Genomic DNA, 57245 nt, shown 5'->3' on the forward strand with positions numbered 1-57245 from the left:
TAATTGCCAGCCCATGGTTTCATGGTGTTGCTTGAGCGTTTCCAAATTTTGCTTTTTGGCTTCTTCAGAAGGCCAGGATACATAATCACCATAGTCGTGGTTTCCCAGTACGGAATATACGCCTAAAGGGGCTTTTAACTCTTTGAAAACATCCAGGTAGGGTTCTAGTTCCTCCGCTTTATCATTGACCAGGTCTCCGGTAAAAACAATCAAATCGGGTTTTGTTTCCATGATGGCAGCGACTCCTTCAGCCACGGCCTCCCGGTCATCAAAACTCCCCGAATGAATATCTGATATCTGAATAATACGCAAGCCTTTAAAGGCATCCGGAATGGAGGGAGCGTTTAGCGGGACACGCCTGATTTGGTATCGGTACCGATTGGTCATACCATAAAGCAAGCCTGAAGTAAGTGCAGCCCCCATCAGCAACGCTGTTTGAGAGATAAAGGTAAACCGGCTGATTAAGCGTGAGCCTTCAGCAGGAACATCAGCAGGGCTATTCTTAAATGACAGGAAAAATTTGACCGCATTGGGAAGCAGCAGTAGCAGATCGCCAAGTAACATGATCGCCGCAATTAGTACTTTACCTAGAAACACGCCAATAAGCCCGTTGACCAGGTACTTAAGAGCAACCGATGGCCATGCCGTTTTGCCCCAGTGTGGAAAGGCCCACAAACTCCACAAGGTAGCGAGCGAAAGCAGGACATAAAGTAAAAATACCCCCCATTGCGTGCTATTGTTTGTAGGGCGCAGAACGGTTCGTAATGCGACAAAAGAATAATACTCAACGGCCAGGATAAAAAGGCCAAATATTAGAAACTGTTTGCTAATCATCTTCTTGTTTTCTGGTTTGCTGCTTCTTTTGCTGACTGTGTTGACTTACTGGAGAATCATTAGAAAAGAAACTGTCAAATAATAACAAGTCGATCCGTGATATGGTTGTGGTTGCAACTTGAAACTGAAATATGACAGTGGGAATAGCGAACATTGAGTTTATGGCAGAGATATTGGATTTTTGGGAAGCTATTTTGAAAGGATGCTCAAATAGTTGTTCTCATCTTGTAAGCGCTTCATTGTTAGCATTCGGGCTTTGGACCCTTGCTTGGCGGGTTATCTGGAATCCTTTTAAATAGCTGGCGGCAGGTTTTTTCTTCAAACTTTTTAGACTTACTTCATGTTAGAATGAAAAAAATCAACCAAAAGTCTAACTTTTAAATTAAAGATTATGTCATTTGAATTACCGGTGTTACCCTACGCTAAAAATGCGTTGGAACCTTACATTAGTGAGCAAACGTTGGAGTTTCATTACGGAAAACACCATCAAGCCTATGTTAATAACTTGAATAATCTGGTTCCTGGAACGGCGTTTGAAAATGCCGATCTTGAAACGATTGTTAAAGAAGCCGAAGGCGGAATTTTTAATAACGGAGCACAGGTTTGGAACCACACGTTCTACTTCTTCCAGTTTTCAGCTACGCCGGTTTTAGAACCTGCCGGAGCATTAAAAACAGCCATCGAAGAATCATTTGGTTCAGTTGACGCCTTCAAAGAAGCTTTCAATAAAGCGGCGGCTACTCTGTTTGGTTCAGGCTGGGCCTGGTTAGTTAAAGATGAGCAAGGGAAATTGAGCATCGTTCAAACCAGCAATGCGGCCAATCCATTGCGTGATGGCTTAACGCCATTGATGACTTGCGACGTGTGGGAGCATGCGTACTATCTGGATAAGCAAAATGCCCGTCCGAAATACATTGAGGATTTCTGGAAAGTATTGGACTGGAAAGTCATTTCAGAACGTTTCTAAAGCCAATAGGATGAGTACAGAGAAAGTATTGGAGGCTTTGGCTGGCGCAGGCAAGCCATTAAAAGCCGGAGAAATTGCCGAGGCTTCAGGTCTGGATAAGAAAGAGGTGGATAAAGCCATGAAAGAACTGAAAGCCAGTGGACAGATCGTTTCTCCCAAACGTTGCTATTGGGAGCCTCAAAAATAGAAGAAGGGACCGTTAAGGTCCCTTTCTTCGTTTGCGAGTATTAACTATTAATCAGCCAGAAAATAATTTTCAACTTTATTACACCTAAATTAAAATCAACCAAAAATTATTTTTGAAGCAGGTTTTCCATTTCTTCCAGCGTTTTTCCCTTGGTTTCCGGAACCATCTTCCACACAAAGAAGAACGATAGCACACTCATCGCTCCGTAAAAACAGTAAGTCACGCCACTGCTAAATTCCATCATGGCCGGGTAGGTGGATGAAATGAAATAGTTGGCGGCCCATTGGGCAGCCACTGCGATGGCCACAGCTTTCCCTCGAATCTTATTGGGGAAAATCTCTGAGATTAAAACCCAGGTGATTGGACCCCACGACATCATGAACGAGGCGGTATAGATGATGATGAATACCAGCGTGCTGATGCCAATGATTTGCATAAAAGCCAGTGTTCCGATGGCAAACATGCCAATGGCCATACCAATGGATCCAACCATCAGCAAGGGCTTGCGTCCCCATTTGTCAACCGTAACAATGGCCACAACGGTGAAAATCACGTTCACCAGTCCCATAACCACGGTTTGCAGCATCGAAGCATCTTTTTCAGCCCCCATGCTTTCGAAAATGCGCGGAGCGTAATACAAGGCCACGTTGATGCCTACAAACTGCTGAAACACAGAAAGCAGGATCCCGATGATAATGATCACTTTGCCATAGGCGAATAACCGGGCTGAGGATTTTTCAACGGTATTTTTGATCTCCTGAAAAATTTGCCGTGCCTGTTCCTGTCCATTTATTTTTGACAGAATAGCCAAGGCTTCTTCATCTTTATGATTTAACGCCAGGTAACGTGGTGTTTCCGGAACGAAAAAAAGCAAGATCCCAAAGATACCTGCCGGAATCGCTTCCGAGGTAAACATTCGTCGCCAGCCAATGGTGTTGATCCATTCCAAAGATTGGCCATTCGCAATTCCCCAGTTTACAAAATACACCACCAACATTCCGAAGATAATGGCAAACTGGTTGATTGATACCAAGCGTCCGCGAATGTCAGCCGGGGCAATTTCGCCAATATACATGGGGCAAACAGCAGAGGCTAAGCCAACGCCAATGCCGCCAATGATGCGGTAAAAGTTGAAAGTATAAAGCAGACCCATGGTAGGCTCGCCTTTGGTGAAAAAGAGAAATTCCGGATTTCCGGAGCCCAGCGCACTTAGGAAAAAGAGCAAGGCCGCGAGCATCAGTGACTTTTTTCGTCCAAGGTGTTTGGCTAACAAGCCTGATAATCCGCCTCCGATGATACAGCCAATCAGCGCGCTGGATATGGTAGCACCATGCACCCAGGAGCTTAGGCCGAGTCCGTTGATCAGATAGGCTTGAACCGATTTTTCGGCTCCGGAAATAACCGCCGTGTCATATCCAAAAAGCAAACCTCCAAGCGTTGCCACCAAGGTGATGGCAACGATATAGAGTGAATTTTGTCCCTTCATATTGCTAGATGTAGCAGTTTATAAGCTGCTCGAACATTTCTTGTTTTCCACTACGTTGTTTCGGTTCGCCAATTTCTTGGGCTGCAGCATACAAGTCTTCCAGACTTAATTTGCCGGCATCAAATTCGGCTCCCTTGCCTGAGTCGAAAGAGGCATAGCGCTCTTTGCGCAATTTCAGATAATCTGATTCTTTCAGAATTTTATCTGCAATAATCAGACCGCGGGCAAAGGTGTCCATTCCGGAAACATGAGCAATGAAAATATCTTCCAGGTCCGTAGAGTTACGGCGGACTTTGGCATCGAAGTTAATGCCTCCGTGGGTGAAGCCTCCGGCACTGATAATTTCCAACATGGCTTCCGTTGTTTCGTAAATGTTGGTTGGAAACTCATCGGTATCCCAGCCATTTTGGTAGTCGCCCTTGTTGGCGTCAATTGATCCGAGCATGCCGGCATCGGCTGCCATGCGCAGTTCATGGGCAAAGGAGTGTCCTGCCAGGGTGGCGTGGTTCACCTCAATATTAATTTTGAAGTCGTCCGCTAAACCATTTTTTTCCAGGAAGCCCAAAATCGTTTGTGTGTCGTAATCGTACTGGTGTTTGGTGGGCTCCATGGGTTTGGGCTCAATCAGGAAAGTCCCTTTAAAACCTTGCTTTCGACCATAATCGCGTGCCATGCGCAGGAATTGCCCCATGTGCTCCAACTCCTTCTTGGTATTGGTGTTTAGCAGGCTCATGTAACCTTCGCGTCCGCCCCAAAAGACATAACCGGTTCCGCCTAATGCAATGGTGGCATCAATGGCATTTTTAACCTGAACTGCAGCCTGGGCAACAACATCGAAATCAGGGTTGGTAGAGGCACCATTCATGTAACGGGGATTGGAAAACACATTGGCCGTTCCCCAAAGCAGTTGAATGCCAGTTGCCTGCTGACGGGCTTTGACTTCATCAGTCATTTTAACCAGGCGTTTTTCAATTTCGAAAACCGAAGCGTCACCCACCAGATCCACATCGTGGAAGCAATAAAAAGGAGCCCCAATTTTTGAAATGAACTCAAAGGCGGCGTCCAAACGGTGCTGGGCTAAATCCATTGGGTTTGAAGCACCATCCCATGGGAAAACCTGTGTTCCTGGTCCAAATGGGTCTCCGCCATGATCACAGAAGGTATGCCAGTAGGCTACTGCAAAACGCAGGTATTCTTTCATGGTTTTGCCACCCACAACACGGTTTTCATCGTACCATCTGAATGCCAGCGGATTTCTTGATTCCGGTCCCTCGTATTTGATCTTATCAATACCCGGGAAATACTCTTTGTTACCTTTAAATACAGTCATGTTCTATTGTTTTATGGTTATTTATCTTTTATATCCAGCGCAAATAATTGGGGCTGCAACCAGTCGCATGATTCGTACAGACTACCAGAGGTTTTCGCCATAAGACCATCCCTCCCGAACAGGTTCTTTGATGTAGTCATTTAATTCAGGGCGGTTTGTGATCTTCATATTTTGAGCGTCATAGTCCAGTCGTCCTCCAAATCGTTGGGCCAAAACACCCACCTGCGCCATTTCCATCAGGCTGGCTGAATAGTCAAAGTTTGAACCGGGCAAGGTTCCGTTTTTTATGGCATCAACCCATTCTTGTACCGGTTTTTCTTCGCCTACGCGGGGGATCGTTTGAGCTGGTGGATTTTTCAGGAATTCCTTCATTTCTTCCTCAGGAACCAACAGGCGTGCGTCATTGGGTCTTCCACCTGTGATCAGTGTCTTTTTGTCTCCAATCATGATCATGCCACTTCCCGGCAGTTCATCGACGCCCCATTCGGGTCTGACGACTGGTTTTTCAAAACCTTCGTACCATTTCATGGTCACCGGAGCTTTGTTGCCACGCGCTGCAAACTGCCAGGTAACTAAAGATTCTTCGGCAACAAAACTGTGGTCGGGAACCGGGTCTGTGACAATGGCCTCCACAGTATGGGGTAATCCTAAATCTAAAGCCCAAAAAGGAGCATCGAGCGTGTGGCAGCACCAGTCGCCTAATTTCCCGTTTCCATAGTCGTAAAAGCCCCTCCATGTTCTTGGAGCGTATAAGTTGTTGAATGGACGTTCAGGAACCGGTCCTTGCCAGAGATTCCAGTCTAGTCCTTCGGGTACTTTTTGTTCTTGCGGCGGAAAAGTTGTTGGTTTGCCAAAATAGCTATCTTTTTCAAAGTTAATTTTGCCTTGCCAGGCAATCACTTCCTTGACTTCTCCAAGTACACCTGCTTCGTACCACTCTTTTGTCAAGCGAATTCCGTTGGTCGTATGTCCTTGGTTACCCATCTGTGAGACAACACCATAATGTTTGGCTGCTTTTTGCAAGGTGCGTAATTGCCAAATATTGTGGGCCAATGGTTTTTCAACAAACACGTGTTTACCTAACTCTATGGCGGCCATTGCTGCCGGAAAGTGAGTGTGGTCGGGTGTGGCGATGATGACGGCATCAATGTCGTTTGCCATTTCGTCAAACATCACTCGAAAGTCTTTGTATTTTTTCGCATTGGGGCGTGCTTCAAATCCTTTTGCTGACATCCGGTCGTCAACATCACACATGGCGACAATGCTTTCTGCTGGAACCTGGGTCCAGGATGCGGCACCCCGGCCTCCAACACCAATTACGGCAAAATTCAGTCGGTCGCTTGGAGAACAGCTAATCATGCTGGGAATGAATACAATGCCAGCTGCTGCTGCAGAGGCTGATTTCATAAATGATCTTCTCGAAAAGTTTTTCATAGGTATTTGGTTTAAAGTCGTTCGGATTAAATCATTTTTTCAAGTTCTGCTTTCCATGTTCTGTAGGCTTGCTGATAAGCTTCAGACTGGCTGGTGGCAGGTTCAATGGTTTCCAGTTTGGTCAGGTTTTCAAAGGCTTCTGCAGCGGATTTATAATAGCCTGATCCAATGCCGGCACCCCGGGCGGCACCAATTGAACCATCTGTGTTGTATAGTTCGATGGTTGCTCCGGTAACGCCAGCCAGCGTTTCCCGGAATATGGGGCTCAGGAACATGTTGGCTTTTCCGGCGCGAATGACTTTGGCATCGATGCCAATGGTTTTCATCACCTCCATGCCGTACTTAAACGAAAACACAATACCTTCCTGGGCTGCACGGAAAACATGAGCCTGAGAGTGAATGTTGAAGTTGATTCCGGCAAAGGAGGCACCCGGATTCTGGTTTTCCAGCACACGTTCGGCGCCATTGCCAAAGGGCAGAATACTTAGGCCTTCAGCTCCAATGGGGACTGTGGCAGCCAATTCATTCATTTCGGCATAGGATAAAGCACCATTGCCAACCTGGTGGTTAAGCCATGAATTCAGAATTCCGGTTCCGTTGATGCAAAGCAATACGCCCAAGCGGTTGGTTGCCGACGAATGATTGACATGGGCAAAGGTATTGACCCGGGATTTTGGATCGTAAGCAACTTGCTCGCTCACCCCATAAACTACGCCTGAGGTGCCCGCTGTTGTGGCAACTTCTCCCGGATTCAGTACATTTAGCGAGAGCGCATTGTTGGGCTGATCGCCTGCCCGGTAACTTATTTTTGTGCCTTTAGCCAGGCCCAGTTCACGGGCAACTACTTCGCTTACTTCACTCTGAACTGAAAAAGTGGGTACAATTTCGGGAATGAAGGAAGCTTCGAATCCGTAATAGTCCATCACCAGTTTGGAAACTTCGCTTTTTTGAAAATCCCACAAGATTCCTTCAGATAAACCGCTGGCTGTTGTATTGATTTGCCCGCTCAGTTTCATGGCAATATAATCACCCGGCAGCATGATTTTATGAATCCGGTTGTAGTTTTCCGGTTCATGGTCTTTCACCCATTTAAGCTTGGAGGCTGTGAAGTTGCCTGGCGAGTTTAACAGGCTTTGCAGGCACTGTTCTTCTCCAATTTCAAGAAGTGCTTGATGCCCGATGCTGGTTGCCCGGCTGTCGCACCAAATGATGGACGGGCGAATAACTTGCTGCTGCCTGTCCACCATGACTAAGCCGTGCATTTGGTAGGATATGCCAATTGCATCGATTTGGTGTGGTTCAACCTTCGATTGGTTGAGAACGTCTTTCAAAGCCAGTTTAAGGTTTTCCCACCATTGTTCGGGATCTTGTTCGGCCCATCCGGCTTGTTGTGCCACAATTTTCATTTCCTGTTTGGGATGGAACGAAGAGGCGAGACAGGCGCCATTTTCGCCCGCAATAAGGGAAACCTTGACAGATGAGCTGCCGATATCAAAGCCGAGTAGGTACATAGTTTTGTGCTTATTGTTAGGTTTTCTTCTAGGTCAATCCGTTCTGTTCTGGTATGGTTGCAAATTTAGAGATCGCTTGTTCGATTTCAAAGTACCCAAAAGATGTTGTAAAGCAGATTTCGTTAGAGTGATTGCCTTACCGTCAGTTTAGTTGGAACACAAAAGTGAATCGGTTGGCCGTTGGTGACAAATTCAGCAGCCTTTCGGCCCATCAATTCAAAGTCGGTTGAAAGGACCGTTATGCCGTTTTTGACATACTTTTTCATGGGGGTTTCGTTGTAGGAAATTACCCCCACCTCTTGTCCCGGTGTGAGTTCCTTTTGATCACATTGGTCCAGAAAACGAGCCAGCATGCGGTCGCTGACCATCAGGTATAAATCTCCGGGCTGAATATCCAGCTTTTTGGAATCCTTCAGCACCTCACCCGGAATCTGATGATCTTGACAAAACTGATTGAAGTAGGTGATGGAATCTTTTGGATGATAGGTGAATTCAGGATATAAATAAATGAATCGTTTGTATTTGCTAATGAGTGCGATGTTGCTTTTGAACGAAGTGTATAGAGTTTCTCCAAAATCCTGGTAAACGGCTGAGTTCGCTTCGTTGGCATGAATCCGCCAGTCAATGATCAGCAGTTTGTTTTTGGGAATCCGGTTGATGGTTTCCGGTACTCGTTCATGGTCAAAGTTCATCACAATGTAGTTGGTGTATTTGCCAATGCTTTCTTTCAAAATAGTTTCAAATACATTGATGTTGTAGTGATGAAAATGCAAGTCGACAGTAACATTCGGGGGCAAATTCTCTAAGAAGGAGCCGTACAAAACTTCTTTGTAGGCTTTAAAGGTGTCTAAAAACAGAAAGACTTTGGTGGTGGCTTTGGCCACAAAATAGCCCTTGTTCGGCACCGATTCAATGGTTCCCCTGTTTTTTAGCTCAGCATAAGCTTTAAAAACGGTATCACGCGACAATTCACTTTCCTTGCACAGCTGGTTTACTGACGGCAGAATATCGCCTACTTTCAGCAGGTTTTTGCTGATGGCTTCGGTTACTGCGTCAATCAGTTGTTGAAATTTCAATTGGTTCGAAGTTGGATCAATCCGGAAATGGAATTTACTCATGATTTTCAGTTCTTAAGGTGTTCTGTTCTGGTATGCAAACTTACAAAACAAATTCAAAAAAGGGCGGTGTTTTTTCTGTTTTTGTGCTGGTGAATCTGATTCCAACACACAGCGTGAGCTGGCTGACCGCTAGAAAAGGAAGTCTTGGATTCATTTGGGTGAGGTGATTTTTTTATCTTGTGGCTTGCTTTGCACAACTAAAAATCAAAGATCATGTTGAAAGAATTGATTCTGAAGAACAGAAGTTTTCGTCGTTTTAAGGAAGGTGAGCGAATCAGCCCGGAACAGTTGCGGAATTGGATTGATTTGGCGCGCTGCTCTGCAAGTGCACGCAATGCGCAATCGCTCAAATATGTTTTGGTGACTGAAAAGGCTGACTGTGAAAAGCTGTTTCCGTTGCTGGCTTGGGCGGGCTATCTGAAGGATTGGTCGGGCCCGGCAAAAGGAGAGCGCCCGGCGGCTTACCTGATCATGCTGAATGACCGGGAAATCAGCGATAACTATTTTTGTGACCATGGCATTGCCGCTCAGAGCATGTTGCTTGGAGCTGTTGAGGAAGGCTATGGAGGCTGCATCATCGCTGCGGTGAATCGTAAAAAGCTGAGTACGCTTTTCAATTTAAGCGACCGGTATGAAGTGGTGCAAGTGTTGGCCTTTGGAAAACCGGACGAGGAAGTTGTTTTGGAAGAAATGGATGGTGATGACTACAAATACTGGCGTGATGAGCAAGGCGTTCATCATGTGCCTAAACGTTCATTGGATGATCTGATTGTAAGCTAACAACTCACCAGGCGATCGCTTTTGAAACCGCCTTGTGAGTTGTTACCCGTTTTTAACTCCTGATAAACAAAGCCTTGATGATGTGGCTGGCTATTTGGGGATTTTCTTTCAACCGACGGGTGGAGTAGTTAAACCATTGTTCGCCAAAAGGAACATAAACCCGCATTTTATGGCCGGCCTGCACCACGGTGTTGCGCAACTCCGGGGTTACTCCATATAGCATCTGAAATTCATACATGGATGGAGGAACCTGATAGCGCTCAATGAGTCTAATGGCTTCTTTTACCAGGAACTTGTCGTGGGTAGCAATGCCGGCATACATCTTGTTTTTGAACATGAACTCCAGGTCTTCCAGAAAATGGGTTCGAACTTCCTGATAGTCTTTGAAGGCAATTTCTTTCGGCTCAACATAAATTCCTTTGCACAAGCGGAAGTTCAGGGGATAACCATTGCTCGGAAACTTACTGAAATCGGTTAGATCATCGAGGGTGCGCCTCAGGTAAGCTTGAACGACCAGCCCTACATGCCCACTGAATTCCTTTTTTAGCTTTTTGAAAAGCTGCAATTCAATGTCGACACATTGCGAGTCTTCCATGTCGATTCGGACGAAATTGTTCTTTTCAGCGGCTTTGGCTACAATTTCGCGCAGGTGTTGGTAGCAAACTTCCTGGTCAATGAGTAAGCCAAACATGGTCGGCTTCAACGAGAAGTTGCCTTTGATGTTTTCACGGGTAAAGCGATCAATAATTTCGAGGTACTGATTTTTGTTTTCTTCGGCTTGTTCCAGGTTCGAAATAAATTCGCCCAACAAATCGATCGTTACTTCAATATTTTGTGCATTAAGTTTGCGTGAAACCTCCAGCCCATCTTCAATTCTTGTCCCGGCGATGTATCGCTTGCTGAACTGCCAAATCAAGGTTTTTGGCATGTACGGGAGCAAGTTTGCAATCATCTTGTTCAACATGTTCTTTTGATTAGTTTAGTTTATACGGTTTTCAACTAACCTAAAATACGTATTCAGGGGCCTCTGTGTCAATGATGTTTGTCAGCGAAAAGGCATGACTTTGCGCATGTTTTTCCCTTGATGCCTTTCCAAAAAAATATTGGCTGAAAGCTGCAATCCTAATTTTAAATTTTTATTTTTGGCTCAAATTATTTTGAGAGTGAAAATTAGTTGAAAAGGGCCTGATTTGTTCTTTGCCGGATACTACGCTAACAAATACTGCTCGTTTCAATTGGTTTTGTCGTCTTTCTGAAAAAATAAAATCTAATTTGAACAAAATGAAAAATTCTTCATTGATCCTGAACTTGGTTTTGGCTGCTGCAGTCATTGTGATTTATGTGTTACATTTTAGTGGAAAAAGTGCCGGAGAAGCTAGTTTGAGTAATTCTACGGATGTGGGTTCAACTTCCGGGTTGAAAATTGCCTATATCAAAGTTGATTCTCTGATTTTGAATTATGACCTGGCTGAAGAATTGCATGATGAGTTCACCAAAAATCAGGAAGCCTATACCAAGGAATACACCGATAAGCGCTCGTCTTTTGAAAAACGTGCTGCTGCTTTCCAGGAAAAAGTACAACGGGGTGGTTTCCTGACTCAGGATCGTGCCATTCAGGAACGTGATCGTTTGGTTGGAGAAGAACAAGAGATTTTAACCTTGGATCAGGAACTTTCTACAAAACTATCAGAAATGCAGGCTGCCAACAATAAAGAATTAATTGATAGCCTGATGAACTACCTGGAAGAGTTTAACAAAGACAAAAAATACAACTACATTTTGAACGCTGGAAACGTGTTGATTGGCGATGATGCCCACAACATTACCAAAGAAGTTTTGGATGAAATGAACCTGCGTTACAAAAATAAGTAAGCAACAAAATACGCTTAAGCTTAGCGACTGAATCCGGACTTTGTCCGGATTTTTTTTATCCCTAACTTTCCTGCATGACTTTTGCCAATCGCTACATTCAACGCAATATTAACTACCCCGCATGGGTTTCAGAGATGCCCGCAGCAGACCTGGGCATGATTGTGGTAATCCCCTGTTTTGATGAGCCGGATATCCTGCGAACCATTCGTTCGCTGGCTGCATGTCAGCCGCCCAGGCAACAGGTTGAAGTGATCGTTGTGGTGAACCAGTCGGAACATAGCCCGGAGACGGTGACCCTTCAGAATCAACAAAGTATTCAGGAGCTGGAAGCCTGGCAGCAAAGCGAGAAACCGGCTTTCTTTCAGCTTCATGTTTTGGTTCCGCCCCCTTTTCGGAAAAAGCATGCCGGGGCCGGGCTGGCCCGCAAAACGGGCATGGATGAAGCCATCCGACGCTTTGCTGCAATCCATAATGCCGATGGGTTGCTGATTTCGCTGGATGCCGACACGCTGGTTGCCCCCAATTACTTGGTAGCCCTTGAGGAGCATTTTCAAAAGGCCCCCAGGGATGTTGCAGCAACTCTGAAATTTGAACATCGGATTTCGGAATTGGCAGAAGAGCGCCACCGGCAAGGCATGCAACTGTACGAAACCTACTTGCATTATTACAAGCAGGCGATGGCCTTCACAGGCTTTCCGCATGCGATTTACACCATCGGTTCAGCCTTTGCTGTGCGCGCCGAAGCATATGTGAAGCAGGGTGGGATGAACCGTAAACGGGCGGGCGAGGATTTCTATTTCTTGCATAAACTGGCGCAGGCGGGGCACATTGGCGAAATTAACCAAACCTGCGTTTATCCTTCGGCACGCATCTCGCACCGGGTTCCTTTTGGTACCGGGCCGGTGCTTAGGAAGTGGCTTGAGGGGGACGAAAGTCTGACGCAAACCTACAACTTTCAGGCTTTTCAGGATTTAAAGCAATTGTTCGACCTGTTGCCAGCGCTTTATGCCGGAAACAATACCCTGGCACTGTTGAACCAACTGCCAGCGCCTTTAAAGGCTTTCCTGACAGAAGATGGGTTTCTGGCCTCGCTGGAAGAAGTCCGCGCCAATGCTGCACGTTATAGCAGTTTTCAGAAACGCTTTTTTGCAAATTTCAATGCGTTTAAAATGCTGAAATTTCTGAACTTCACCCATCCTCACTGCTATCCTTTGCAGGATTTGGATGAAGCTTACCGGCAACTCAAGCAAACTTGAATGGCCTGATAAGCGTGTGATGTTTATTTCATTGCTATTCCTCAGGCGTTCAAGCCAGTTGTGCAGCTGTTTGCTGAATCAAGGCCCAGGCTCGTTCTACATGTTCTTGCCGGGTTTGCGTTTGCCCCACACTCATGCGTAGCCAGAATTGCCCATTCAGAACGGTATGTGTCAGAAAGATTTTACCACTTTTATTTAGCGTGTTCATCAGCTCCTTATTGAAAGCGTCTCCTTGCTTGTGCCGGAAACAAACCAGGTTGAATGGCGGTTGGTTCAGCAATTCGAAGTCTTCCGATTTATCAACCCAGGCAGCCAACTCTTGCGCCAGGCGGATGTGCTCGCTGATGTGGTAGCGCAGTCCTTCCAGGCCATAATGCCGAATAACAAACCACAGTTTTAATGCCCGAAAACGACGCCCCAGCTGGATGTGCCAGTCGCGGTAATCAATCACGGCTCCTTTTTCGCTTGCTTCATTTTTAAGGTATTCCGGCAGAATGCTTAAGGTTTTGATCAGTACTGTTTTGTCGGTAACATAAAAGCAGTCGCAATCAAAGTTGGTAAATAGCCATTTATGTGGATTGAAGGCGTAACTTTTGGCCAATTCAAGGCCATCGAATGCAGCGCGGTACTCGGGGCACACGGCGGCTGATCCGGCCATGGCGGCATCAATGTGAAGCCAAATGTCGTAACGGCGGCAGATTTCTCCAATGGCCCGAATCGGGTCAACAGCATTGGAGGAAGTGGTGCCAATGGTTGCGCAGGCAAAAAACGGGATAAAGCCTTCCTCCAGGTCCTGCTTGATCTGCTGTTCCATTTTCTCCGGATCCAAGGCAAAATTTTCATCCACCTCTACAATGCGCAGGTTGCGTTCACCAACGCCAATCACTTTAATGCCTTTCTCCAGCGAAGAGTGCGTTTGCGACGAGGCATAGGCTACAATCTTGGGGCAACCTCCCAGCTTGTTGGTTCCGAAATTGGTTTTCATTTCGCGGGCACAAAGCAAGGCGGTAATCAGCGCGTTGGAGGCGGTGTCCTGAATAACCCCGCCACCGTTGTTGGTGGTTTTAAAGGCCTGTGGCAGGCCCATCATGTCAACCAGCCAATCCATCACATGACTTTCCAGCTCGGTGCAGGCGGGGCTGGTGGCCCACAGCATGCCTTGAACGCCCAGTCCGGCCGAAAGCAGCTCGCCCAGAATGGATGGTCCGGAGGTGTTGGACTGGAAGTAGGCAAAGAAACTGGGGGATTGCCAGTGGGTGATTCCGGGCATAATGAATTGTTCCACATCCTTCATCATGGCATCAAAGCTTTCGCCTTTTTCCGGTGCATTGGGGGGCAGGTTCTTGCGAACATCACCGGGGCTTACCTGCGATAAAACCGGATAATTTTCGACTTGCTCATAGTAGTCGGCGATCCAGTCAATAAGTTTTTTGCCCTCCTCGCGAAATTGCGCCGGGCTCATATGGTAGTTTTGTGTTGTCATGGTTAATATCGGATGCTAAAATCGCTGTAATTGGCGTTTGGTTCTAGTTTACTTTGGTTTAATTGGTCGGTTCGGCTATAGCCGTTTCCTAGTTTCAGGTAATCGATAAAACAGTTCAAATCCTTTTCCCGGCCTTCTACTTCCAGTTCCACTTTCCCGTTGGGCAGGTTTTTTACCCAGCCATTCAACTGGCATTCCTTGGCTTTTTGATGAACAAAATGCCGGAATCCAACACCTTGAACCCTTCCGGAAAGTAAGATATGACGTCTGGATTTAGCCATGATTGACCGGTGCTTCTTCGGGAGCTTTCCCAAATTCAGTCACCACATCCGGATGTACCAGTGCCCAAATGGAATAGATGCCGACACCTGTTCCAACCGGGAAATTGAAAATAGCCAGAACCGACAGGATTAAAACCAGGATGCGGGCCCATTCTTTTCGTTTAATTAAGCCAAGTCCGCCAATAATGCCAGGGATAGCCACCAGGATGAAAAGAACGGCAATGACATTGGCCACAATTGATAGGACGAGGTTGGCTTCCGCGTCGTCGGAGAAATCTCCAACCAAATGCAGAATGGTATAAATTAAGAGGGCGAAAAGTATTCCGAAGATGCTGTAGCCAATTTGCAGGGCTGCAACAATATTGATGTGTTTTTGCATGATGTGATTTTTGCTTTAAAATTAGCAAGAATGTTTGAGATTTGCACGAGCTTGATGTGCTCTTCTGCTTTTATTTGACCTGCAAATGAGCAGTTTTCTGACCGAGTGCAATTTTTTAGGTCCAGCTCTTCCTCTCAAAGGGGCAAATCCTGCTTTTCCAGATAGGTCTAAAGCCAACCGTGGCTGGATCGGATTTGGAATCCATAAGGTCCAACTGTTAAATAGCCCATCTCCCCCTTGTTTGAGCGAAGCGGTAACAAGGGGTTCGCTTGGTGTCGTTTTTAACGACCATTAAAAAATCGGCTAACTTTTATTTCTCGCGCTGTAGAAATGAAAACTGATAGCTAACTTTTACTTCTCGTGCTGTAGACGTGAAAATCGGCAGCCAGCTTTTATTTCTCGCGTTGTAGAAATGAAAATCAGCGGCCAGCTTTTATTTCTCGCGTTGTAGAGATGAAAACTGACAGCAAACTTTTACTTCTCGCGCTGTAGAAGTGAAAATCAGCAGCCAACTTTTACTTCTCGCGCCGTAGAAATGAAAATCAGCGGCCAGCTTTTATTTCTCGCGTTGTAGAGATGAAAACTGACAGCTAACTTTTACTTCTCGCGCCGTAGAAATGAAAACTGACAGCCAACTTTTGCTTCCGGTGCCGCGGAAATGGAAATCAGCAGCCAGCTTTTACTTCCGGTGCTGCGGAAATGGAAATCAGCAGCCAGCTTTTACTTCCGGTGCTGCGGAAATGAAAATCAGCAGCCAGCTTTTGCTTCCGGTGCTGCGGAAATGAAAATCAGCAGCCAGCTTTTGCTTCCGGTGCTGCGGAAATGAAAATCAGCGGCTAACTTTTATTTCCGTAACACAACGAAAGAATTTAGCAACTATACGGCCTATCAGACTGTTATTGAAAATAGACCAGTAGTCATTACGATTAAACTGGATTTTTAAGTATTTTTGCAGCACTTATAAAGAAAGGAGAGAACCATGGAATTTTTGCTAGTATTTGGCGTTGCTGTAGCCTTGGTGGCCCTTGCTTTTGTTGGGTTGGCCATCCGCATTTTAGTTCAGAAAAGGGGGAAATTCCCGAACCTGCATATTGGAGCCAACAAACACATGAAGGAGCGCGGCATTACCTGTGCCCAGACTTTTGATAAGATGGAGCAGGCAAAAGCCAAACGTCAATTAACATTTAAACAACTTTCACTGATTGAGGATAGCCCCGGTGGATGTTGATAATTTGCAGCTCAACCGAGCTTAGGGTGCAATCAGCCGTCTTTTTATCATTAAAGGACGGCTGATTGTTTTTTTGTCGAGTTCTAAGTAGTCGGTTGTCAGTTATCGGTTTTCAGTTATCGGTTGTCCGATACTCACGACTTCTTTCCCCGTTCTCCTGTTTCCTTACTCCTTTCTCCCTTTTCCCTTCTTCGCTACTCGTATTCCTTTTTCAGCAGCTTTTTAAATCCCGGGCTTACATAGGTTTGGTAGTTCCCGTTTGGGTCTGAATAAATAAAGTACACATCAATCTCCGGGTCAGCTTCGGCTATGGCGATGGATTTTTCCAAACCACTCACCATAAATGCCGTGGCATAGGCGTCGGCCGTCATGCAATTGTCGGCCAGTACCGTTGTGCTCAGCAGGCTGTGCTGAACGGGGTAGCCGGTTTTCGGATCGATGGTGTGGGCGTATTTTATGCCATCTTCCACATAGAAATTGCGGTAATTGCCCGAAGTGGCCAAGGCTCTGTCCTGCAGTTCAACAATCGCTTTTAGCTTTTGCTGGGTGAAAAATTCGTTGTCATCGGGTTTGCTGATCCCAATTGACCAGTAGTTTCCTTTGGCATTTTTTCCTTTGGCAACCACTTCGCCACCAATCTCAGCCATCAGGTTTTTACAGCCCTGGCTATACAAATAATCCGCCACCATGTCGCAGGCAAATCCTTTGGCAATGGCACTGGCATCGAGCATGGTGTTGGGATGATCCTTCATAAGCTGACCGTTTTCGAGATGTACTTTTTGGTAGCCAACCAGCTGCTTGAGCGAGTCGATGAGTTGGGGGGTAACCTGTTCTTTGTTTTTGAACCCAAATCCCCAGACATTCACCATCGGAGCCACGGTTATGTCGAAGGCGCCATCGGTGAGTTCCGAAATTTTCTGAGCCTGCTTAAAAATGGTGATAAAGAGCTCGTCCAGTTCGGTGGGTTCATTTTTATTCACCTTCGAAATGGTTGAGGTTGAATCGAAGGTGGACATGGATTGGTTCAACTCCATCATAACGGCTTCAATTTCCGGCTGAAGGTCTTTCCCTTGCGGGCTTTCATAGGTAACATGATAAATTGTTCCGTAAATATACCCCTCGTTTGAAATGTACTGAGCCGGTTGTTGGCAGGATGCCAGCGCGAAAAGAAGGAGGGAAAGAAGGTAAAATGTTCTCATTGATCTTGTGTTTTGAAGTTGTCCTTTAAGCGGTTGAGCCTTTGTTTTGAGCTGATGGGCGCCACAGGGCTGTTTGCTGGTGTAAATATAGCGCATTCCTGTTTGTTGTGGTAATTTTTGAACTTCTTCCATCCAGATACCTTGCTTTTTATCGGGAGCACAATTTACGGGACAAGAAGTGTGCTTGCAGGTTGTTTTCCAGCTGATTGATGCTTTAGGGGCTTCTTTTTTGGCTTTTCAGAAACATTCTTGGATGATTATTTTTAATTTTGCGTTCGGAAAAATAAAACATTCACACTAAAATATTTGAACTGTGGGAAGAGCATTTGAATACCGGAGAGCAGCCAAGGAAAAACGCTGGGGGCATATGTCCCGAATTTTTCCAAAGTTATCACGATCAATCACGATGGCCGCCAAAGAAGGCGGGCCTGATCCGGATATGAATGCCAAATTGCGGACGGCCATTCAAAATGCGAAAGCGCAAAACATGCCTAAAGACAATATTGACGCGGCCATTAAGCGTGCGGCAGGAAAAGATGCCAGCGATTATACCGAAGTCAACTACGAAGGCAAAGGGCCTCATGGGGTATTGATTTTTGTTGAATGTGCCTCTGATAACACCACCCGTACGGTGGCCAATGTGAAGTCGTACTTCAACAAAGCTGGTGGTAGCCTGGTGCCTACAGGTTCGCTCGAATTTATGTTCGACCGCAAAGCGGTGTTTCAGTTTGAAGCTTATGAGGGGCTGGACCTGGAAGAACTGCAACTGGAATTGATTGACGCCGGACTGGAAGAAGTGGAGCAAAATGAGGACACGGTTTACGTGTATGGCGATTATACCAGCTTTGGAACACTTTCGCAGGCGCTGGAAGAGTTGAAGATTGATGTGAAAAAATCAAGTTTGCAGCGTATTCCAACATCGGCTGTCGAGTTTACCGAAGAACAACTGGAGGATATTGAAAAACTGCTGGACAAAATTGAAGAAGATGACGATGTACAGCAGGTATTTACCAACATTGCCTGATTTGAATTTGAAATAAATAAAACAGAACGAAAAGCTGTTGTCCGTTGGACAGCAGCTTTTTTTGTGCACAGAGGCCGGCAAATAGTTCTGCGATAGCTTAAAAACAATTATTTTTGTGGCATGAGAACAATTTATACCTTTTTGGTTTTGATCCTGGTAGTTGCTTCTTCCTGCCAGACCCAATGGACAAAAGAAGAACAAGCACAGTTGGAAACGGCTTTCAATAAAGCCGGAGAGAATCGGGTGGAGTTGGAGAAGGCCTTGGAGCAAGCACCCAAAGAGCACCGTAAGGCGGTGTTGTTTTTAGTGACAAACATGCCTGAGCGGGATTTGACCTCGTTGACTGCAGACTTTATTCTTGAAAATACACGGGTGGCCTATCAGGCGCGCGAGCAGTTTGCCTGGTGTCAGGCTTTGCCCGACTCCGTTTTCTTTAATGAGGTACTGCCTTATGCCAGCCTGAATGAGCGACGCGATAACTGGCGTCAGGATTTTCTGGACCGGTTTACACCGCTGGTGGCCAATTGCTCCACCATTTTTGAAGCCGTGGACTCGGTGACTCAAAATATCAAGGATGTGGTGAAGGTGGAGTACAACACCAAACGCCGCAAAGCCGATCAAAGTCCTTACGAATCGATGGAACAAGGGATGGCCAGCTGTACCGGCCTGTCCATTTTGTTGACTGATGCCCTTCGGGCTGTCGGAATTCCTGCGCGTATTGCCGGCACTCCGCTGTGGACGAATATGCGCGGAAATCATACCTGGGTTGAAGTTTATTTGGATGGCGAATGGTACTTTACCGAGTACTATCCGGATGAATTGAATAAAAGCTGGTTTTTGGCCGATGCCGGAAAGGCTGACCCCGAAAAACCGATTCATGGCGTTTATGCCACGTCGTTTAAACAAACGGGCTTGAGCTACCCCTGCGTGTGGGACGAAGACATTCAATACATTCCGGGCGAAAACGTAACGGCCAGGTACATTCGCTTATACGAAGAGCAGGTGAAGAACAGTGCGTTAAATGACGATGAGTTGTTGGTTGACTTTGTACTTTACCAAAACCAGGATACTACCAAGGGCGACAACCGCGTGTCTGATCGGGTGGAGATTTGGCAAGGCGATAAGAACATCGACTTTGGATATTCACCAAGCACGATTGATGACCTGAATAAGTTTCTGAAATTTAAGTTGAAAAAGAATTCAGCCTACACCATTCGTTATGCCGATGGCAAGGGTGGTCAGCTGGAAGAAAACATTGAAACCGGCAATCAGGCCGACCTGGTTAAACTATACCAGGAATAGACATTTACAGGCTTTTGGCCGAATCAGAAAAGGCGATCAAGACAGTTCATAAAACTGCTTTGATCGCCTTTTTTCGTTGGAGAACGGAGGCTTGTTTGCCAACTCCGGATCTTCTTCTTCCTTGGGCGAAGATTCCGCGCGAAACATGGAAACTACCCGCCAGCCCGTGCGAAATACTTCCTGGTTCGAGGAATGTACCCGCCCTTTGCTGGAATGATATCCATGACCGGCCGGACGATGGTGCTTGATTGTGCGAGGAACTCCACTATTCGTGGAATGAACTCACTCTTTGGTGGAATGATGTCCGCAACTGACCGGACGATGGTGTCTGGTTGTGCGAAGTACTCCACTTCCCGTGGAATCAACTTACGGAGTGATGCGAACAACCCAACCACCTGTGCGAAGCACTTGCTGCAGCTCCGGACGAACTGCAGGCCTCGGCAAACGTCATCCTGTTGCGGAAAAAACCTAAGCCGATCCGGAGTTCTGCACTTCATGTGTCAGTTGGTAAAATTATTCCTCAATGGTTACTGAACCTGGTGCCGAAAGCTCTGTGCGGACGGCTTCGTTCCAGTTCATTTCCTTTCCAAACTGGTTGTTGCTAATCTCAATGTTGTTCACCTTTTCAAAAAAGAACGGATGGGTATTCCAGTGGAATGGCTCAAACTCGTTGTTGTATTGAATGGTGTTGTTTCTGAAAATCAGTCCGTCCGTTGATTTGGCATACAAAATCGGTTGGTCGAACATATCGAAGGTGTTGTTTTCGATGACGATTCCCGAGTGGAAAAACTGCTGTTGGTCTTTCAGGTTCGGAATTTCGGGATAAATGGAAATAACCGCATTGGTAAACTGGTAATTGGCCGTCAACGCATTCACAAAGCGGTTGTTGCGGATCAGCACATCTTTACAAGCGCCTGTTTCGAACCAGCCATTGCAGTCGCCGCAAAGGAGGATGGCGGTTCCGTGTGTGTGGTCGAACAAGTTGTTTTCGCAAACCACTCTTCGGGGGGTGCTGAACAGCGTGCCCCGCGCACGGTTGTTCCGGATGATGTTGTCTGAAAAGATCACTTCGGGTGTCCAGCTCAGGTTTTCAATGCCAAAACTTCCTGCTTCCGAAATCTGTTCAGGAAGGTCGTTGGTGAAAACCAGCTGAAACTCTTTGGCCCCAAACTCCGTGGGCTGGTCAACAGCCTGAATCGATTGGATGGTATTGATGTGTTGGTTCACCAGTTCCATCTTTTCCGATTCCACAAACTGGACGCTGTCGCCAGGCTCGCCCCATTTAAATCCCCAGGCTTGCGGATGCATGTAGCGCCCCTGCAAGGTGCGGTTGTCAATACGTTTGGTTACTTTCAGGTAAGTTCCGTGCACGTTGATGGCATCGTCGGCCATGCCTTCATACAGTCCGTTTTTAGAAATAATCACCCCTTTGCAGGCCGAAAAGTGCGTGGCATCAGCCTGGGTCGTGAAAAAGCGTTCGTCATCCTTGCCTCTCAGGCGCACGCTGAACCCGTCCAGGGTAATGTTTTCGCTCATTTGAGCCACTAAGCCCATCCCTTCGGCGTAGTGAACCGTTACTTGCTCGAAGCTGGTATTGGTACACTCGCTGACAAAAATACCGGGAGTGGGACGATGATAGGAGCGAAGCACAAAACGTTCGCCGGGCGATGTGTGGGTGAGTTGTCCCCATCCTTTAATGCTCAGGGTGTTGGGTGATTGTTCTGAAACCGATGCCGGATTGAAGGCCACATCAGCACGCTGGTAAGCCAGTCGTTTGTCGGCCCGGAAAGGCATGCATACGTACGGGGTAAACTCGTAGCTTTCGCCTTCCACCACCAGTTTGCTGTCCTCAATGCGGTAGTTTCCTTTCGGATAAATTTCGGCAATCACTTCATCGGCCTCTTTATTCACCGCGGTAATCTTTAATTGGCGCAGTGCCGGAACTTCAAAATCAATATGCACATTTTTCAGTGTGACATTGGTGTTGTTCAACAAGGCAAAAGGAATCATCCTTCCGTGGAAGATGAAGTCAGATCCTTGTCCGTCCAGCGTAATGTTTTTCAAATCTTCAAGCGCAAATCCCACTTTCTTCGGGTTGTCCTGGTCATGATTGGAGATGTAGTACTCACGGGTAAAGGAGCCGTCCTCGTAAAAGTCGTACCGTCCTTTGGGAAAGGTAACGGTTAGCGGCGAATCATCTTCCCGCGACTGCAAATGCTCCATTAATTTTACGGCGGCAACCGATGCATTTTCCTTTGAATCGGGTTGAACGCCGAACGTGTCGAAGGAGATTGTTTGGTGCGACTGAGAGCAACTGAAGCACAAAAAGAATAAAGTCGTTAATAGTAATGTAGTCGTTTGTTTCATACCTGTTAATATGCTATTTATAAATGTAGATTGAGTGTTGTAAAATCTTTTGCTAAAATAGCTAAACTATTGCGATCGATGAACCAAGGAGAAGGTTGACTTGCTGTTTTGTGGTATTTGTTTAGTCGGACTCAGTTCATGAGCGGTTCGGGCAAATGCAGGCTGACGAATGGAAAAAGGAAATTACAGCCTGTTTTTTAAGCCTGCTCCTATTTTCTTTAATTCGCCGATGGTGGCGTAACGTATCTTTTCCTTATGGAGCAGCCAGCCTCCAATTGCTCCAATCAGACTGCCAATGACAATTTCCCAAAAACGTAAAGCCATCAGGGTATTCGGAGTGCTGAAAATCGGGTCAGCCGCTTCTGCCAGTAAGATGGTTAAAGGGGTGATGAAGATGACAGCCAGGGCATATTGACGCACCACAAGCACTTCAATAATAAACTGAAGCACGATGATGGCCAGACAAATGCTTAAGGGGCTTTGAATCTGGTTGACAATGATCCAAGAGAATCCAAGGCCCAGCAAAGTACCCAGAATGCGGTGAAAAGTTCTCTGTCGGATATGGTACAGGGAGGCCCCTTGCATCACCGCAGCACAGGAAATCGGAATCCAATAGGGATTGTCGTACTGAAGCCAATGGCCAACAGCTAACGATAGGAACATAAAGCCACCCATAATCAGTGCTTCCCAAAAGTCGGCGTAGCTATTCTTCTCAAATACCGGAATGATGGGGGCTCTCTTTTGCCCTTTTTCTTTGGAAGACAAGCTGAACAGGTAGATCAATGCCAGCGAACAGGTAAACATGGTACTTAAGCCCAGTAAGCCAATTTTTTCGGGGATGGCTTCCGGCACAAAGGGCTGGCAAATGGCCATGGCAGCAATCATGATGAAGAAGAAGCTTCTCGGAGGCGATGTTTTGTAGTATAAGATGATCCAGTGAAGCACCATCGAAAACAGGCCAAAAGCAATGGTTGACACGTATGGGTTGAAGCTGAGCAGAAGACCAAAAGCAAACGACACCATAAATCCGAATGAACTAACCAGCAGGGTGAGTATCCGGTTGGTGAATGAGCCGGACTCCGGGAGGTAAAGAATAACCATGCCTCCTAAACAAGCCGTTAAACCCAGTTTTAGGTTGTCGAAATAAAGCCCGGCTAACAACGGAAGCCCTACGCTTAGTGCGGCAATCAATGGGATTTGCCACTTCCTGCCGGATGGTTTCAGTGTAACCAGGGTTCTGAGCTCATTCTTTATTGTATCCTTAAAATTCATTCAGGCTGCATTTATTGCGTTAAACATTAAGCCCGGGGGCTTGCTTGTTCTTAGGTTTTAGTCAGCCTTTGTTTTTGCACCTTTAGTGCCGTCGGTTAGCTTTTCAGAAGAAGAATTCTCTGCTATTCCACTACAAATCCTACTTGCTTCAAATGTTCATAGTATTCCGGGTACGATTTAGAAACCACCATCGGATCATCAATGGCAATGGGCTGGAACAGTGCTGCAGGAGCAAAAGCCAGGGCCATGCGGTGATCGTGGTAAGTAGCAATGCACGGAATTGCTTCTTTCTCAAGCGGGAATGTGCCGTCCCATTTTAGTTCGCCATGCTTGGGTTCGGTAATTTGTGCACCAAACTTAGCCAGCTCATTCTGCAGGGCGGCAATGCGGTCGGTTTCCTTAATTTTCAGCGTTTCCAAACCGGTAAAGTGGAACGGAACTTTTTTGAGCACACACAGCATGGCCATGGTTTGTGCCACATCGGGGGTCTCAATGAAATTGAGCTGCAAATGTTTGGGTTGAATGTTGGCCGACTTGGTAAGAATGATGCCATCGGCGGTGGCTTTGCTGTCAACGCCAAACTCTTTAAACCAGGCGGCAATCTGACAATCGCCTTGCAAACTCATTAAGCGCAGGTTCTTGAGTTCAATCTCGGCTTCATCGGCCAAAGCGGCCAGCTGGTACCAATAAGAAGCACCGGTCCAGTCGGCTTCCACCGTAAATTCACGGGCTTGGTAGGGCTGTTCATCCACCCGAATTTCCTGTCCTTTCCAAACTGAGCGGACCCCAAACTGCTTCATCAACTTCAGCGTTAACTCGATGTAGGGGCGCGAGGTAATCTTATTTTTCAGGCGCAGCGTTAGCCCGCCTTCAATGCAGGGGGCAATCATCAACAGGGCCGAAATATATTGGCTGCTAATGCTGCCATCTAACTCCAGCACTTTCCCTTTGAGGTGTGAGCCCCAAATCTTCAGGGGCGGGAAACCTTCGTTTTCCAGGTATTCAATTTTGGCGCCCAGTTGATTCAGTGCATCTACCAGAATGTGAATGGGACGTTGTTTCATCCGGTCTGATCCGGTAATGGTCCACTCGCCAACAATTTGCGATAAGAAAGCGGTCAGGAAACGCATAGCCGTTCCGGCATGTCCAACATCAAACCGGTTGGTGTTGGATGTCAGTACTTTTTGCATCACGTCAATGTCATCGCTTGTTGACAGGTTTTTCAGCGAATAGGGGCTGTAACTGAGGGCATGAATAATCAGTGCCCGGTTAGCAATGCTTTTGGATGAAGGAAGGGCAATGCTTCCTTTGATTATTTTGTCCGCTTTGGAAAGACGATAGTTCATCATTGAATTCGATAATTAGAGTTGTTGATAAGCTTCAAGGGCTTCCAAAATGAGTTCTTTCGAACAATCCTGGTTGATTTCAACCTGTCCGATTGCTGAAATAAGGGTGAAATTGATACGGCTGCCCTCATTCTTTTTGTCATGGGTCATCAGCTCGTAAAGTTCGTCGTAAGTTGATGGCTCGATCTCAAATTTGCCATAGGTTTGAAGAAGCCACTGGTTAATTTCGTTCAGTTTAGCCTGGTCAAAATCACACACTTTTGCCGACAGGAACAACTCGACAATCATTCCGTAAACAACGGCAAATCCGTGCAGGATTGGTCGTCCGGCATGTAAGGCATAGCTTTCAAAAGCATGGCCAACCGTATGCCCGAAGTTCAAAGCCTTCCGAATATTTTTCTCGGTCAGGTCATTCTGAACATGCCAGTCCTTGACAGCTACTGAGTGTGCGATAATGTCAGCCAGCAGTTCATAGTTGATGTTCTCCAGGTCGTAGGCCATCAACTCTTCCCAGTGTGCCGGGTTTTTAATCAATCCGTGTTTGAGCATTTCGGCATAGCCCGACAGGAAGTTCGCCTGATCAATGGTTTTCAGGAAATTGGTGTTGATAATGACCGCATCGGGTTCATTGAATACTCCAATTTCATTCTTTAACCCGTTGAAGTTGATGCCTGTTTTTCCGCCCAACGAAGCGTCAACCTGAGCCAGCAAGGTAGTGGGGATGTTGACAAAAGCCATTCCGCGCTTAAAGGTTGAGGCTACAAAACCACCCAAATCGGTCAGCATGCCGCCACCAATGTTAATCAATAGCGATTTGCGGTCGGCTCCGTTTTTCGACAAAAATTCCCAAACCTGTTCCACCGAGCGGATGGATTTGTTGGTTTCGCCCCCGGCAATGCTGGTACACAAAATGCCATACTCCTTGATAAGCTGCTCAAGAGGAGGTAGACAGAGTTGTTTGGGCGTGTCTTCGGTCAGTAAAAAAACTTTACCGGCCGGGAATCGCTGTACGATTTTTTCGAGTTCTTCCGCTACGTTTTGGGAAAAGATAATATTTGAGTGTATTTTTGATGGTGTCATTTGCAGATTGATTAGAAGAAGGCAAAGTTAAACTATTTTTTTCAGCCCTTTAAAATCATTAATTAAAAGGGGGGAATATTTACGATTCATTAAAAGAACATGGAGATTTCAAACCAAAAACGATCACGGAAAATTAAACGCGCTTTTTACCTGGGAGGCCTTCTTTTGTTGATTCCGATATTTATTTTTTACTTGATGGATATGGATGTAGCTGCGCTGGTTAGTGGCGGGGTTTTGGTGGTTTTTGTTTTTGGGTTTCAGTTCATCGGTTTGAATTATGTCCATTACCTGTCCAAAGGCGACTTGCTTCAGATTCGGTACTACCCGATTGTTTCGTTTTTTGGAAAAGAATACAGTTCCATTGAGTTTCATAAAAAACGGTTGTTTAAAGCTGAAATTAAACGCTCCTTTCTCTTTCAGGACCTGCACCTTGAAATTCGAACCAGGGAAGGGATTGCCGAATTTCCGGAAGTGAGCCTAACAGCTATGAGTCCGGATGATATTCAGTCCATTGAGAATGACCTGGACGAGATCAGCCATTCAAAATAGCGCTTGCGAGTTTCGGGGCTATTCCGTAAATTGACTGTAAAAGCCCCTGCATGAGTCATTTCGAACAACTAAAGTATCAAATTGCACTGTCACTTATTCCGGGTATTGGCTGTGCCAATGCCAAGCGTCTGATGGCCTCACTGGGAGGGATTCCCGAGATTTTTAAGGCTAGTAAAAAGCAACTTTTAAAAGTGCCGAACATCGGAGAACTTAAGGCTCTTAAAATCTTGGAAAGCGATGTTTTGGGGCGGGCAGAGGCTGAAATCTCCTTTATTGAAAAAAATCACATTCAGCATGCTTTTTATTGGGATGATCATTATCCGGTGCGTTTGAAACGTTGTGTTGATGCGCCTTTGATGCTTTACTGGAAGGGAAACGTGAATTTCAATGCCGAAAAAATAGTCGCTATGGTTGGTACGCGTAATGCGACTTCCTATGGTCGTGCCTTTTGCGAAGAACTGGTTGAGGCTATGGCACAACGCGGCGGCTATACGGTGGTGAGCGGACTGGCTTATGGTATTGATGTTGCTGCTCACAAAGCCTGTCTGAAATATGAGGTACCTACGCTAGGAGTATTGGCACATGGGCTGGAGCGGGTGTATCCTTCTTTGCATCGTTCGGTGGCTGATCGGATGTTAAGCAATGGCGGTCTGGTCACCGACTTTATTAGTGAAGTGGAAATTGAACGCACCAATTTTTTGCGTCGCAACCGGATCATTGCCGGCCTGGCTGATGCCACCATCATTGTTGAGTCAGCTGAAAAGGGTGGTTCCCTGGTGACGGCTGATATTGCCGACTCCTACAATCGCGATGTGTTTGCGCTTCCTGGACGCAGCACCGATTCGTATTCTAAAGGATGCAACCAGCTCATTAAATCGAACAAAGCTTTGATGATTGAAACCTTGGACGATTTGGAATATGCTATGGCCTGGCAGCAGGCTATTGACCGGCCAGCCAAAATTCAGAAACAATTGTTTGTTGAGCTGACTGCCGAGGAGCAGCAACTGGTGGACGTGCTGGATGGGCAGGAAGTGTATATTGATCAGTTGTGCTCGAAAGTGAAAATGCCCATGGGGAAAGTGTCTTCTATTTTGCTTGCTCTTGAATTTAAAGGATTGGTTATTAGTCTTCCCGGCAAAATGTACAAGCTAAGCTAAAAGCAAACTCCGGATAAACAATTGTTTTGCCGACACGTTTTTCGAATGACTTTCAGTGGCCTGCCTTGAGACCTGATTCGCTGAGTGTTTGTTGAAAAAGTCATTAGAATTTTGAAATTTTTAAGCGTATCTTTGCGCCCTATGACAAGTTTCAGCGAATTAAAAGTTAATAAATCGATATTGAAAGTGTTGGATGAGTTAGGGTTTGAACACCCCACACCCATCCAGGAAAAAGCAATTCCGGTTATCCGTTCAGGAGCAGATGTGGTTGGAGTAGCGCAAACAGGAACGGGGAAAACAGCCGCGTACCTGTTGCCCATTTTTATGAAATTGGTGAAGGCTGAAGGGATGGACCCACGGGTGCTGATTTTGGTACCTACCCGAGAGTTGGCTATTCAGGTGGGGGAAGATATCGAGGAGTTGACCCGCTACAACAATATTCGGCATGCTGCCGTTTATGGCGGTATTGGGTGGACGAAGCACGCCGCCTTGATCGAGCCGGGGATTGATATCCTGGTAGCGACACCCGGGCGTTTGCGTGATTTGTACCATGCTGGTGCCGTTTCGTTGAAAAAGATTAAAACCTTGGTGATTGATGAAGCCGATCGCATGCTCGACATGGGCTTTATGCCGCAAATTCGGCAGTTGCTGGAGATTATCCCGGTGAAGCGTCAAAACCTATTGTTTTCAGCTACTTTTGATGAGAAAGTTGAGCTGATGACCGAGGAGTTTCTTGATTTTCCGGAGCGTATCGAAGTGGCTCCATCGGCTACACCTGCCCAACTGGTTAAACAATCGTATTATAAAGTCCCGAATTTCAAAACCAAACTGAATTTGGTGCGGCACTGGTTGCAGGATGAAGAAGTGTTCAACCGGGTGCTCATTTTTGTGCGAACCAAGGAGCACGCCGAAAATGTTTACAAAGTTATCAAGCGAAAGACGGAAGGTGAAAAGCGGATTTTGCATTCCAATAAGGGACAGAACACCCGCATGAATGCGATTCAGGCATTTAAAGATGGGGAGTTGAGGATTCTGATTTCGACCGATGTCTCTGCCCGTGGATTGGATGTGTCTCTGATTACGCATGTGATTAATTTTGACCTTCCTCAGCGTTACGAGGACTATGTTCATCGCATTGGACGTACGGCACGCGCGAACAACCATGGGGAAGCGATTTCGCTGATTGACCCTTCTGAAGAATTTCACCTGAAAAAGATTGAGGAAGTGATTCGGATGTCGATTGACGAAAAACCTTTGCCGGAGGATTTGGTTGTTGAGCCTACTGGAAAAGCGGAGCATCAGGAGCAAATGCGTGAAATCGATCGTCAGAAGAAGATGGAAGATCCGGATTACAAGGGCGCCTTTCATGAAAAGAAGAAAAGACCTGCCAAAAATATAAAGCCGGCAGAACGGGCAATGCTGAAACGTAAAAATAAAGGGAAACGCCGGCGCTAAGCACTTTGCGGAATTGGGTGGTGTGAGCCGGTAACCTTAGTCTTGCGGGAGGGTGAAGTAAAAGATGCAGCCTTCTCCCGGAATGGCATTGCTGATCACGCCCACATCGCCACCCAGTTTTTCAACAATACGTTTTACAATGGAAAGGCCCAGCCCTGTACCTTCAATTTGAGATTGGTTAAAACGCTCGTACTTTCTGAATAGCTTTTTCTGCTTGGCTGGACTCAAGCCGTCGCCATTGTCTTTGATCCAATAGCGGATTTTCTTTTCGCTGTAAAATTGGGTGGACCCCAACTCAATAACCGGCGGCTTGCCCCCATACTTAATGGCATTGCTCAAAAAGTTCACCCACACCTCTTCAATCCAGGGACCATAGCCATAGGCCGACGGCCAATCCTTGGGTTTGATGATGGTTGCCTCCGAGGTTTTAATCATATCCGCCAGCCGTTTTTCGCTTTCTTCAAACACCCGAAGCATGTCCACAGGTTCTGATTTTACATCCTGTTGCCGGACACTGGCCAGGGTTAGCAATTCTTTAATAACATGCAAGGATTTGTTGGCTGAAAGCTGGATGAGTTCAATGATTTCACCCAAGTCCTGAAAGTTTTGCTGTTCCACTTCAGACTGAATTAAATCCGTTGAGGTCACAATGGCGCCGATAATATTCTTTAGGTCATGAGCTACCGTATGATCAAAGGCATCCAAATCAGCAATCAGCTTTTCTTTCTCTTCAATTTCTTGTTTTAGCTGCTGGTTGGTTTGATTGATTTTTTGTTCGTAAACCGTTTTTTCGGTAATGTCACGCAGGGTGATTAACTGCCCCGAGAGGTTGTTTTTTGGATCGTAAAGGGGCGTAATCCGAAGGTCGAAATAGATGGTTTCACCATGAATTTCGGCATCCAGCTCAATGGGCTCAAGAATTTCCTTGGGGGCCAGCTGTTCCATCAACGATTTTACTTTCGGAAATGCGGTAACCAGTGACTTCCCAAGAATGTCATTCCGATCTTGCTGTGTAAGTCGTAAGAATGCCGGGTTGACATCAACAATTCGCTGGTGGCGGTCAACAACGGCAATTCCATCAGGAAGCATATCCAAAAATTTATTGCGGGCAATGGGAACAAGGTCGAAGGTGCCGTAACGAACATTCATAAAGGTGAGTGCCAGCCCTGAAAACACAAAAAAGATGGGCGTCCAGTCGAAGCCCGGTACCGGACTGACGTTGAAAATGTACATGAGGTTACCAACAACTGGAAAGATGCAGGCCATAGTAAGCAAAATAATCTGGGTATGAAAGTTCTCCGGAAATTCGAAAATCAGTGAAACAATGTTGATAATGCTTAAGAACAGCAGGGTGTAACAGAACATAAAAACCAGCCAAAATAAAATCCCATATTCATAATTGGTGGTGTTGAATTCCGGGTTGATGCTGTAAGATGCCCAATGCAAAAAGTGAAGATCATTGGTTAGTACCAACAGCAAAAATATTGAAGCCAAGCTAAATAGGCCAATTTTTAATTTTCGGGTTATAGCAGCGTGCTTGGAAGCAAAATGAAGGCTGAAGAGATAGAAAAAAACGGGTGTAAACACAATGCCCAAATAGGAGAGTTTGGACCAAAATATCTTCAAACTTAAAGAAGTTGCAGCATATTCCAATCCATAAAAAAAAGCCCACGCCGCTGTTCCGAATTGCATGAGTGCCAGGTAAATCAGTCCGGTGGATCTTTTGTATTTAAGTAGATATAGGCTGATAATCAGGCCAGCAATTCCTGAAAAAACAAGAACAAGTAAAAGTGGGGTGATAAGATATGGACCTACCTCGTGTCTCATTAGTCATAAATGAGCCACGAAGATACAAAACTTTAAAAGAAGTTAGTAAGGCAAGAAGAGGTGTTCAATCAAAATTTTAGCACCAATTGACAGTAAAATTAATCCGCCAAGAAGTTCGGCATAATGGGTAATATGCGGACCGGTCTTTTTGCCGATCAGTATTCCAGTCATGGAAGCAAAGTAGGTGGTTGATCCGATAATCAGAATGGCAATCAGTAGTTTTGAGAACAGGTTGGCCACGCTAAAACCTACAGCCATGGCATCCATGCTAGTGGCCAGGCCCAGGAAAAAAGCGACCCGAAGGTTTAAAGGGTTTTTGATGCTTTGGTTTTCCCGGTTTGTGAAACTGTCGTAAATCATTTTTAAGCCTATTCCGGCGAGAATAAAAAAGGAAATCCAATGATCAATGGGAGCAATGAGTTGGCGGACGCCGCTTTGAAGTCCCCAACCCAATAAGGGCATAATCGACTGAACGATGGCCAGGATAATGGCCAGGCGGGATGCTTGTAAAAACTGAATTTTGGGCAGGCTGAGACCACTGATAACTGACACAGCAAATGAATCAAGCGATAAGCCAATGGCTAGAATAAGAAGGGTTACGTAATCCATGTGTTCTCAAAATCGCCCCAAAAGTATAAAAAATCAGTCGTTAATCAACTGAAATAATTGGTTTCGGAGCTCAGCCTTTTGGCGCAGTAAGCGGGATGATTGGTTGGGATCTTTTCGGGCGAACAGGAAAAAACGAACATTGTTAATCAAGTCCAGAAGGTATTGCATGGCTTGGTAAGCTAATTTTCCCAGCAGCCAAAAGCCTAGTAAAAGGCAGAGGGTAAGGAGAGCATCCTGGGTGTACCGGTAAAACACAATGCTTAACACAAGCCCAATGACGGAATAAATGATTAGTCCGACCACGAATTGAACCGAGCCGTAAAACAGCTGATCTTTTACTTTGCGCTGAATGAAGTGACGCGGGATAAAAAATGGGATTAAGTGCAGGATGAACCCCAGTAAAAACAAGGGAAGGAGCAAGAGGGCACCGAAACTTTTTTTTACCAGGTACCAGGCCGAAAGCTTGGTTTGGCTGACTTGTTTGTTGTGAATATTGAGCTGATGCAATGTTTCGCGGTAGTTGGTTAGTTGTTGATGAAGCTCGCCAAACACCGTCGGTTGACTGGCTTCCTTTTCCTCCAGCAAGCTGATTAGCTTTTGGTCGCTGTAAAAACGGTTTTTCAAACGGTTTTTATCGGCCTTGGATTGGTGCGCATAGTCAGCACCAACCAATTCCCGCATCAACTCATAATTGTCATAATACTCCTTGCTTTTGATGTTGATGGTCAGGGCTTCAACGCGTTTTGAAATTTCGTTTCGCAAGGCCATATTGGCTTTGTGGCTGTCGCGTTTAAATTCAGCTTCATACTCCTTAACCAAAATTGGTTCACCATAATGTACAATCAGCTCCCGGTTCAGGTGCCAGTAGTGGCTGTAGTAAATTCCGACCGGAATAATGTGAAGATTGAGTTGGAAGTTGTTTTTCTCTTCGGCTAAAAAAGCGATGCGAGGAATGGCTTTTTTGTGAGCCAGCATTTGTCTTTTCCCCGAATGGGCTGCTTCTGGAAACAGGGCTAACTCCCTCTTGTTTTCCAGCACTTCAATGGCTTGTGCAAATACTTCTTCATTTTTCCCCAGGTTGTCTTTGCCATCGCGGAAGCGGTACACAGGCATGATCTTTAAAAACCGAAGGATCGGGCGGGCCGCCTTTAACTTGAAGATATCTGCCCGGGCGAGCCAAACGGGTTGGGTGCGGCTGGTACACAAAACAGCCAGCGGGTCCATCAGGGCATTTTGGTGGTTGGGGGCAAAGATCACCGGCGTGTCCGGGGGAATGTTCGTTTCGCCAATCACGCTTATTCGTTTGTGAACAAGCCACATGGCGGCACGTACTATTTGTTTGACAAAAGCGTAGGCAAAGGACCAGTGTTTCATATTAAGCCAGCATTGGTTTTTTTGCCCATAAACTGGCAACTGTCAATCCGCTTAAAATATGCCAGATTCCCCACCAGGCTGCAATTACAGCCATGCCTCCGAGTTCCAGTTCGGGCGGAAAAATTTTGGGATTAAACATGAGCGTCAGCGCCAGCCCGGAGTTTTGAATACCTGTTTCTATGGTGATTGTCCGCCGATCAATACGTGGACGTTTCATCAGCGTGCTAAAAAGAAATCCGGTTCCTAAAGCCAGGGCATTATGAATTAAGACAATGAAAAATACCAGGTGCACAAAACGCATGAAATGGTCGAAATTGGCTGAGAGCATGGCCACCACCATCACCACAAAAAAGGCGAGGGAGGCGATCTTTAACGGCTTGATGATTTTTTTTGTAATTGCCGGAAAACGAGAGGCAAAGAAAATGCCCAGAATGACAGGAACGCCAAGCAGGATAAAGACCGTTTCAAACATTTGCATCTGATCGATTTCCAGAGGACGAAGCAGGGCCTGGGCTGATTGGTTGTTGTAAAAACGCACATACATGCTTCCCCATACCGCAAAGTTAAGCGGGGTCATAAAGGTTGCGCTGAGGGTGGCAAATGCTGTCAGACTTACCGATAAGGCAGCATTGGCCTTGGCCATGGAGCTCATGAAATTGGAGATGTTTCCTCCGGGGCAGGAGGCGACAAGAATCATGCCCAGTGCAATTGTTGGCGCTGGCTTGAAGCTTATAACCAGCAAGAATGTGAGAAAGGGAAGGAGTAAAAACTGGGAAATGATGCCGGTAATGGCCGACTTCGGTTTTTGGATAATGTCTTTGAAATCCTGTAGTCTAATGCTCAAAGCAACGCCAAACATAATAAAGGCCAGGGCAATATTCAGAAAAAGTAAGCCTGAAGGGGAAAAGTTCAACCGCACATGATCCAATACATCCATGGAGGTATTCATAAACTTCAAATTTTAGTATCGGGGGCTAAAAATAAAAAACTATTGAAGGAAAAGGGCTTCCTTGCAATAGTTTTTTAGGTATTTGTCCTTTTCAGGAAAGTTATAAGGGGCTTATAAGCCCAGTAGTTTCATCATTTTTTTCGGGATGTCCGTATTCTGCATAATGCCGGTAAATTCCTCAGCACCCGGCCCAAAAGCAAATACCGGAACCATTACCCCCGTGTGACCTCCGGTTGTATAGCCACCTTTTACCGTTTGCTTGGCAGTGTTGCCGTTGTTAATTCCCATGCCACCAGTTTCGTGGTCTGCAGTCACAACAATCAGTGTTTCTTTGTCTTTGGCTGCAAACTCAAGAGCATGGGCAATGCATTGGTCAAAATCAAGCACCTCTTCAACAACATAAATGGTGTTGTTTTGGTGGCCTCCCCAGTCAATTTGTGAGCCTTCAACCATCAGGAAAAATCCCTCCTTACTTTTGCTGAGCAGCTCAATGGCTTTGCTTGTGGCTTTTGGTAGCATGCCGTTTCGTTCTGGCGCGCGCCCGTTGTGTTCCGGAGCTGTCAGCCCGGCCAGCTTGCCTGATTTGAACTTCTCAATTTGGTTGATGTCTTGCAATACCGTATAGCCTTTCTTCTCCAGATCAGTGGTCAGGTTGCGTCCGTCTTTGCGGTCGGTAAAATGTTTGTATCCACCACCAATGAAAACATCAATGTCTGTCTTGAGAAAGTCGGCTGCAATGGCTTCGTACATGCTTCGCGAAGGCTGATGCGCGATGAAAGAAGCTGGTGTAGCGTGCGTGATGGCCGAGCTGGATACTAATCCAGTGCCCAGCCCTTTATCTTCGGCTTTTTCTAAAATGGTTGGCTGAGCGATTGTATCGGTATCAACACCGATTGCGCCGTTGTAGGTTTTGTACCCGGAAGACAATGCAGTTCCTCCGGCGGCAGAGTCGGTTACGTAGTTGCTTGCCGAACTTGTTTGTGAAAATCCAACATGCTTAAAATTGGTCAGAAACAATTGTCCATCATTGGCCGATAGACCCGCTTGCACTTGCGAAACTCCCATGCCATCTCCAATCATGAAAATGATGTTTTTGGGCTTTTGGGCTTTGTGCTTTTCCACATAGGTTTTCACCTCGTAGGTTTGCTGTCCAATGTAAATTTTTAAAGAATCTTCCTTGGACAGGGTTTTGTAGTTTTCTTGAGCCAGCAGCGAATTGGCCAGCAGAAAGCTAACAACTATAAGAAGTAAGTTTTTCATACAAATGATATTTTTAAATGGATCTGAGTCAACATCAAAAACAAGAAGCCATAGAATTGGTTCAGGATTCGAGTTGGCGTTTTCTATTTCAATGTAACAAGTGGAACAAAACTAATGATAAAATGCAAAAGTGGATTCGGAAAGTGATTAATAATTGGTTAAACCTGTCTTTATTTGCCGCCATTGCCTTCCAGGTCTTGCAGGCATTGCTCCCGCAAGGAAGGGACATTCCCACCCGGAAAATTGACATAGAACAGACTGGTTGCTGCCGTATAATGCATCAGGCAGAAGTTATTTGAACAGTGGTTGTCATGTTGGGTGTCCAGGTGGTTGGTTAGCATGGGCGTACCTTTGTTGACCAGGCCTAGCAGATGTCCGAATAGGTGTTTTAGCACGGAGGACTCGAGCACATGGGGGGATGGCTGTTCCTCTCCGCCACTAAATTCCTGGATGCTTTTTCCGAATAAGGCGATTGAGCTTGTGGCGTAAGGGATGCCGAGCGTTTTTACGGTGTCTTTATTTTCGGCATAATCGGTATCAACAATGGCAATCCAGGCCGAAAGCGTTTTGTCTATAGGCAAATGCTGGCGGTATTGCACTTCAAGTGCTTGCAGGTCGGCAATGGCGTAGTTGGCTTTTCCCTCAGACGGAATGGCCTTGGAAATAATGGAGATGCCTCCGCTTTTGTGTATGCGCTCTTCCAGAAAAGAGGCCAGCAGGTAGATTGAATTGGCATTCAGCTTGAAGCCTTCCATATAAACGATTTCTACAATCAATTGGTCGTATTGGGCTTCGGACAGAAAGTCGACAGGTTCAACAATGATTTCTTGTGGCTCTTCCGTGTCGGTAGGTTCCGGCTCCTGATCGTTTGGTGAATGGTTGTTGCAAGTGGTTAAAAGTGACAGGCTTGCCAGTGCCAAGAGTGTATATATTATTGAGCGTTTCATTTCAGGCTGTTTCTTTATCAAGTAAACTGATTTTAAGATTAAAAGTTTACGTTTTGCGCCGAAATGATTGGCCGTTTTGCTTATGGTGGGTTTTGTGCCAGTGTCAGATGGATTCAGGCTGTATGGGCTGTGTCAGGAAGCTTTTGGACTAACTGGGATTTTTCGTATCCCATTCTTCGCGATCGAAATCTTCTGAAATAACATAGCGGATTTTATCATCCTCTGTATTGATCTCCAAAACACCCAATACAATCAGGTCTGAAAGAATGCGTACAGACTCGCGGTAGGTGATGCATGCCTGCTTGCTGAAAGCCGATTGGCTAATGGAGCCGCTTTTCTCCAGTAAGTCAAGCAACAGTTGTTCTTTTTTGGAATAGTGAAGCAGGATGCCTTGTTTGCGTTTTTGCTTTCTCCAGACCTCAATCATGACTTTGTTGGCCAGTTTGTTTTCATCCTTCATCCGGAAATAGGCAAGCCATTTTCCCTCCTCTGTTTTTGCAAAATGGGGTTTGTTTTGGCTGGATTCAATCGTTACTTCAAGCACCGTCTTGCCTTCCGCCTGATGTTGGCGAGTGGTAAAATCAATTTGGGGTTTGCTGAATACTTTAGCGGCCGCCTCCACCATGTAATATTCTTCTTCGGACTGCACACCTACGATATTGCCATTGTCCTTAACGCCAATCAGCAGACGGCCACCGTCGGTATTGGCAAAGGCAACCAATGATTTGGCGATCTTTTTAGAGTCGCTGATGCAGTATTTAAAATCCTGCTGCTGGTGCTCACCTTCTTGTATCAATTTGGCCAGGTAATAGCTCCCCATAGTCCTTCACTTTTTGAAATCAACAAGCCCGTGATGGGATTGTTTTATAGTTCAATCCCGAATGCAATTCGTACCAGATAACCCAATCCGAACGAGATGAGCCCGACGACAGTGCTTAAAACAACCATTTCGCCAAAGCGCTTCCGGAAAGGCTGATCGTTGGCAATGGAAATGTAGTAACTGTATAGAAACACCACAAAAATGGAATCGGCAACAGCTACGGCCAAGGCTACAAAGGGCGAGGTGAAAATTAAGTAAGGGGCCACCAAAAACACCACGGCAAACAAATAAGCAATGCCGGTAAATACTGCTGATTTGAGGGCTCCTTCGTCATTGCCTTCTGAACGATGAGAAAGGTACTCGGAAGAAGACATGGACAAGGCCCCGGCGATTCCGGCAATGATTCCGGTGAGCGCTACAATTTTAGTGTTTTGCAAGGCGAAGGTCAATCCGGCCAAGGTGCCTAGAATTTCCACTAAGGCATCGTTTAGTCCCAACACAATGGAGCCAATGTATTCGAGTTTGTCTTCTTTCAGGATTTTGATCAGTTCTTCTTCGTGGTCATTTTCTTCCTGGCTGATGGTGGCTGCTTCGGGAATTTCTTTGGCCAGCTGATTGTAGTTGATCTGTGCATTTTCTTCTCCTTTTTCCATCAGTTTAATCCCGAAGGTGATTCCAAAAATACGGGCGATCCAGTAAAATTTGAAAATCTCCCAGCGACTGGGGCTGACTTCACGACCGGTGTATTTTTGCCAGATTTTGTAGTGTTTCAGCTCATCCTCGGCAATGGCCTGCAAGACCCGACTGTTGTGCTCGTCTTTTATTTTTGAAGCCAGTCGGTGATATATGGCGTGTTCCGTAATTTCGCTGCGCTGGGCAATGATTAGTTGCCGGCGTGCTTCCGGAGAAATCGGTTTTCGTTCCATCAGTTAGTTTTTTAACCATTCAAAAAGTTGGTAGTGCTCGGCGGTCATACCCAGTTTTTGGTAAACCTGCTGGGCGCGGGTGTTGCTTTGGTCAACATACAACCGTATTCCCTTCAAGTTGGAGTCTTTTTCAACCAACTGCTGAATGTGCTGGTACATTTTTTTATATACCCCACTTCCGCGGAAAGCCGGCAACACATAAACAGACTGGATCCAAAGGACGGTTCCGTTGCGCCAGTCGCTCCACTCGTAGGTGGTAAGCAGGGAGGCAATGACCTGTCCGTTTTTTTCGGCCACATAGTAGGTTCCTTTGGCACGGTCATTAAACACGTGTTCAACACCAAGGGTAACCGTATTTTTATCGAGTTGAAGGTTCTCGGTTTCCATAGCCATTTCCAGCTGGAAGGCTGCTATTTGCCCGGCGTCCTCTGTTTTTGCTTCGCGGATAATCATTTTCGGATTGAAAATTTGATGTTTCTAAAATGTAAAAGTAGTTTTATTGCCTCAATAACAATTTAAACGATTCATTCGAATGAACATTCTCATTGCCTCGCAAAATCCGGTCAAAGTTAATGCCGTAAAAGAAGCTTTCAAAATTTGTTTTTCAGAGCCTGTTCAGGTTTATGGCCGGGCCTCTGAATCTGGTGTTTCCGCACAGCCACAAAGTGACGAAGAAACGCGGGAAGGAGCCAGAAACAGGGTGCAGGGCTTGTTGCAGAGTGGGGAGTCGGCTGATTATTTTGTTGGCATTGAAGGGGGCATTGAATTGGTGGATGGAAGCTTACAGGCGTTTGCCTGGATCGTGGTTTCGGATGGGGAAAAGCAGTCGCTGGGCCGATCCGGAAGTTTTGAACTACCGCCTGAAATTGCCCGTCTGATAGCCCAGGGGATGGAGCTGGGCGATGCTGATGACCACGTGTTTCAACAGCAGAATTCGAAACAGCAAAATGGCGCGGTTGGATTGTTGACCCAGGATCGGGTTACGCGTCAAAGCTTATACCAGCACGGCTTGGTGCTGGCTTTAATTCCATTTATGAATAAAGGGCTTTATCCCTGATTGAAGCGGGAGATCAGAATTGAATTTTCTTGACAACCTGGCTGATTTTGATGCGCTCTTCTTCGAGCATAATGATCTGGATGTTGTTTTGTTGCAGTTTGGTATGCGCCTTAGGACCAACTTCGCCGGTAATTATGCGGTCCACTTTTTCTTCAGACAATAATTTAACCACCCGGGGGGCTACATCATGCTCTTCCTGACAATAGGGGTTGACGATAAACCGCGACTCTTTGCCGTCAGTAAGGTAGAAATAAGGGGCGCGTCCGAATCGTAAATCCATCGGAGCGGTCAGTTTTTTGTCAGTAGCGCTGATTGCGATCATGTTTTTTTATTTTAAGTATTCATGTTTCCGGGCAAAGCGGCTTATTGCTGTTGAAGGGCTTCCCAATACTCCACGGCTCGCCTGGTATGAGGAATAACAATTGTACCTCCCACAAGGTTTGCAATACTGAACACTTCAAAAATTTCTTCGGTGGTGGTGCCTTGCTCAAAACATTTTTCCAGATGGTATTTAATACAATCGTCGCAGCGCAAAACCATAGATGAAACCAGGCCCAGCATCTCTTTGGTTTTTACGTTTAAAGCACCTTCCTGGTATGCCAGCGTATCTACGCTGTAAATCCGTTTCATGACTTTATTGTCTGACGAAAGTATTTTGTCGTTCATTTTTGAACGGTATTCCTGAAATTCATCGATTAAGTTGCTCATCGTCATTTATTCTATTATAAGTTCCAAATTTGAAGGTTTCAAGTAACCGGCTTGGCAACAAAAACATTTGCTGCCAAGCCGGCTTGTGCTTAGCTGCCGGTTTTAGTCAACCAGTTCGCCAATCAGGGTTGTTTGTGTGCAACGGGTTACCCTGACTTTTACCAATTCGCCCTTCTGAAAGTTGCGGTTTGGGAAAACGACCACTTTGTTGGTTGAGGTTCTTCCAAAAAGTTCCTCATCGCTTTTTTTCGAAGTGCCTTCAACCAGGGCTTCTACCACCTGCCCAATGTCTGCCTGGTTACTTTCAAGCGACAGCCGGTTTTGAAGTGCAATGATTTCGTTTAAGCGGCGGGTTTTGATGTCTTCCGGAACGTCGTCATCCAAGTGCTTGTGGGCATAGGTTCCGGGCCGTTCAGAATACTTAAACATGAAAGCCATGTCGAATTTTGCCCATTCCATCAATGAAAGTGTTTCCTGATGATCTTCTTCTGTTTCGGTGCAGAAGCCAGAGAAAACATCGGTTGAAATCCCACAGTCCGGAAGAATGGTCCGAATGGCTTCAATTCGTTTCATGTACCACTCGCGGTCGTACTTACGGTTCATCAGCTGAAGTATTTTCGAGCTGCCCGACTGCATGGGCAAGTGGATGTGACGACAAATATTGGGATGAGCGGCTATAACTTTCAATACTTTGTCCGACATGTCTTTCGGGTGCGAGGTGGTAAAGCGGATGCGCATCTCCGGGAATTCGGTAGCAACCAGCTCCAGCAAATCCCAAAAACGTACAGGTTTGCGTTCGCCTTCCGGCAAGTATTTGTAAGAGTTTACATTTTGCCCCAGCAGGGTAACTTCCTTATAGCCTTTTTGACTCAGGTCACGAACTTCATTGATAATATCCTGCGGAAGGCGGCTGCGCTCACGTCCGCGGGTATAAGGAACAATACAATAGGTGCAGAAATTATTGCACCCGCGCGTGATGCTTACAAATCCGCTAATGTTTTTGTCTCCCAACCTTACGGGAGTGATGTTGTCGTAGGTTTCGTTTGTGGAGAGCTCTACATTGATGGCAGGTTCATGATCCAGTGCCTTATCCATCAGGTAAGGAAGGTCGCGGTAGGCATCAGGTCCGGCAACCAGATCAACGGTTTCATGTTCCAAAAACTGATCGCCTATGCGTTCGGCCATGCAACCCAAAATACCCACCACCAGGTTTTTGTTTTTCCTTTTAAATGCTTTCAGGTGGTTGAGTCGCCCCCAGATACGTTGCTCGGCATTATCACGAATGGAGCAGGTATTGATGAAAATGGCATCAGCCTCTTCTGCTTTATCACACAATTGATATTGGCGGTCTTGCAGAATTGCGGCCACCACTTCGCTGTCGGCTACATTCATTTGGCAGCCATAGGTTTCTATAAATAGTTTTTTCTCTCTCATCTCTTTCAAAATCAGTTGGCAAATTTATTGATTTTAAGCAGAATCAGAAATGCAAAATTTTTTCTTTGTACAGGCGTTATGAGATAACAAGGGAACAGAGGAGCCGAAGCATCTGATGTTAATGTAAAGTTTTTTGATTTTTTGGAATGATAAAAACCATGTGCCCTTGTTTTCCATCAATTAAATATATATTTGCACTTTTAAAAGACACCTGTTATGAAATTAGTATTTGTAGGGATCTTTTTTATCCTTTTTGGCTTGACCCTCAGCGCTCAGGAATCTTCTTACAACCCCAACCCAAATGCTTCTTCAAACACCACCGAAACAGTTTATCAACATCTTCCGGTGATGCAAGATGCTCGAATTGACACCCTGTTGGAACGGCATATTGAAATGAATAAGCGGCTGAATGGTACCGATGGGTATCGTCTGGAGATTTTTTTCAGCTCGAGCCTGCGGGCCCGGGAAGAAGCGATGGAAGTAAAAACGGAGTTTTTGAAGAAGTTTCCCGAAGAGCAGGCTTACATGATTTTTAGAAGCCCGGATTTTAAAGTGCGGGTCGGAAATTTCAGGACAAAAAATGAAGCATTGGCTTTGAAAGCAAAGATTAAAAAAAGCTACCCCAATGCCTTTATAGTGAAAGATATTATTCAGTTTCCAAAATTATTTACTGACAAACAGAGCAATGAGTGAATCGATAAAACACGAGTGTGGAATTGCGCTAATCCGACTGAAAAAACCGCTAAGTTACTACCAGGAAAAATATGGCACCTGGCAATACGGGATCAACAAGCTTTATCTTTTGATGGAAAAACAACACAACCGCGGGCAGGATGGTGCCGGGGTGGTGAGTGTTAAAATGAACCTGAATCCAGGACAGGAATACATTAATCGGTATCGTTCGATTGAGCAAAACCCCATCAAAGATGTTTTCGATAAGATTACCAGAACGGTAAAAAAAGCCATTGATGATGGATGTGACATAGATGACACCCAGTGGGCGTATGAAAATCTGCCATATGCCGGTGAGTTATATCTTGGGCATTTGCGCTATGGTACGTTTGGCCGGAACAGTATTGATTTTGTGCATCCGGTGATGCGTCAGAATAACTGGAAATCGCGCACCTTGGTTTTGGCGGGCAACTTCAACCTGACCAATACCGATGAGTTGTTCCAGAAGTTGATTGATTTGGGACAGCATCCTAAAAACTATACCGACACGGTTACAGTACTCGAAAAAGTAGGACACTTTTTGGATGAGGAAAACCAGTTCCGCTTCCGTCAATATAAAAACGAAGGTTACAGCAACCGCGAAATTTCGCCCTTAATTGAAGAAAACCTGGATGTGCAAAGTGTGCTTGAAAATGCCAGCAAAGACTGGGATGGCGGTTACGCCATTGCCGGAATGGTTGGGCATGGCGATGCTTTTGTGACACGTGACCCATGGGGAATTCGTCCGGCTCATTTTTACGAGGACGATGAAATCGTAGTGGTTGCATCCGAGCGTCCGGTAATCCAGACGGTCATGGATGTAAAGGCTGAGCAGGTGCAGGAAATTAAGCCTGGTGAGGCGATGATTATCAAACGCAATGGAGAAGTGTCGCATGAAATGGTTCGGGTGCCACACAAGCGGGTGTCCTGTTCATTCGAGCGCATCTATTTCTCGCGTGGTAGCGATAAAGATATTTACCAGGAGCGGAAGCAGCTGGGACGTTTGTTGGCTCCTTCCATTTTAAAGTCGATTGATTTCGACATTGAAAATACCGTGTTTAGCTACATTCCGAACACATCGGAAACGGCTTTCTACGGAATGATGCAAGGCGTGAACCAGCATTTGCTGGAGCGTAAGAAAAAACTGATTCGTGCCGGTAACGGAACCATGACCGAAGAGGAATTGGAGGATATTATTTCGCTGGAACCCCGGGTTGAAAAAATTGCGATCAAAGACGTTAAGCTGCGTACGTTTATTGCAGATGATGCCAGTCGCGATGACCTGGTAGCTCACGTATATGATATTACCTATGGTGTGATTCGTGAAAACAAGGACACGCTGGTGATTATTGATGACTCGATTGTACGGGGAACGACACTTAAAACCAGTATCCTGAAAATTCTGGATCGTCTGAATCCAAAGAAAATCATCGTTGTCTCCTCGGCTCCGCAAATTCGCTACCCCGACTGCTATGGAATTGACATGGCTGTGTTGGAGCGGTTCATCGCTTTTGAAGCGGCTATTGAATTGCTGAAAGATAAGGGGCTGCAGTCGGTTATTGATGATGTTTATGCGAAGTGCAAGGCTCAGGAAAATCTTCCAAAGGAAGAGATCATGAACTATGTGAAAGATATTTACCGCCAGTCTACTGCCGAGGAAATTTCGGCTAAGATTGCCGAGCTGCTTAAACCGGAAGGATGCAAAGCAGAAGTTGAAATCGTATACCAAAGCATTGAAAACTTACATGAGGCTTGTCCGGGCGATAAGGGCGATTGGTATTTCACCGGCAACTATCCAACTCCGGGAGGAAACAAGGTGGTTAATACCTCGTTTATTAATTTCGTTGAAGGCAAGGAAGGTCGTGCCTATTAAACAGGCGGGACGCCCTTACCTTAATTCGTGATGACTTGCTGACACCGCACCGGGCTTGAGACCCGGTCATTGAATAAGCCGAAGGCCATTGAATACACGTATTCAATGGCCTTTTGTATAATGCCGCATTTAAGAATACAACTACTCCGCAATGATTATCCTGTCCAAATTTGCAGGCGGCCTGCTTGCTGTGCTGCACCACAGGAACCTTTGGCGGGGCGTTATCTGCCCGGCAACTGCATAACAATCAGGCAACATTTGATTAAACCCATGGGAGCTATTGACAATTTCCTCAGCAACTATTAATTTTATATTTTAGGTCTTGGAGTAGTAGATCCTAGGTGATAATATAGTAAGACCTATAATATAGTATGTTGTGACTTAGGTCTTCAAATTAAATTGACGGCAGTTTTTGCTTAGCCCAACAGAGCCTTGAACTTAGTTGATGGGCTGAAATTCACTAAAACGAAAAGCATCATGAGTATTTTTTACCGTTTAGATGAACAGACCGATAATCTGAATCCGGAAGAAAAGCGAAAGCGTGGCCTGTATCCTCGTGTTATTCGTCAGCGAACGGTGGGGCTTCGCGAATTGTGCGAACGCGCCGCCAAGGGGACAACCTTCAATGCAATTGAATTGGAAGCTGGCGTGCAATTGGCTGTTAAGCGGCTGGTCGAAGAATTAGCTGATGGCAATCATGTTTGTATTGAAGGCTTTGGGACCTTTTCGGTAAGCGCCAAGTCCAGCCGTCCCGCCACGAAGCAGCACGACATCCGGGCCGAATCGATCAGCCTGAAGCGAATCGTGTTCAAAACCTCAAAGATATTGATGAAGCGTTCCATCTTTCAGTTTCGGCGAAAGTCATAGCAAAATCAAGTTCCGTACGAGCGATTGGGTTGAAATTGATACGGCATAAAAAAAGCAGGTCGTTAAACCTGCCTTTTTATTATCGAATTATTTTTTGCTTATTCCGGCATTGGGAAGTCGTCTTCTTTTCCTTTGATGTAAGTCTCGATGTGACGGTCTTTCTTTGCTTCGTAGATGTCTTTAATGGTCAGGATAATTCCTGTTTCTTCTACATCGCCAAACCGGTCATTCAAAACTGCTCCAAAGGTTTTCATCGAAGGACTCAGGTTCATGTATGCATTAATCAGTGGTGGAATGTTTTCACCATGCTCCCGAACCTGTTGCGTTAAAATTTTGTAATCTTCTTTGTACGATCCACCATTGAAAATCTTTCCCAGAGCTTCCATGTCCATGTGCATTTCCAATGGTTTCTTAGGAGTTACCAAGTTGTCATGGTCGCGGAAATACTTCAGAAAGAAATACTGGATCAAGTTTCTGGCATCCGACTGGAAGTGCGAATACATGGTTACCTTTCCAAAGAAATATTTCATTTCCGGGTGATCCACGATCAGGGCGCCAAGACCATCCCACAGGTTGTCCAAAGCGAAAAGCGCTTTGGCTCCGGCCTTGCTCGATTGGTAAGCTGGCTGTACAAACGAACGGCCTAGTTCCAAGGTATAGGGCAGGTACTCTTTTTTAAACTCTTCTGAAAAATGAAACAGGCGGGAAGTCGCCAGAATTACATCTCCATTTTCGTCAACAGGAAGGTTGGGGCACATGATGTAGCGATAGCCTCCAAGGATTTCCTGCGCGTCCGGATCCCAAACAATTAGTTGTTTGTAAGGGTTTTCACTCGTGTCGTATTGGTCAATGTCGATCTCTTTCCCTGTTCCGCCTCCTGCATCGCGAAATGTAATTTCACGCAGGCGGCCAATTTCATGCATAATACAAGGAGAATCGTGATGCGTAATCACGTAGATCTCATTGGCACCTTTGTTAGTTTTCCGTAAGAGCTTCTCGGGTGTTAACTCCGCGATTATCGCTTCTTTAGGCATCGGTGCAACAATATCTTTCATACTTCGTTCGCTAATTTTGTTGAGGTACAAAACTATAAAAATTTATTGAAGAAATAGGTTATGGAGTTCTTTAAATTCAGTGGTTTTGTGATTCGGACATGGCATATACTTTGTCACGAACAACATCGGCCCATTGCTTGTGATTCTTGCTCTTGTCAAAGCTTGTCCAAGGGATTGGTTTTCCAAAGGAAATGGTGAATTCCTGGCCACGATGTTTAAAGGTTTCATCGGGTAGAAAGAACTGCTCCAAATTCCATTTCAGGTGTAGGTGTTTACGCAAATTGGCCAGCCGATAGAAGAAATTTGAATTCCGTCCACTAACATGAACCGGGATGATATCGCGCTGGTATTGAATGGATTTTTGGATGAAGTGTTTTTTCCATTCCATGTCGGTAATTTGTCCCTTAATTTTTCGGGATGCATAACCCGAGGGAAAGATCAGAATTTGTGCATCTGACTGGTATTGTTCGTGGACAATTTTGGCAATGTCGCGGCTGTGGCCTCCCTGTTTGTTGATCGGCACAAATACGCCTTCAAGTTGAGGGATGTTCATGAGTACATCGTTCACCAGGAAGCGGACATCTCCGAGCAATTTGTTGACATTGGACATCAGTAGCAGTCCGTCGAAGCCTCCGAGGGGGTGGTTGGCTGCAAAAATAAACCGTCCCTGACTGGGGATGTTTTCCAGCCCAATTACGCGTTCCTTGACATCAAAATGCTTGACAATTTGATGGACAAATTCAATGCCCTCAAGCTCTCCGTAGTTTTTCAGAATTACATTAATATCGTTGATGTGCACAATGCGCGTGATGTAGTTGTACACAAAGCCAGGAATAAATCGGGCTAGTTTGGGGTTTTTTTCATGAAAAACTTTTCGAATGTCAATAGGCTTTACTTTCTTTGGACTCTGATCATCCATGCTCTTTTATTTTTAGGGTCGAAAAATAGAAAATAAAATTGAGCTCCGCGTCGTTTGACCTGATTTTGTATTTTTTTAATCTTTGCACTTCCATTTTATTAACCGCTGTTGAAAAGTTTTTCTTTTGATGTTTGCTCTTGGTTACTAGGGGTTTGTGTTGTTGTGTTTTGATTTGACGTCAGATTATCAACAAGATATAAACAGCCAGTAAGTGCTCTCAAAGTGGAGAGAAGTGACTTAAAGTGACTTGAAGTGGTATTTGGACGGAGAAATTACTATTTTTACAATAGGAAAATAGACGTTGAACACTATGGATTTCTCAGCAGAAAAGAAAGCAACATTTGATGAAAAGGGACGTGTTGTGCTGCCTGTCGACTACAAAAATGAGATGGGTGGACGGGTTCCTAATGGGCAGCTTGCTGTGGAGATTGATCCGTTTGAGAAATGTCTAAATATTTATCCAATTGAGGCTTGGGAGAAAAGACTGGCCTCGTTTAAAGCAAAATTGAATCGAAACAATCGCCGGCAAAGTCGTTTGCTGGATATGATTTACCGCAACTTTAAGATCATAAGCGTTCCGGAAAATTGCCGCATGAATTTCCCCAATAATTTTTTGGAGGAGGTCAATATCACCAAAGATGTGGTCTTTGTTGGTGTTGGTGATCGGATTCGTTTGTGGGATGCCTTGGAATACGACGCTTACCTGGATTCAGGTGGCGACTACGGAGAATTGTTTGCAGAGTTTTTTGGATCAGAGGAGGAATAATAGTGGAGCAGCCGTATCATATACCGGTTTTATTGAATGAAAGTGTCGAAGGACTAAACATTCAAAAAGAAGGTGACTATGTAGATGTCACTTTTGGAGGGGGAGGTCATTCCCGCGAAATACTAAAGTTTATTGAGTCGGGACACTTGTTTGGTTTCGATCAGGATGAAGATGCCGCCAACAATGCGTTTGACGACCCGCGTTTCATTTTTGTAAGACACAATTTTAAATATATCCGCAATTTTTTGCGTTACCATGGAGTTGAAAAGGTTGATGGCATTTTGGCCGACCTGGGAGTTTCATCGCATGATTTTGATGTGGCTGAGCGCGGTTTTTCTTTCCGTTTTTCAGGCGCGTTGGATATGCGCATGAATCGCGATGCCAAAATAACCGCAGCTGATGTGGTGAATGATTACAGTGAGGAACAGCTGATTAAAATCTTCCGGGAATATGGTGAAGTAGACAACGCTTACCGGCTGACCAAACAGATCGTTGCAGCTCGCCAGCAGCAGCGCATTCAAACCATCGATGAATTTAAAGCGGTTATTGCCGAATGTGTGTCGAAAAAGAATGAAGCCAAGTACCTGGCCAAGGTCTTTCAGGCGCTTCGGATTGAAACCAACCGGGAACTGGATGTGCTGAAAGACTTTTTGGAGCAGAGCGCAGAACTGCTTAAGCCAGGTGGCCGGCTGGTAGTAATAACTTATCATTCGCTGGAAGACCGCTTGGTGAAGAACTTTATTAAAGCCGGAAACTTTGAAGGAAAGCAGGAGAAAGACTTTTACGGCAACGTAAGCTCGGTGCTGAAAGCAGTTAATCGGAAGGTCATTATTCCGACTGACGAGGAAATTGCAAGAAATCCGAGAGCGCGAAGTGCCAAACTTCGAATAGCGGAAAAGGTATGAGTGTAGAGGAGCCGAAATCAGGAAAAAGCAAAACCCGCCGGATTGGGTTGAAATCGTTTTTGGGCGGCAGCTTGTTGGCCAGCGAAAAAGCGTTGAAGCACATGCCTTTTGTTTTTTTTATTGCATTTCTGGCCATTTTAATGATTTCGAACCGTTACTGGTCTGAAAAGACTATCCGGAAGATGGAGGCGGTTCAGGATTCGATTAAAGAGTTGCGTGCCGAATCGGTGACTTACGAAACGGAATTGATGAAGATGAACCGGCCATCGGAAATCGTCAATAAAGTTAAAACCAGTGGTTTGGATTTGTTGGAGCCAACAGAACCGGCCCGGAAGCTGAATGTTGAAAAATTGGAAGAGGAGTAATGGAGATTAGAAAAGACATAACTGCCCGCTTTGGGATTATTTATTTTCTGGCTGCGTTGATAGGAATTATCATCGTGGTAAAAATCTTCATGATTCAAAATATGGATACCAACAAATGGAAATCCATTGCGAAGAATCTGAAAAACAATACGGCTGAAATTCCGGCGAAGCGCGGAAATATTTGTGCCGACGACGGAAGTATTTTGGCCACCTCTGTGCCGAAATACGCATTGCGTCTGGATTTGGCAGCACCGATGGTTAAGCGTGTTTATCAGGAAAAAGCCGATGCTTTTGCGCTGGAAGTTGCTGAATTCTTCGGCATTTCCAAAAGTCAGTTTAAGCGAAATATGGATCGGGCGTTTAAAAAAGGAAGCCGTTGGTTTTTGATTTATCCGCATGAAGTGAATTACAACCAGCTACAGCGGTTCAAGCGTCTGTCCATGATGGAGCGCAGCAGCTTTGGGTCGGGGCTGATTGTAGTTACCGATAACGAACGGGTCATGCCGCACTCTGATTTAGCTAGCCGTACGATTGGCACCTTAAATAAAGGTGCCTTTGGTGGTATTCATGGTAATGTTGGTTACTCCGGCATTGAAGGATTGATGGAGGGGTACCTGAGTGGCGAGAACGGGAAAGCGGTAAAGCGCAATTATTCCGGACGCTGGATCAATGTGCCGATTGTTGAACCCAAGGACGGCAGCGACGTAATCACAACGCTGAATGTCAACCTGCAGGATTTTGCCAGCAATGCATTGCATCGTCAAATGAAGACTTCACAGGCGGAATGGGGAACAGCCATCGTGATGGAAGTAAAAACCGGCGAGGTAAAAGCGATTGCCAATTTGGGGAGACGCAAGGACGGTGAATATGCTGAGATATATAATTATGCCTTGGGTAATGAAGGATGCAGTGAGCCCGGTTCAACCTTTAAACTGATGTCGTTGATGGTTGCCATGGAGCATGGTTTTGTAGATACCTCCGATGTGTTTGATACAGGCAATGGTGCCTGGAATTACCACGGCCAAACCATTTACGATAGTGACTATCATCACGGAGGTCATGGTAAATTGACCATGAAACGGATATTTGAGTTGTCTTCCAATGTGGGGGTGGCTAAAATTATAACGAAGTATTACGAAGGACGCGAAGAAGAATACATCGACCGGATTTACAATTTTGGCTTGAATAAACCGCTGGGATTGGGGTTTGCCGGTGAAGGTGTTCCCTATATTAAATATCCCACCGACAAGGTTTGGTGGGGGCCGTCGCTGGCTTGGATTTCCTACGGCTATGAGATTAAACTTACGCCCCTGCAAACGGCCACTTTTTACAATGCGGTTGCCAACAACGGGAAAATGGTGAAGCCGAAGTTTGTTAAGGAAGTGCGTCGAAATGGGCTGTTGGAGAAGGAGTTTAAAACAGAAGTGATCAATCCGGCTATCTGTTCGAAAGAAACCCTGGTGAAAGCTCAGGAGCTTTTGAGTGGGGTGTGCAGTGCCGGAACCGGACGCTCGCTAAATAACCCCTATTTCCCCATTGCCGGGAAAACGGGAACCGCGCAGGTTGCCTACAACGACCAGGGGTACACCAAAGATGGTCGAAAAAATTACCAGGCTTCGTTTGCCGGCTATTTTCCGGCCGACGACCCGCAATACACCTGTGTGGTGGTGATTGTTGGGCCCAAGGGCTTGTATTATGGAGGTTCTGTGGCTGGGCCGGTATTTAAGGAGATTGTTGGGAAAGTGTATGCCAGTTTTATGGAACCACGCAAAAACGAGGAAGAGCAGCTGGCCAAGCTACCTGATGTGAAGTCGGGTTTTAAAGATGAGATTGCCCTGGCTGTTGATGAACTGGACCTGGATGTGGATGCGGATGATGTTGACTCGGACTTGATTCGGGTGAAGCCGGATCAGGAAAAGTTCAGTGTTGAAAAACTGGCTGTGGGAGAAGGTTTGGTGCCTGATGTTCGCGGAATGGGCGGAAGCGATGCGCTCTACTTGCTTGAAAGTTCCGGATTAAAAGTAAAAATGAAAGGAATTGGCAAGGTGAAAAAACAATCGCTGAAAGCAGGCCATAAGATTAGGGCCGGACAAACTATTTATATTGATTTAGGCTAATGATGAATTTAAAGAAAATATTAAACAAGCAAACCTATGAGTTGGTCGCAGGCAACTTGGCTATTGAAGTCGGAAGCCTGCATTTTGATTCAAGACAGGTAAAGGCGGGCGATGTTTTTGTTGCCGTTGCCGGCACGCATGTGGATGGGCATCAGTTCATTCAAAAAGCCATTGATCAAGGTGCTGTAGCAGTGATTGCCCAGCAGTTTGAGGGCGTCGAAGCAACAGGTGTTAGTTTGATTAAAATGGCTGATACGGCACTTGCCTTGGGCCAATTGGCTGCCAACTATTACGACAATCCTTCTGCAAAGTTGAAGGTGGTTGGCGTTACCGGAACCAATGGCAAAACAACTATTGCGACTTTGTTGTACCAGCTGTTTCAAAAGCTGGGCTACCAGGTTGGTTTGATTTCTACCATTAAATATTATGTAGGCGACCACGACTTGCCTGCGACACATACCACTCCTGATGCTTTGCAAATTCAGTCGCTGATGGCCAAAATGGTTGATGCTGGCTGTGAATACTGTTTTATGGAGGTTAGCTCGCATGCGATTCATCAGGAACGGATTTCAGGCGTGGCGTTTGACGGCGGAATTTTTACAAACCTGACCCACGATCACCTGGATTACCATGAAACCTTTGCAGAATATCTGAAAGCCAAGAAGAAGTTTTTTGACCAATTGCCACAAACGGCCTTTGCGTTGACCAATGCGGATGAAAAGAACGGTATGGTCATGCTTCAGAATACAAAGGCTGTGAAAAAAACATATGGATTGAAGTCTTTGGCAGATTATAAGTGCAAGGTGTTGGAAAAACATTTTGATGGCATGTTGCTGCGGATTGACGAACATGAAGTTTGGACGCATTTTGCCGGGGTATTTAATGCTTACAACCTGATGGCTGTGTATGCATCGGCCTTGTTGCTTGGCGAATCGGCTGAGTCTGTTTTGCCTGTTATCAGTGACTTGAAGCCTGTGGCAGGGCGGTTTGAAATGTTGCGTTCGCCCGAAGGTAAATATGCGGTGGTGGACTATGCGCACACACCCGATGCCTTGAAAAATGTGTTGAACGGAATTACGGAAATCCGAACCGGAAACGAACAGGTGATTACGGTGGTTGGTGCCGGTGGCGATCGTGATAAAACCAAACGACCGATAATGGCGCAGGAAGCTGTTCAGCAAAGTGATAAAGTGATTTTGACTTCGGACAACCCGCGTAGCGAGGTGCCTGAGCAAATTATTGCAGATATGCAAACTGGTGTTGAACCGCACCAAACCGGCAAAGTGCTGGCTATTGTTAATCGTCGGGAAGCAATTCGTACGGCATGCATGCTGGCACAACCCGGCGATATTATTCTGGTAGCCGGCAAAGGGCATGAAGATTACCAGGAAATTATGGGTGTGAAACACCACTTTGACGATAAAGAAGTGATTAAAGAGGTATTCAATTTAATATAGGAGAAGCAGATGGTTTATTTTCTGTACGAGTGGTTAAGAGATTTAGATATTCCGGGATGGGGGATGGTTCCTTACATTTCATTCCGGTCGGGAGCTGCGGTGATCACTTCGTTGCTGATTACAATGGGTTTTGGCCGTAAATTGATCAATTACCTGCAGCGGAAGCAAATTGGAGAAGAAGTGCGCGATTTGGGCCTGGAGGGACAATTGCAGAAAAAAGGCACGCCTACCATGGGGGGCTTGATTATTTTGGCATCGATTATTATCCCCACATTGCTGTTTGCACGCTTGGACAATATTTACATTCTGCTGATGTTGGTAACCACCGTGTGGCTGGGGCTGATTGGTTTTGCCGATGATTACATCAAAGTCTTCTTAAAGGACAAAAAGGGATTGGCAGGCCGGTTTAAAATTCTGGGGCAAGTGAGTCTCGGTATCATTGTGGCGTCTACCCTTTATTTTTCAGAGGATGTGATTGTGCGTGAGAAAGTGCTTTCGGTGACCGGCGATTATAAAAAAGAAATTGTTGTGGATGTTGAAACAGGCATGCAAGAGGTTCGTGTCATTACCAATGATGTGAAGTCGACTCGCACGACCATTCCATTCATTAAAAATCATGAGTTTGACTATGCCTGGCTGGTTCCTTTTGCCGGAGAACGTGGTGAGTTCTGGCGCTGGCTGATCTATGCGTTGGCCATCATTCTGATTATTACGGCAGTTTCCAACGCCGCCAACCTGACGGATGGCATTGACGGACTGGCAACCGGAACTTCGGCGATTAGCGGAGCTACCTTGGGTATTCTGGCTTATGTAAGTGGAAACATTATTTATTCCGATTATCTGAATATCATGTATATCCCCAATATTGGAGAGCTGACCGTGTTTATCTCTGCTTTTATTGGGGCCACCGTTGGGTTTTTGTGGTACAACTCGTATCCGGCCCAGGTATTTATGGGCGACACCGGAAGTCTGGCCTTGGGAGGAATCCTGGCCGTTTTTGCGGTGGTCATTCGTAAGGAAATTCTGATTCCGCTTTTGTGCGGCATTTTCCTGCTCGAAAATTTATCGGTCGTTATTCAGGTGGCTTATTTCAAGTACACCAAGAAAAAATACGGTGAAGGTAGACGGGTTTTCCTGATGAGCCCGATTCATCATCATTACCAGAAAAAAGGAATTCCCGAACCCAAAATCGTTACCCGGTTTTGGATTGTAGGAATTATCCTGGCTGTATTTACCATTGTGACTCTTAAAATGCGTTAACCATGGCAAAGCGGCTTGTCGTCATAGGTGCTGGTGAAAGCGGTGTGGGATCCGCCATTTTAGCTCAGAAACAGGGTTTTGATGTCTGGGTCTCGGATGCCGGAAAGATTCAGGATAAATATAAAGACGTTCTAATCAAGTATACGATTCCTTTTGAAGAAGGAAAACATTCGGAAGAGCAACTTCTGAATGCTGACCTGGTGGTCAAAAGTCCAGGGGTGCCTGATGCGGCTCCCTTGATAAAGAAGCTCAAAGCACGGGGAGTTCCCGTGATTTCGGAAATTGAATTTGCCGGTCGTTACAACCAGGCAAAAACCATTTGTATTACCGGAAGCAATGGCAAGACCACCACAACCATGCTGATTTATCATTTGCTGCAAACAGCTGGCTTAAAGGTCGGATTAGCCGGAAATGTGGGGCAAAGTTTTGCCTGGCAGGTGGCCGAAAAAACGTATGAGTACTATGTGCTTGAGTTGAGCAGCTTCCAGCTCGACGGCATGTATGAGTTTAAAGCAGACGTGGCCATTCTGTTGAACATCACTCCGGATCATCTGGACCGATATGACTATCAACTGCAGAATTATGTGAACTCCAAGTTCCGGATTCTGCAAAACCAAACAGCAAATGACTTTTTCATTTACGGAGCAGATGATCCAATCATTCAAAAGGAGCTGGATAAAAGATCCATTTCAGCTACCTGCCTGCCATTTGGCTGGGAAAAAGCTCCGGGAAATGGAGCGGGAATTGAAGGCGAAGATTTAGTTATCAACTGGAAAAAAAAATCATTCAATATGTCCATTTTTGATATTGCATTACAAGGAAAACATAACACCTACAACTCGATGGCCGCAGGCTTGGCGGGTATGGTGTTAACCATAAAAAACGACAAGATCAGAGAAAGTTTATCTGATTTTAAAGGAGTCGAACACCGGCTCGAACGTTTTTTAACCGTACATGGGATTGAGTTTATCAACGATTCTAAAGCGACCAATGTGAATTCGACCTGGTATGCTTTGGAAAGTGTCAGCAAACCGATCATCTGGATTGCCGGCGGTGTTGATAAAGGGAATGACTATGAGGCGTTAAATGATTTGGTGAAAGACAAGGTCAGGGCCATCATTTGCCTGGGGGTTGACAATCAAAAGATCAAGGAAGCTTTTGCCGGTTTAGTGCCTGATATTATTGAAACTGAAGATATGACCGATGCGGTACGATCGGCTTATTACCTGGCTAAAAATGGCGAGACCGTTTTATTGTCGCCGGCTTGTGCCAGCTTCGATTTGTTCGAGAACTACGAAGATCGTGGGCGTCAGTTTAAAGACGCTGTTCGCGAATTGTAGGCACATCCATGTGACGATGGATTGTTGATTTGATTTTTTTGTGTAGCATATAAAACTGGAAACAGGACTAATAATATAGAAACTGGAATGAATTTCTCCTTGGGAAAATTATTGAAAGGTGACCGAATTTTGTGGGTGGTACTTGGTCTTTTATCACTCATTTCACTGTTGATTGTCTACAGTGCAACCGGGCGTTTGGCTTATCGCGAAGCAGGCGGTAATACCTTTTATTACCTGGGACGACAGCTCATATTTTTGCTATTGGGATTTGGGCTCATTGCTTTTCTGGTCAATGTTATTCCGGTCAAATTTTATACGTACATCGCGCCCTTGCTTTTGGTGGTTACGGTGGGTGCGCTGGTGGCAGCCTTTGTCCAGTATAAGCTGAGCCCGGGCAAAGCCACTCCGCGTTCGCTTGACCTGGGCTTTCTGAGCTTTCAGCCGGCTGAACTGGCCAAAATATCGTTGATGATGTTTGTGGCTAAGGTGCTGGCCAAGAGACAGAAGTCGCGGGAAGAACTGAGAAAAGCTTTTTATTGGGTAATGGGTGCTAGCGGCCTTGTTTGTGGCATTATCTTTTTGGGAGATATTTCCACCGCAGGACTGATTTTCATGTGCATCATGATTTTGATGCTGATTGCCCGTATTCCTGCCAAATACTTATTGATTACGGTAGGCGGAGGCTTGCTCTTATTAACGACAGTGTACTTTACCGCTGACTTTATTCCGGCCTCGGTTGGACGTGTTCACACCTTCAAGGAGCGAATCGACGACTTTATCTTTGGCGATGATCATGCTGAATTGGGAACTACCCAGGCCGACTATGCCAAGCTGGCCATTTATGAAGGAGGAATGCTCGGGAAAGGACCGGGACAAAGTGAAGTGAGCAATTACATGGAAGCGGCGTACAATGACTTTATCTATGCCATCATTATTGAGGAGTATGGCATTTTTGGAGGTTTTTTTGTTGCCTTGCTATACCTGATTCTTTTGTATCGGGGAGTGGTTATTGTCCGAAGGTCCAACAGGACATACCCCGCATTTTTAACAGCGGGGCTGGTTTTGTTGCTGGTTTTTCAAGCCATAATTAATATGGCGGTTTCCGTGGGAGTTGCTCCGGTAACGGGGCAGCCGATGCCCTGGGTTAGTATGGGAGGTACTTCCATGCTGTTTACCGCTGTTTCTTTTGGCGCAATTTTATCGGTCAGTTATCACAACCAGCGAAACAAAGAAGTTGTAGAACCACCGGTCATGATTGACATGCCGGATGAAGATGAGGAACTGTAAAATGGAAAAATTAAAAGTAATAATCAGCGGAGGAGGAACCGGAGGGCATATCTTTCCGGCCCTGGCCATAGCCAATGAAATTAAGGCGCAAGTTCCTGAAGTTGATATCCTGTTTGTAGGTGCGCAAGGCAAAATGGAAATGGAGCGTGTTCCGATTGCTGGTTACCCAATTATTGGTTTGCCGGTCATTGGCTTGCCGCGTAAGTTGTCCTTGAAACTGTTCAGTTTTGTGTGGTTCTTATTTGTAAGTATGCTTAAAGCCCGCAAAATCGTTCGGGACTTCAAGCCGGACGTGGTGGTTGGTGTTGGTGGATTTGCCAGCGGACCGGTATTGAAAGCGGCCTCACGAAAAGGCATTCCAACCATTTTGCAAGAGCAAAACTCGTATGCCGGAAAAACCAACAAGTGGCTGGCTAAACGGGTAAAAAAGATTTGTGTGGCCTATCCCAATATGGAAAAATACTTTCCCAAATGGCGGATTGTGCTTACGGGAAACCCTTTTCGTCAAACCTTGTTGAACAAGGTGGACAAACAAGTGGCCTATAAAACCTTTGGCCTGAGTGAAGGGAAGCCGGTGATACTGGTCATGGGGGGAAGTTTGGGAGCCCGCACCTTGAATGAAAGTATTCTGAAAAACCTGGATTTGATATCCAAATCAGGAGTACAGATTATCTGGCAATCCGGATCATTTTATTATAAAGAAATATTGGAGCGGTTCAACGGACAACTGCGTAAGAATATTCACCTCTATGAGTTCTTGTCGCAAATGGATTTGGCTTATGCCGCCGCTGATCTGGTTATTTCGCGGGCAGGAGCAAGTACAATTTCTGAAATTTGCTTGTTGGGAAAAGCTTCCGTGTTGGTGCCTTCACCCAATGTAGCTGAGGATCATCAGACTAAAAATGCCATGGCTTTGGTAGAAAATGATGCCGCTGAAATGGTGAAAGATTTTGAAGCCGTTAAAAAATTGTTCCCGGTGGCCCTGGAGCTGGTTCAGAATGAAGAACGACTGAAGACATTGTCGGAGAACAGCCTGAAAATGGCAAAACCGAATGCCACGGCCGATATTGTCGAAGTGATATTAAATGAAGCAAAGAAGTAAATGATTGGGTTAACACATATTAAGCAGGTTTATTTCCTTGGAATTGGAGGAATTGGGATGAGCGCCTTGGCTCGCTACTTCAAGCATGCCGGCTATGCCGTGTCGGGCTACGACCGAACGGAGACCAAGCTTACCCAAACCCTGCAGGCCGAAGGCATCGATGTGCATTACGAGGATCAGCCTGACTGGCTGGCTGATCATTTGCAAAAAGAAGTTTGCCTGGTCGTTTATACACCTGCTGTTCCCGCTGATTTGGGAGAGCGGACTTTTATCGAAAACCATGGTTTTGTGATGAAAAAGCGTTCGGAAGTGCTGGGCATGATTTGCCATGAATTGCAATGTTGTGCGGTGGCTGGTACCCATGGAAAAACTTCCGTTTCGACGATGCTGGCGCATATCCTGCATCGCTCGGA

Annotated in this window: 54 protein-coding genes (2 of these 54 running past the window's edge); 25 read left to right on the plus strand and 29 right to left on the minus strand. The window is 45.7% G+C overall.

Features of this window, described 5'->3' with window-relative positions; genetic code table 11:
- Positions 1 to 834, minus strand: the 5' portion of a protein-coding gene (locus ACRD6K_RS10560; RefSeq protein ID WP_430973234.1) for a metallophosphoesterase. Its footprint begins 426 nt before the window's first position; 834 of the gene's 1260 nt are visible here — the first part of the coding sequence; the start codon lies at positions 832 to 834; its stop codon lies beyond the left edge, outside the window.
- A gap of 391 nt (positions 835 to 1225) precedes the next feature.
- Between ACRD6K_RS10560 and ACRD6K_RS10565 the strand changes: the two genes are divergently transcribed.
- Together ACRD6K_RS10565 and ACRD6K_RS10570 are read left to right on the plus strand one after the other, a co-directional pair.
- Complete coding sequence (locus tag ACRD6K_RS10565) at positions 1226 to 1801, plus strand: superoxide dismutase (protein ID WP_299580877.1); 576 nt, start codon at positions 1226 to 1228, stop codon at positions 1799 to 1801.
- 10 nt (positions 1802 to 1811) lie between these two features.
- Entirely contained in the window at positions 1812 to 1988 is a 177-nt protein-coding gene (locus ACRD6K_RS10570; protein WP_430973235.1) for a helix-turn-helix domain-containing protein, read from the plus strand.
- Positions 1989 to 2094: 106 nt separating this feature from the next.
- On the opposite strand, the gene xylE is transcribed toward ACRD6K_RS10570, so the two are convergent.
- From xylE to ACRD6K_RS10595, 5 genes are all read right to left on the minus strand, one after another.
- On the minus strand, positions 2095 to 3474 hold the full coding sequence (gene xylE, locus ACRD6K_RS10575; RefSeq protein ID WP_430973236.1) for a D-xylose transporter XylE: 1380 nt from the start codon (positions 3472 to 3474) through the stop codon (positions 2095 to 2097).
- A gap of 4 nt (positions 3475 to 3478) precedes the next feature.
- Positions 3479 to 4804 (minus strand): xylose isomerase, encoded by a 1326-nt coding sequence (gene xylA, locus ACRD6K_RS10580; RefSeq protein ID WP_430973237.1) that lies wholly within the window; start codon positions 4802 to 4804, stop codon positions 3479 to 3481.
- A gap of 81 nt (positions 4805 to 4885) precedes the next feature.
- Positions 4886 to 6238: a Gfo/Idh/MocA family protein gene (locus tag ACRD6K_RS10585; RefSeq protein ID WP_430973238.1), complete on the minus strand. Its 1353-nt coding sequence runs from the start codon at positions 6236 to 6238 to the stop codon at positions 4886 to 4888.
- Positions 6239 to 6264: 26 nt separating this feature from the next.
- Complete coding sequence (locus ACRD6K_RS10590; protein ID WP_430973239.1) at positions 6265 to 7749, minus strand: xylulokinase; 1485 nt, start codon at positions 7747 to 7749, stop codon at positions 6265 to 6267.
- Positions 7750 to 7871: 122 nt separating this feature from the next.
- A complete protein-coding gene (locus ACRD6K_RS10595; RefSeq protein ID WP_430973240.1) occupies positions 7872 to 8867 on the minus strand; it encodes a GntR family transcriptional regulator in 996 nt (331 codons plus the stop codon).
- 213 nt (positions 8868 to 9080) lie between these two features.
- On the opposite strand from ACRD6K_RS10595, the gene ACRD6K_RS10600 reads away from it, so the two are divergent.
- Positions 9081 to 9647 carry a nitroreductase family protein gene (locus tag ACRD6K_RS10600; protein WP_430973241.1) on the plus strand — a complete coding sequence of 189 codons (567 nt, stop codon included), beginning with the start codon at positions 9081 to 9083 and terminating at the stop codon, positions 9645 to 9647.
- A 52-nt stretch (positions 9648 to 9699) separates the two neighbouring features.
- Here the strand turns inward: ACRD6K_RS10600 and ACRD6K_RS10605 are convergent, their stop codons facing one another.
- Positions 9700 to 10611: a proline dehydrogenase family protein gene (locus tag ACRD6K_RS10605; RefSeq protein WP_299580853.1), complete on the minus strand. Its 912-nt coding sequence runs from the start codon at positions 10609 to 10611 to the stop codon at positions 9700 to 9702.
- Between the two features lie 317 nt (positions 10612 to 10928).
- On the opposite strand from ACRD6K_RS10605, the gene ACRD6K_RS10610 reads away from it, so the two are divergent.
- A complete protein-coding gene (locus ACRD6K_RS10610; RefSeq protein WP_430973242.1) occupies positions 10929 to 11519 on the plus strand; it encodes an OmpH/Skp family outer membrane protein in 591 nt (196 codons plus the stop codon).
- 74 nt (positions 11520 to 11593) lie between these two features.
- Positions 11594 to 12775, plus strand: coding sequence for a glycosyltransferase family 2 protein (locus ACRD6K_RS10615; RefSeq protein ID WP_430973243.1), 1182 nt, complete (start codon positions 11594 to 11596; stop codon positions 12773 to 12775).
- A 49-nt stretch (positions 12776 to 12824) separates the two neighbouring features.
- On the opposite strand, the gene ACRD6K_RS10620 is transcribed toward ACRD6K_RS10615, so the two are convergent.
- From ACRD6K_RS10620 to ACRD6K_RS10630, 3 genes are read right to left on the minus strand one after another with little or no spacing between them, the layout of a single operon-like run.
- Positions 12825 to 14258 (minus strand): pyridoxal-dependent decarboxylase, encoded by a 1434-nt coding sequence (locus ACRD6K_RS10620; protein WP_430973244.1) that lies wholly within the window; start codon positions 14256 to 14258, stop codon positions 12825 to 12827.
- Between the two features lie 2 nt (positions 14259 to 14260).
- Entirely contained in the window at positions 14261 to 14539 is a 279-nt protein-coding gene (locus ACRD6K_RS10625) for an acylphosphatase (RefSeq protein WP_299580841.1), read from the minus strand.
- The gene (locus ACRD6K_RS10630) at positions 14532 to 14918 is read right to left on the minus strand and encodes a hypothetical protein (protein ID WP_299580838.1); all 387 of its coding nucleotides are present in this window, start codon (positions 14916 to 14918) and stop codon (positions 14532 to 14534) included. Before ACRD6K_RS10630 ends, ACRD6K_RS10625 begins: the two co-directional genes overlap by 8 nt.
- Before the next feature lie 979 nt (positions 14919 to 15897).
- Here ACRD6K_RS10630 and ACRD6K_RS10635 point away from each other — a divergent pair.
- Positions 15898 to 16146, plus strand: coding sequence for a hypothetical protein (locus ACRD6K_RS10635; RefSeq protein ID WP_299580833.1), 249 nt, complete (start codon positions 15898 to 15900; stop codon positions 16144 to 16146).
- A gap of 194 nt (positions 16147 to 16340) precedes the next feature.
- On the opposite strand, the gene ACRD6K_RS10640 is transcribed toward ACRD6K_RS10635, so the two are convergent.
- Positions 16341 to 17345, minus strand: a complete 1005-nt coding sequence (locus ACRD6K_RS10640; protein WP_430973245.1) for an FAD:protein FMN transferase — start codon at positions 17343 to 17345, stop codon at positions 16341 to 16343.
- Between the two features lie 313 nt (positions 17346 to 17658).
- Between ACRD6K_RS10640 and ACRD6K_RS10645 the strand changes: the two genes are divergently transcribed.
- Positions 17659 to 18369, plus strand: coding sequence for a YebC/PmpR family DNA-binding transcriptional regulator (locus ACRD6K_RS10645; RefSeq protein ID WP_299580828.1), 711 nt, complete (start codon positions 17659 to 17661; stop codon positions 18367 to 18369).
- 120 nt (positions 18370 to 18489) lie between these two features.
- Positions 18490 to 19671: a transglutaminase-like domain-containing protein gene (locus ACRD6K_RS10650; protein WP_430973246.1), complete on the plus strand. Its 1182-nt coding sequence runs from the start codon at positions 18490 to 18492 to the stop codon at positions 19669 to 19671.
- A gap of 513 nt (positions 19672 to 20184) precedes the next feature.
- Here the strand turns inward: ACRD6K_RS10650 and ACRD6K_RS10655 are convergent.
- From ACRD6K_RS10655 to aroB, 4 genes are all read right to left on the minus strand, one after another.
- On the minus strand, positions 20185 to 22038 hold the full coding sequence (locus tag ACRD6K_RS10655; RefSeq protein ID WP_430973247.1) for an alpha-1,3-galactosidase-related protein: 1854 nt from the start codon (positions 22036 to 22038) through the stop codon (positions 20185 to 20187).
- A gap of 183 nt (positions 22039 to 22221) precedes the next feature.
- A complete protein-coding gene (locus ACRD6K_RS10660) occupies positions 22222 to 23310 on the minus strand; it encodes an FUSC family protein (protein ID WP_430973248.1) in 1089 nt (362 codons plus the stop codon).
- A 122-nt stretch (positions 23311 to 23432) separates the two neighbouring features.
- Positions 23433 to 24659 (minus strand): 3-phosphoshikimate 1-carboxyvinyltransferase, encoded by a 1227-nt coding sequence (locus ACRD6K_RS10665; protein ID WP_430973249.1) that lies wholly within the window; start codon positions 24657 to 24659, stop codon positions 23433 to 23435.
- A 12-nt stretch (positions 24660 to 24671) separates the two neighbouring features.
- Positions 24672 to 25736, minus strand: a complete 1065-nt coding sequence (gene aroB / locus ACRD6K_RS10670) for a 3-dehydroquinate synthase (protein ID WP_430973250.1) — start codon at positions 25734 to 25736, stop codon at positions 24672 to 24674.
- A gap of 99 nt (positions 25737 to 25835) precedes the next feature.
- On the opposite strand from aroB, the gene ACRD6K_RS10675 reads away from it, so the two are divergent.
- The 3 genes from ACRD6K_RS10675 to ACRD6K_RS10685 all read left to right on the plus strand — a co-directional run bounded on the left by ACRD6K_RS10675 (position 25836) and on the right by ACRD6K_RS10685 (position 28897).
- A complete protein-coding gene (locus ACRD6K_RS10675; RefSeq protein ID WP_299580808.1) occupies positions 25836 to 26285 on the plus strand; it encodes a hypothetical protein in 450 nt (149 codons plus the stop codon).
- A gap of 50 nt (positions 26286 to 26335) precedes the next feature.
- The gene (gene dprA, locus ACRD6K_RS10680) at positions 26336 to 27442 is read left to right on the plus strand and encodes a DNA-processing protein DprA (RefSeq protein WP_430973251.1); all 1107 of its coding nucleotides are present in this window, start codon (positions 26336 to 26338) and stop codon (positions 27440 to 27442) included.
- A 141-nt stretch (positions 27443 to 27583) separates the two neighbouring features.
- Entirely contained in the window at positions 27584 to 28897 is a 1314-nt protein-coding gene (locus ACRD6K_RS10685; protein ID WP_299580802.1) for a DEAD/DEAH box helicase, read from the plus strand.
- A 36-nt stretch (positions 28898 to 28933) separates the two neighbouring features.
- Here the strand turns inward: ACRD6K_RS10685 and ACRD6K_RS10690 are convergent, their stop codons facing one another.
- From ACRD6K_RS10690 to ACRD6K_RS10730, 9 genes are all read right to left on the minus strand, one after another.
- On the minus strand, positions 28934 to 30724 hold the full coding sequence (locus ACRD6K_RS10690; RefSeq protein ID WP_430973252.1) for a histidine kinase N-terminal 7TM domain-containing protein: 1791 nt from the start codon (positions 30722 to 30724) through the stop codon (positions 28934 to 28936).
- A gap of 42 nt (positions 30725 to 30766) precedes the next feature.
- Complete coding sequence (locus ACRD6K_RS10695) at positions 30767 to 31333, minus strand: manganese efflux pump MntP (RefSeq protein WP_430973253.1); 567 nt, start codon at positions 31331 to 31333, stop codon at positions 30767 to 30769.
- A 33-nt stretch (positions 31334 to 31366) separates the two neighbouring features.
- Complete coding sequence (locus tag ACRD6K_RS10700; RefSeq protein WP_430973254.1) at positions 31367 to 32707, minus strand: 1-acyl-sn-glycerol-3-phosphate acyltransferase; 1341 nt, start codon at positions 32705 to 32707, stop codon at positions 31367 to 31369.
- 1 nt (position 32708) lies between these two features.
- On the minus strand, positions 32709 to 33656 hold the full coding sequence (locus ACRD6K_RS10705) for a bile acid:sodium symporter family protein (protein ID WP_430973255.1): 948 nt from the start codon (positions 33654 to 33656) through the stop codon (positions 32709 to 32711).
- Positions 33657 to 33767: 111 nt separating this feature from the next.
- Complete coding sequence (locus ACRD6K_RS10710) at positions 33768 to 34916, minus strand: alkaline phosphatase (RefSeq protein ID WP_430973256.1); 1149 nt, start codon at positions 34914 to 34916, stop codon at positions 33768 to 33770.
- A gap of 170 nt (positions 34917 to 35086) precedes the next feature.
- The gene (locus ACRD6K_RS10715) at positions 35087 to 35863 is read right to left on the minus strand and encodes a zinc metalloprotease (protein WP_299580785.1); all 777 of its coding nucleotides are present in this window, start codon (positions 35861 to 35863) and stop codon (positions 35087 to 35089) included.
- A gap of 148 nt (positions 35864 to 36011) precedes the next feature.
- Entirely contained in the window at positions 36012 to 36683 is a 672-nt protein-coding gene (locus ACRD6K_RS10720; RefSeq protein ID WP_430973257.1) for an AlbA family DNA-binding domain-containing protein, read from the minus strand.
- Positions 36684 to 36727: 44 nt separating this feature from the next.
- Positions 36728 to 37609 (minus strand): VIT1/CCC1 transporter family protein, encoded by an 882-nt coding sequence (locus ACRD6K_RS10725; RefSeq protein WP_430973258.1) that lies wholly within the window; start codon positions 37607 to 37609, stop codon positions 36728 to 36730.
- Between the two features lie 3 nt (positions 37610 to 37612).
- Positions 37613 to 38062 carry a GNAT family N-acetyltransferase gene (locus tag ACRD6K_RS10730; RefSeq protein ID WP_299580776.1) on the minus strand — a complete coding sequence of 150 codons (450 nt, stop codon included), beginning with the start codon at positions 38060 to 38062 and terminating at the stop codon, positions 37613 to 37615.
- 79 nt (positions 38063 to 38141) lie between these two features.
- Here ACRD6K_RS10730 and yjjX point away from each other — a divergent pair, with 79 nt between their 5' ends.
- Positions 38142 to 38666, plus strand: coding sequence for an inosine/xanthosine triphosphatase (gene yjjX / locus ACRD6K_RS10735; protein ID WP_430973259.1), 525 nt, complete (start codon positions 38142 to 38144; stop codon positions 38664 to 38666).
- A gap of 13 nt (positions 38667 to 38679) precedes the next feature.
- Here the strand turns inward: yjjX and ACRD6K_RS10740 are convergent, their stop codons facing one another.
- The 3 genes from ACRD6K_RS10740 to miaB form a co-directional block, all read right to left on the minus strand.
- Entirely contained in the window at positions 38680 to 38988 is a 309-nt protein-coding gene (locus tag ACRD6K_RS10740; protein ID WP_430973260.1) for a NifB/NifX family molybdenum-iron cluster-binding protein, read from the minus strand.
- A gap of 41 nt (positions 38989 to 39029) precedes the next feature.
- Positions 39030 to 39374, minus strand: coding sequence for a carboxymuconolactone decarboxylase family protein (locus tag ACRD6K_RS10745; protein ID WP_430973261.1), 345 nt, complete (start codon positions 39372 to 39374; stop codon positions 39030 to 39032).
- 102 nt (positions 39375 to 39476) lie between these two features.
- Entirely contained in the window at positions 39477 to 40808 is a 1332-nt protein-coding gene (miaB, locus tag ACRD6K_RS10750; RefSeq protein ID WP_430973262.1) for a tRNA (N6-isopentenyl adenosine(37)-C2)-methylthiotransferase MiaB, read from the minus strand.
- 216 nt (positions 40809 to 41024) lie between these two features.
- Between miaB and ACRD6K_RS10755 the strand changes: the two genes are divergently transcribed.
- The 3 genes from ACRD6K_RS10755 (at position 41025) to ACRD6K_RS10765 (ending at position 44259) form a co-directional block, all read left to right on the plus strand.
- Positions 41025 to 41501, plus strand: coding sequence for an SPOR domain-containing protein (locus ACRD6K_RS10755; RefSeq protein WP_299580762.1), 477 nt, complete (start codon positions 41025 to 41027; stop codon positions 41499 to 41501).
- A complete protein-coding gene (locus ACRD6K_RS10760; protein ID WP_299580759.1) occupies positions 41494 to 43392 on the plus strand; it encodes an amidophosphoribosyltransferase in 1899 nt (632 codons plus the stop codon). The genes ACRD6K_RS10755 and ACRD6K_RS10760 overlap by 8 nt, the downstream gene beginning before the upstream one ends.
- 477 nt (positions 43393 to 43869) lie before the next feature.
- Positions 43870 to 44259 carry an HU family DNA-binding protein gene (locus ACRD6K_RS10765; RefSeq protein WP_430973263.1) on the plus strand — a complete coding sequence of 130 codons (390 nt, stop codon included), beginning with the start codon at positions 43870 to 43872 and terminating at the stop codon, positions 44257 to 44259.
- A gap of 98 nt (positions 44260 to 44357) precedes the next feature.
- Here the strand turns inward: ACRD6K_RS10765 and glsB are convergent, their stop codons facing one another.
- Together glsB and glsA are read right to left on the minus strand one after the other, a co-directional pair.
- The gene (glsB, locus tag ACRD6K_RS10770) at positions 44358 to 45314 is read right to left on the minus strand and encodes a glycine N(alpha)-acyltransferase GlsB (protein ID WP_299580753.1); all 957 of its coding nucleotides are present in this window, start codon (positions 45312 to 45314) and stop codon (positions 44358 to 44360) included.
- Between the two features lie 76 nt (positions 45315 to 45390).
- A complete protein-coding gene (gene glsA / locus ACRD6K_RS10775) occupies positions 45391 to 46233 on the minus strand; it encodes a lyso-glycine lipid O-acyltransferase GlsA (RefSeq protein ID WP_430973264.1) in 843 nt (280 codons plus the stop codon).
- A 310-nt stretch (positions 46234 to 46543) separates the two neighbouring features.
- Here glsA and ACRD6K_RS10780 point away from each other — a divergent pair, with 310 nt between their 5' ends.
- From ACRD6K_RS10780 to murC, 10 genes are all read left to right on the plus strand, one after another.
- Positions 46544 to 46999, plus strand: a complete 456-nt coding sequence (locus ACRD6K_RS10780) for a division/cell wall cluster transcriptional repressor MraZ (protein ID WP_299580747.1) — start codon at positions 46544 to 46546, stop codon at positions 46997 to 46999.
- A 2-nt stretch (positions 47000 to 47001) separates the two neighbouring features.
- The gene (rsmH, locus tag ACRD6K_RS10785) at positions 47002 to 47904 is read left to right on the plus strand and encodes a 16S rRNA (cytosine(1402)-N(4))-methyltransferase RsmH (RefSeq protein ID WP_430973265.1); all 903 of its coding nucleotides are present in this window, start codon (positions 47002 to 47004) and stop codon (positions 47902 to 47904) included.
- Positions 47901 to 48269 (plus strand): FtsL-like putative cell division protein, encoded by a 369-nt coding sequence (locus ACRD6K_RS10790; protein ID WP_430973266.1) that lies wholly within the window; start codon positions 47901 to 47903, stop codon positions 48267 to 48269. Before rsmH ends, ACRD6K_RS10790 begins: the two co-directional genes overlap by 4 nt.
- The gene (locus ACRD6K_RS10795) at positions 48269 to 50386 is read left to right on the plus strand and encodes a penicillin-binding protein (RefSeq protein WP_430973267.1); all 2118 of its coding nucleotides are present in this window, start codon (positions 48269 to 48271) and stop codon (positions 50384 to 50386) included. Before ACRD6K_RS10790 ends, ACRD6K_RS10795 begins: the two co-directional genes overlap by 1 nt.
- On the plus strand, positions 50386 to 51843 hold the full coding sequence (locus ACRD6K_RS10800; RefSeq protein WP_430973268.1) for a UDP-N-acetylmuramoyl-L-alanyl-D-glutamate--2,6-diaminopimelate ligase: 1458 nt from the start codon (positions 50386 to 50388) through the stop codon (positions 51841 to 51843). Before ACRD6K_RS10795 ends, ACRD6K_RS10800 begins: the two co-directional genes overlap by 1 nt.
- Before the next feature lie 9 nt (positions 51844 to 51852).
- Positions 51853 to 53103 (plus strand): phospho-N-acetylmuramoyl-pentapeptide-transferase, encoded by a 1251-nt coding sequence (gene mraY / locus ACRD6K_RS10805; protein ID WP_299580732.1) that lies wholly within the window; start codon positions 51853 to 51855, stop codon positions 53101 to 53103.
- 2 nt (positions 53104 to 53105) lie between these two features.
- Positions 53106 to 54443: a UDP-N-acetylmuramoyl-L-alanine--D-glutamate ligase gene (gene murD, locus ACRD6K_RS10810; protein WP_430973269.1), complete on the plus strand. Its 1338-nt coding sequence runs from the start codon at positions 53106 to 53108 to the stop codon at positions 54441 to 54443.
- A gap of 87 nt (positions 54444 to 54530) precedes the next feature.
- Positions 54531 to 55730 (plus strand): FtsW/RodA/SpoVE family cell cycle protein, encoded by a 1200-nt coding sequence (locus ACRD6K_RS10815; RefSeq protein ID WP_299580726.1) that lies wholly within the window; start codon positions 54531 to 54533, stop codon positions 55728 to 55730.
- Position 55731: 1 nt separating this feature from the next.
- Positions 55732 to 56832 (plus strand): undecaprenyldiphospho-muramoylpentapeptide beta-N-acetylglucosaminyltransferase, encoded by a 1101-nt coding sequence (gene murG, locus ACRD6K_RS10820; protein ID WP_430973270.1) that lies wholly within the window; start codon positions 55732 to 55734, stop codon positions 56830 to 56832.
- Positions 56833 to 57245, plus strand: the beginning of a protein-coding gene (murC, locus tag ACRD6K_RS10825) for a UDP-N-acetylmuramate--L-alanine ligase (protein WP_430973271.1). It continues 973 nt past the right edge of the window; the window shows 413 of its 1386 coding nt (coding positions 1-413); its start codon is at positions 56833 to 56835; its stop codon lies beyond the right edge, outside the window.

The sequence above is a fragment of the Sunxiuqinia rutila genome (assembly GCF_050589705.1).
GTDB lineage: Bacteria > Bacteroidota > Bacteroidia > Bacteroidales > Prolixibacteraceae > Sunxiuqinia > Sunxiuqinia rutila.

Bases quoted from the DNA above. Each gene is read 5' to 3' on its own strand.
- ACRD6K_RS10565 (WP_299580877.1), top strand. From the start codon at position 1,226: ATGTCATTTGAATTACCGGTGTTACCCTACGCTAAAAATGCGTTGGAA.
- ACRD6K_RS10570 (WP_430973235.1), top strand. From the start codon at position 1,812: ATGAGTACAGAGAAAGTATTGGAGGCTTTGGCTGGCGCAGGCAAGCCA.
- xylE (WP_430973236.1), bottom strand. From the start codon at position 3,474: ATGAAGGGACAAAATTCACTCTATATCGTTGCCATCACCTTGGTGGCA.
- xylA (WP_430973237.1), bottom strand. From the start codon at position 4,804: ATGACTGTATTTAAAGGTAACAAAGAGTATTTCCCGGGTATTGATAAG.
- ACRD6K_RS10585 (WP_430973238.1), bottom strand. From the start codon at position 6,238: ATGAAAAACTTTTCGAGAAGATCATTTATGAAATCAGCCTCTGCAGCA.
- ACRD6K_RS10590 (WP_430973239.1), bottom strand. From the start codon at position 7,749: ATGTACCTACTCGGCTTTGATATCGGCAGCTCATCTGTCAAGGTTTCC.
- ACRD6K_RS10595 (WP_430973240.1), bottom strand. From the start codon at position 8,867: ATGAGTAAATTCCATTTCCGGATTGATCCAACTTCGAACCAATTGAAA.
- ACRD6K_RS10600 (WP_430973241.1), top strand. From the start codon at position 9,081: ATGTTGAAAGAATTGATTCTGAAGAACAGAAGTTTTCGTCGTTTTAAG.
- ACRD6K_RS10605 (WP_299580853.1), bottom strand. From the start codon at position 10,611: ATGTTGAACAAGATGATTGCAAACTTGCTCCCGTACATGCCAAAAACC.
- ACRD6K_RS10610 (WP_430973242.1), top strand. From the start codon at position 10,929: ATGAAAAATTCTTCATTGATCCTGAACTTGGTTTTGGCTGCTGCAGTC.
- ACRD6K_RS10615 (WP_430973243.1), top strand. From the start codon at position 11,594: ATGACTTTTGCCAATCGCTACATTCAACGCAATATTAACTACCCCGCA.
- ACRD6K_RS10620 (WP_430973244.1), bottom strand. From the start codon at position 14,258: ATGACAACACAAAACTACCATATGAGCCCGGCGCAATTTCGCGAGGAG.
- ACRD6K_RS10625 (WP_299580841.1), bottom strand. From the start codon at position 14,539: ATGGCTAAATCCAGACGTCATATCTTACTTTCCGGAAGGGTTCAAGGT.
- ACRD6K_RS10630 (WP_299580838.1), bottom strand. From the start codon at position 14,918: ATGCAAAAACACATCAATATTGTTGCAGCCCTGCAAATTGGCTACAGC.
- ACRD6K_RS10635 (WP_299580833.1), top strand. From the start codon at position 15,898: ATGGAATTTTTGCTAGTATTTGGCGTTGCTGTAGCCTTGGTGGCCCTT.
- ACRD6K_RS10640 (WP_430973245.1), bottom strand. From the start codon at position 17,345: ATGAGAACATTTTACCTTCTTTCCCTCCTTCTTTTCGCGCTGGCATCC.
- ACRD6K_RS10650 (WP_430973246.1), top strand. From the start codon at position 18,490: ATGAGAACAATTTATACCTTTTTGGTTTTGATCCTGGTAGTTGCTTCT.
- ACRD6K_RS10655 (WP_430973247.1), bottom strand. From the start codon at position 22,038: ATGAAACAAACGACTACATTACTATTAACGACTTTATTCTTTTTGTGC.
- ACRD6K_RS10660 (WP_430973248.1), bottom strand. From the start codon at position 23,310: ATGAATTTTAAGGATACAATAAAGAATGAGCTCAGAACCCTGGTTACA.
- ACRD6K_RS10665 (WP_430973249.1), bottom strand. From the start codon at position 24,659: ATGATGAACTATCGTCTTTCCAAAGCGGACAAAATAATCAAAGGAAGC.
- aroB (WP_430973250.1), bottom strand. From the start codon at position 25,736: ATGACACCATCAAAAATACACTCAAATATTATCTTTTCCCAAAACGTA.
- ACRD6K_RS10675 (WP_299580808.1), top strand. From the start codon at position 25,836: ATGGAGATTTCAAACCAAAAACGATCACGGAAAATTAAACGCGCTTTT.
- dprA (WP_430973251.1), top strand. From the start codon at position 26,336: ATGAGTCATTTCGAACAACTAAAGTATCAAATTGCACTGTCACTTATT.
- ACRD6K_RS10685 (WP_299580802.1), top strand. From the start codon at position 27,584: ATGACAAGTTTCAGCGAATTAAAAGTTAATAAATCGATATTGAAAGTG.
- ACRD6K_RS10690 (WP_430973252.1), bottom strand. From the start codon at position 30,724: ATGAGACACGAGGTAGGTCCATATCTTATCACCCCACTTTTACTTGTT.
- ACRD6K_RS10695 (WP_430973253.1), bottom strand. From the start codon at position 31,333: ATGGATTACGTAACCCTTCTTATTCTAGCCATTGGCTTATCGCTTGAT.
- ACRD6K_RS10700 (WP_430973254.1), bottom strand. From the start codon at position 32,707: ATGAAACACTGGTCCTTTGCCTACGCTTTTGTCAAACAAATAGTACGT.
- ACRD6K_RS10705 (WP_430973255.1), bottom strand. From the start codon at position 33,656: ATGAATACCTCCATGGATGTATTGGATCATGTGCGGTTGAACTTTTCC.
- ACRD6K_RS10710 (WP_430973256.1), bottom strand. From the start codon at position 34,916: ATGAAAAACTTACTTCTTATAGTTGTTAGCTTTCTGCTGGCCAATTCG.
- ACRD6K_RS10715 (WP_299580785.1), bottom strand. From the start codon at position 35,863: ATGAAACGCTCAATAATATATACACTCTTGGCACTGGCAAGCCTGTCA.
- ACRD6K_RS10720 (WP_430973257.1), bottom strand. From the start codon at position 36,683: ATGGGGAGCTATTACCTGGCCAAATTGATACAAGAAGGTGAGCACCAG.
- ACRD6K_RS10725 (WP_430973258.1), bottom strand. From the start codon at position 37,609: ATGGAACGAAAACCGATTTCTCCGGAAGCACGCCGGCAACTAATCATT.
- ACRD6K_RS10730 (WP_299580776.1), bottom strand. From the start codon at position 38,062: ATGATTATCCGCGAAGCAAAAACAGAGGACGCCGGGCAAATAGCAGCC.
- yjjX (WP_430973259.1), top strand. From the start codon at position 38,142: ATGAACATTCTCATTGCCTCGCAAAATCCGGTCAAAGTTAATGCCGTA.
- ACRD6K_RS10740 (WP_430973260.1), bottom strand. From the start codon at position 38,988: ATGATCGCAATCAGCGCTACTGACAAAAAACTGACCGCTCCGATGGAT.
- ACRD6K_RS10745 (WP_430973261.1), bottom strand. From the start codon at position 39,374: ATGAGCAACTTAATCGATGAATTTCAGGAATACCGTTCAAAAATGAAC.
- miaB (WP_430973262.1), bottom strand. From the start codon at position 40,808: ATGAGAGAGAAAAAACTATTTATAGAAACCTATGGCTGCCAAATGAAT.
- ACRD6K_RS10755 (WP_299580762.1), top strand. From the start codon at position 41,025: ATGAAATTAGTATTTGTAGGGATCTTTTTTATCCTTTTTGGCTTGACC.
- ACRD6K_RS10760 (WP_299580759.1), top strand. From the start codon at position 41,494: ATGAGTGAATCGATAAAACACGAGTGTGGAATTGCGCTAATCCGACTG.
- ACRD6K_RS10765 (WP_430973263.1), top strand. From the start codon at position 43,870: ATGAGTATTTTTTACCGTTTAGATGAACAGACCGATAATCTGAATCCG.
- glsB (WP_299580753.1), bottom strand. From the start codon at position 45,314: ATGAAAGATATTGTTGCACCGATGCCTAAAGAAGCGATAATCGCGGAG.
- glsA (WP_430973264.1), bottom strand. From the start codon at position 46,233: ATGGATGATCAGAGTCCAAAGAAAGTAAAGCCTATTGACATTCGAAAA.
- ACRD6K_RS10780 (WP_299580747.1), top strand. From the start codon at position 46,544: ATGGATTTCTCAGCAGAAAAGAAAGCAACATTTGATGAAAAGGGACGT.
- ACRD6K_RS10790 (WP_430973266.1), top strand. From the start codon at position 47,901: ATGAGTGTAGAGGAGCCGAAATCAGGAAAAAGCAAAACCCGCCGGATT.
- ACRD6K_RS10795 (WP_430973267.1), top strand. From the start codon at position 48,269: ATGGAGATTAGAAAAGACATAACTGCCCGCTTTGGGATTATTTATTTT.
- ACRD6K_RS10800 (WP_430973268.1), top strand. From the start codon at position 50,386: ATGATGAATTTAAAGAAAATATTAAACAAGCAAACCTATGAGTTGGTC.
- mraY (WP_299580732.1), top strand. From the start codon at position 51,853: ATGGTTTATTTTCTGTACGAGTGGTTAAGAGATTTAGATATTCCGGGA.
- murD (WP_430973269.1), top strand. From the start codon at position 53,106: ATGGCAAAGCGGCTTGTCGTCATAGGTGCTGGTGAAAGCGGTGTGGGA.
- ACRD6K_RS10815 (WP_299580726.1), top strand. From the start codon at position 54,531: ATGAATTTCTCCTTGGGAAAATTATTGAAAGGTGACCGAATTTTGTGG.
- murG (WP_430973270.1), top strand. From the start codon at position 55,732: ATGGAAAAATTAAAAGTAATAATCAGCGGAGGAGGAACCGGAGGGCAT.